General features: G+C 50.3%; 59 protein-coding genes and 4 tRNA genes (2 of these 63 cut by a window edge). 23 read left to right on the forward strand and 40 right to left on the reverse strand.

Features of this window, described 5'->3' with window-relative positions; translation table 11 throughout:
* On the forward strand, positions 1-190 hold the end of the coding sequence (gene fbp / locus AC6R03_RS00495) for a class 1 fructose-bisphosphatase (RefSeq protein WP_334555012.1). The gene continues 824 nt to the left of window position 1, outside the view; 190 of the gene's 1014 nt are visible here — the last part of the coding sequence; the start codon falls outside the window, past its left edge; its stop codon occupies positions 188-190.
* Between the two features lie 190 nt (positions 191-380).
* Positions 381-908: an inorganic diphosphatase gene (gene ppa / locus AC6R03_RS00500; RefSeq protein WP_500631189.1), complete on the forward strand. Its 528-nt coding sequence runs from the start codon at positions 381-383 to the stop codon at positions 906-908.
* 88 nt (positions 909-996) lie between these two features.
* Here ppa and AC6R03_RS00505 read toward each other — a convergent pair whose 3' ends face one another.
* The 4 genes from AC6R03_RS00505 to tamA all read right to left on the reverse strand — a co-directional run bounded on the left by AC6R03_RS00505 (position 997) and on the right by tamA (position 7311).
* A complete protein-coding gene (locus tag AC6R03_RS00505; RefSeq protein WP_500631188.1) occupies positions 997-1377 on the reverse strand; it encodes a DUF2799 domain-containing protein in 381 nt (126 codons plus the stop codon).
* Between the two features lie 43 nt (positions 1378-1420).
* A complete protein-coding gene (locus AC6R03_RS00510; protein ID WP_500631187.1) occupies positions 1421-1768 on the reverse strand; it encodes a gamma-glutamylcyclotransferase family protein in 348 nt (115 codons plus the stop codon).
* 66 nt (positions 1769-1834) lie between these two features.
* Positions 1835-5602, reverse strand: a complete 3768-nt coding sequence (gene tamB / locus AC6R03_RS00515; RefSeq protein ID WP_500631186.1) for an autotransporter assembly complex protein TamB — start codon at positions 5600-5602, stop codon at positions 1835-1837.
* A complete protein-coding gene (gene tamA / locus AC6R03_RS00520) occupies positions 5599-7311 on the reverse strand; it encodes an autotransporter assembly complex protein TamA (RefSeq protein ID WP_500631185.1) in 1713 nt (570 codons plus the stop codon). The genes tamB and tamA overlap by 4 nt, the downstream gene beginning before the upstream one ends.
* 117 nt (positions 7312-7428) lie before the next feature.
* Between tamA and msrA the strand changes: the two genes are divergently transcribed.
* The 8 genes from msrA (at position 7429) to AC6R03_RS00560 (ending at position 13634) form a co-directional block, all read left to right on the forward strand.
* Positions 7429-8049 carry a peptide-methionine (S)-S-oxide reductase MsrA gene (gene msrA / locus AC6R03_RS00525; protein ID WP_500631184.1) on the forward strand — a complete coding sequence of 207 codons (621 nt, stop codon included), beginning with the start codon at positions 7429-7431 and terminating at the stop codon, positions 8047-8049.
* Positions 8050-8159: 110 nt separating this feature from the next.
* Entirely contained in the window at positions 8160-8711 is a 552-nt protein-coding gene (locus AC6R03_RS00530; protein ID WP_500631183.1) for a YtfJ family protein, read from the forward strand.
* Positions 8712-8787: 76 nt separating this feature from the next.
* Positions 8788-9090 (forward strand): DUF2607 family protein, encoded by a 303-nt coding sequence (locus AC6R03_RS00535; RefSeq protein ID WP_500631182.1) that lies wholly within the window; start codon positions 8788-8790, stop codon positions 9088-9090.
* Positions 9091-9136: 46 nt separating this feature from the next.
* Positions 9137-9877, forward strand: a complete 741-nt coding sequence (gene zrgA / locus AC6R03_RS00540) for a zinc uptake protein ZrgA (protein WP_500631181.1) — start codon at positions 9137-9139, stop codon at positions 9875-9877.
* 72 nt (positions 9878-9949) lie between these two features.
* A complete protein-coding gene (locus AC6R03_RS00545; protein WP_500631180.1) occupies positions 9950-10657 on the forward strand; it encodes an ABC transporter ATP-binding protein in 708 nt (235 codons plus the stop codon).
* Positions 10654-11913 carry an ABC transporter permease gene (locus AC6R03_RS00550; protein WP_500631179.1) on the forward strand — a complete coding sequence of 420 codons (1260 nt, stop codon included), beginning with the start codon at positions 10654-10656 and terminating at the stop codon, positions 11911-11913. Before AC6R03_RS00545 ends, AC6R03_RS00550 begins: the two co-directional genes overlap by 4 nt.
* Positions 11914-11915: 2 nt before the next feature.
* The gene (locus tag AC6R03_RS00555) at positions 11916-12419 is read left to right on the forward strand and encodes a DUF3299 domain-containing protein (protein ID WP_500631178.1); all 504 of its coding nucleotides are present in this window, start codon (positions 11916-11918) and stop codon (positions 12417-12419) included.
* 315 nt (positions 12420-12734) lie between these two features.
* Entirely contained in the window at positions 12735-13634 is a 900-nt protein-coding gene (locus tag AC6R03_RS00560) for a TIGR03899 family protein (protein WP_500630528.1), read from the forward strand.
* Between the two features lie 82 nt (positions 13635-13716).
* Here the strand turns inward: AC6R03_RS00560 and pgi are convergent, their stop codons facing one another.
* Complete coding sequence (gene pgi, locus AC6R03_RS00565) at positions 13717-15369, reverse strand: glucose-6-phosphate isomerase (RefSeq protein WP_334554997.1); 1653 nt, start codon at positions 15367-15369, stop codon at positions 13717-13719.
* A 289-nt stretch (positions 15370-15658) separates the two neighbouring features.
* Between pgi and AC6R03_RS00570 the strand changes: the two genes are divergently transcribed.
* Complete coding sequence (locus tag AC6R03_RS00570; RefSeq protein WP_500625642.1) at positions 15659-16078, forward strand: secondary thiamine-phosphate synthase enzyme YjbQ; 420 nt, start codon at positions 15659-15661, stop codon at positions 16076-16078.
* A 15-nt stretch (positions 16079-16093) separates the two neighbouring features.
* On the opposite strand, the gene AC6R03_RS00575 is transcribed toward AC6R03_RS00570, so the two are convergent.
* From AC6R03_RS00575 to AC6R03_RS00585, 3 genes are read right to left on the reverse strand one after another with little or no spacing between them, the layout of a single operon-like run.
* Positions 16094-17272 (reverse strand): BamA/TamA family outer membrane protein, encoded by a 1179-nt coding sequence (locus tag AC6R03_RS00575; RefSeq protein ID WP_500630527.1) that lies wholly within the window; start codon positions 17270-17272, stop codon positions 16094-16096.
* Entirely contained in the window at positions 17265-18359 is a 1095-nt protein-coding gene (alr, locus tag AC6R03_RS00580; protein WP_487901822.1) for an alanine racemase, read from the reverse strand. Before alr ends, AC6R03_RS00575 begins: the two co-directional genes overlap by 8 nt.
* A 12-nt stretch (positions 18360-18371) precedes the next feature.
* Positions 18372-19784 carry a replicative DNA helicase gene (locus AC6R03_RS00585; protein ID WP_500625640.1) on the reverse strand — a complete coding sequence of 471 codons (1413 nt, stop codon included), beginning with the start codon at positions 19782-19784 and terminating at the stop codon, positions 18372-18374.
* A 173-nt stretch (positions 19785-19957) separates the two neighbouring features.
* Here AC6R03_RS00585 and AC6R03_RS00590 point away from each other — a divergent pair, with 173 nt between their 5' ends.
* Positions 19958-20722 carry a DUF481 domain-containing protein gene (locus AC6R03_RS00590; protein WP_487901817.1) on the forward strand — a complete coding sequence of 255 codons (765 nt, stop codon included), beginning with the start codon at positions 19958-19960 and terminating at the stop codon, positions 20720-20722.
* Between the two features lie 84 nt (positions 20723-20806).
* Here AC6R03_RS00590 and rplI read toward each other — a convergent pair whose 3' ends face one another.
* The 11 genes from rplI to AC6R03_RS00645 form a co-directional block, all read right to left on the reverse strand.
* On the reverse strand, positions 20807-21259 hold the full coding sequence (rplI, locus tag AC6R03_RS00595) for a 50S ribosomal protein L9 (protein ID WP_487901818.1): 453 nt from the start codon (positions 21257-21259) through the stop codon (positions 20807-20809).
* Positions 21260-21291: 32 nt separating this feature from the next.
* On the reverse strand, positions 21292-21519 hold the full coding sequence (gene rpsR / locus AC6R03_RS00600; protein WP_000090472.1) for a 30S ribosomal protein S18: 228 nt from the start codon (positions 21517-21519) through the stop codon (positions 21292-21294).
* A gap of 16 nt (positions 21520-21535) precedes the next feature.
* Positions 21536-21838 (reverse strand): primosomal replication protein N, encoded by a 303-nt coding sequence (gene priB / locus AC6R03_RS00605; RefSeq protein ID WP_500629302.1) that lies wholly within the window; start codon positions 21836-21838, stop codon positions 21536-21538.
* A gap of 8 nt (positions 21839-21846) precedes the next feature.
* On the reverse strand, positions 21847-22227 hold the full coding sequence (gene rpsF / locus AC6R03_RS00610; RefSeq protein ID WP_004747103.1) for a 30S ribosomal protein S6: 381 nt from the start codon (positions 22225-22227) through the stop codon (positions 21847-21849).
* A gap of 230 nt (positions 22228-22457) precedes the next feature.
* Complete coding sequence (gene bfr, locus AC6R03_RS00615) at positions 22458-22934, reverse strand: bacterioferritin (protein WP_500629303.1); 477 nt, start codon at positions 22932-22934, stop codon at positions 22458-22460.
* Positions 22935-23019: 85 nt separating this feature from the next.
* Entirely contained in the window at positions 23020-23208 is a 189-nt protein-coding gene (locus tag AC6R03_RS00620) for a (2Fe-2S)-binding protein (protein ID WP_334554990.1), read from the reverse strand.
* A 341-nt stretch (positions 23209-23549) separates the two neighbouring features.
* Positions 23550-24734, reverse strand: coding sequence for an elongation factor Tu (gene tuf / locus AC6R03_RS00625; protein WP_500631029.1), 1185 nt, complete (start codon positions 24732-24734; stop codon positions 23550-23552).
* 135 nt (positions 24735-24869) lie between these two features.
* Positions 24870-24945: transfer RNA gene (locus AC6R03_RS00630), tRNA-Thr, on the reverse strand.
* A 12-nt stretch (positions 24946-24957) separates the two neighbouring features.
* A tRNA-Gly gene (locus AC6R03_RS00635) sits at positions 24958-25032 on the reverse strand.
* 35 nt (positions 25033-25067) lie between these two features.
* Positions 25068-25152: transfer RNA gene (locus tag AC6R03_RS00640), tRNA-Tyr, on the reverse strand.
* 46 nt (positions 25153-25198) lie between these two features.
* Positions 25199-25274, reverse strand: a tRNA-Thr gene (locus tag AC6R03_RS00645).
* Between the two features lie 207 nt (positions 25275-25481).
* Here AC6R03_RS00645 and coaA point away from each other — a divergent pair.
* The gene (coaA, locus tag AC6R03_RS00650; protein ID WP_500625634.1) at positions 25482-26405 is read left to right on the forward strand and encodes a type I pantothenate kinase; all 924 of its coding nucleotides are present in this window, start codon (positions 25482-25484) and stop codon (positions 26403-26405) included.
* A 39-nt stretch (positions 26406-26444) separates the two neighbouring features.
* Here the strand turns inward: coaA and AC6R03_RS00655 are convergent, their stop codons facing one another.
* A complete protein-coding gene (locus tag AC6R03_RS00655; protein WP_500631028.1) occupies positions 26445-26870 on the reverse strand; it encodes a DUF805 domain-containing protein in 426 nt (141 codons plus the stop codon).
* Between the two features lie 15 nt (positions 26871-26885).
* The gene (locus tag AC6R03_RS00660) at positions 26886-27233 is read right to left on the reverse strand and encodes a 5-carboxymethyl-2-hydroxymuconate Delta-isomerase (RefSeq protein WP_334555628.1); all 348 of its coding nucleotides are present in this window, start codon (positions 27231-27233) and stop codon (positions 26886-26888) included.
* A 278-nt stretch (positions 27234-27511) separates the two neighbouring features.
* Between AC6R03_RS00660 and tpiA the strand changes: the two genes are divergently transcribed.
* Positions 27512-28282: a triose-phosphate isomerase gene (tpiA, locus tag AC6R03_RS00665; RefSeq protein ID WP_010445251.1), complete on the forward strand. Its 771-nt coding sequence runs from the start codon at positions 27512-27514 to the stop codon at positions 28280-28282.
* A 180-nt stretch (positions 28283-28462) separates the two neighbouring features.
* Positions 28463-29812: an MATE family efflux transporter gene (locus AC6R03_RS00670; RefSeq protein WP_500631027.1), complete on the forward strand. Its 1350-nt coding sequence runs from the start codon at positions 28463-28465 to the stop codon at positions 29810-29812.
* Between the two features lie 93 nt (positions 29813-29905).
* Here AC6R03_RS00670 and rraA read toward each other — a convergent pair whose 3' ends face one another.
* From rraA to efp, 3 genes are all read right to left on the reverse strand, one after another.
* Positions 29906-30430, reverse strand: coding sequence for a ribonuclease E activity regulator RraA (gene rraA, locus AC6R03_RS00675; RefSeq protein WP_334555630.1), 525 nt, complete (start codon positions 30428-30430; stop codon positions 29906-29908).
* Between the two features lie 100 nt (positions 30431-30530).
* Complete coding sequence (locus tag AC6R03_RS00680; protein ID WP_500631026.1) at positions 30531-31451, reverse strand: 1,4-dihydroxy-2-naphthoate polyprenyltransferase; 921 nt, start codon at positions 31449-31451, stop codon at positions 30531-30533.
* A gap of 123 nt (positions 31452-31574) precedes the next feature.
* A complete protein-coding gene (gene efp / locus AC6R03_RS00685) occupies positions 31575-32141 on the reverse strand; it encodes an elongation factor P (protein ID WP_334555632.1) in 567 nt (188 codons plus the stop codon).
* A gap of 32 nt (positions 32142-32173) precedes the next feature.
* Here efp and epmB point away from each other — a divergent pair, with 32 nt between their 5' ends.
* The 3 genes from epmB (at position 32174) to AC6R03_RS00700 (ending at position 35276) form a co-directional block, all read left to right on the forward strand.
* Positions 32174-33196 (forward strand): EF-P beta-lysylation protein EpmB, encoded by a 1023-nt coding sequence (gene epmB / locus AC6R03_RS00690; protein ID WP_500631025.1) that lies wholly within the window; start codon positions 32174-32176, stop codon positions 33194-33196.
* Positions 33197-33291: 95 nt separating this feature from the next.
* Positions 33292-33858 (forward strand): MgtC/SapB family protein, encoded by a 567-nt coding sequence (locus tag AC6R03_RS00695; RefSeq protein WP_334555634.1) that lies wholly within the window; start codon positions 33292-33294, stop codon positions 33856-33858.
* 95 nt (positions 33859-33953) lie between these two features.
* Positions 33954-35276, forward strand: coding sequence for an anaerobic C4-dicarboxylate transporter (locus AC6R03_RS00700; protein ID WP_500631024.1), 1323 nt, complete (start codon positions 33954-33956; stop codon positions 35274-35276).
* Between the two features lie 83 nt (positions 35277-35359).
* On the opposite strand, the gene pfkA is transcribed toward AC6R03_RS00700, so the two are convergent.
* The 3 genes from pfkA to AC6R03_RS00715 form a co-directional block, all read right to left on the reverse strand.
* On the reverse strand, positions 35360-36322 hold the full coding sequence (pfkA, locus tag AC6R03_RS00705; protein WP_334555636.1) for a 6-phosphofructokinase: 963 nt from the start codon (positions 36320-36322) through the stop codon (positions 35360-35362).
* A 273-nt stretch (positions 36323-36595) separates the two neighbouring features.
* Entirely contained in the window at positions 36596-37504 is a 909-nt protein-coding gene (gene fieF, locus AC6R03_RS00710; protein WP_334555637.1) for a CDF family cation-efflux transporter FieF, read from the reverse strand.
* A 129-nt stretch (positions 37505-37633) separates the two neighbouring features.
* Positions 37634-38143, reverse strand: coding sequence for a CpxP family protein (locus AC6R03_RS00715; protein ID WP_334555638.1), 510 nt, complete (start codon positions 38141-38143; stop codon positions 37634-37636).
* Positions 38144-38330: 187 nt separating this feature from the next.
* On the opposite strand from AC6R03_RS00715, the gene AC6R03_RS00720 reads away from it, so the two are divergent.
* The 4 genes from AC6R03_RS00720 (at position 38331) to trmL (ending at position 41709) form a co-directional block, all read left to right on the forward strand.
* Positions 38331-39017, forward strand: coding sequence for a response regulator (locus AC6R03_RS00720; protein ID WP_500625720.1), 687 nt, complete (start codon positions 38331-38333; stop codon positions 39015-39017).
* Complete coding sequence (gene cpxA / locus AC6R03_RS00725; RefSeq protein ID WP_500631023.1) at positions 39017-40417, forward strand: envelope stress sensor histidine kinase CpxA; 1401 nt, start codon at positions 39017-39019, stop codon at positions 40415-40417. The genes AC6R03_RS00720 and cpxA overlap by 1 nt, the downstream gene beginning before the upstream one ends.
* A gap of 104 nt (positions 40418-40521) precedes the next feature.
* Positions 40522-41130 (forward strand): superoxide dismutase, encoded by a 609-nt coding sequence (locus AC6R03_RS00730; RefSeq protein WP_500631022.1) that lies wholly within the window; start codon positions 40522-40524, stop codon positions 41128-41130.
* Between the two features lie 102 nt (positions 41131-41232).
* Positions 41233-41709 carry a tRNA (uridine(34)/cytosine(34)/5-carboxymethylaminomethyluridine(34)-2'-O)-methyltransferase TrmL gene (trmL, locus tag AC6R03_RS00735; RefSeq protein ID WP_500625723.1) on the forward strand — a complete coding sequence of 159 codons (477 nt, stop codon included), beginning with the start codon at positions 41233-41235 and terminating at the stop codon, positions 41707-41709.
* A 79-nt stretch (positions 41710-41788) separates the two neighbouring features.
* Here the strand turns inward: trmL and trpS are convergent, their stop codons facing one another.
* The 12 genes from trpS to pilM form a co-directional block, all read right to left on the reverse strand.
* Positions 41789-42826, reverse strand: coding sequence for a tryptophan--tRNA ligase (trpS, locus tag AC6R03_RS00740; RefSeq protein ID WP_500631021.1), 1038 nt, complete (start codon positions 42824-42826; stop codon positions 41789-41791).
* A 119-nt stretch (positions 42827-42945) separates the two neighbouring features.
* Positions 42946-43626, reverse strand: coding sequence for a phosphoglycolate phosphatase (locus AC6R03_RS00745; protein WP_500631020.1), 681 nt, complete (start codon positions 43624-43626; stop codon positions 42946-42948).
* A 108-nt stretch (positions 43627-43734) separates the two neighbouring features.
* Positions 43735-44409: a ribulose-phosphate 3-epimerase gene (gene rpe / locus AC6R03_RS00750; protein ID WP_487902589.1), complete on the reverse strand. Its 675-nt coding sequence runs from the start codon at positions 44407-44409 to the stop codon at positions 43735-43737.
* A gap of 73 nt (positions 44410-44482) precedes the next feature.
* Positions 44483-45310: a Dam family site-specific DNA-(adenine-N6)-methyltransferase gene (locus tag AC6R03_RS00755; protein WP_334555646.1), complete on the reverse strand. Its 828-nt coding sequence runs from the start codon at positions 45308-45310 to the stop codon at positions 44483-44485.
* 108 nt (positions 45311-45418) lie between these two features.
* Positions 45419-46900, reverse strand: coding sequence for an SPOR domain-containing protein (locus AC6R03_RS00760; protein ID WP_500625726.1), 1482 nt, complete (start codon positions 46898-46900; stop codon positions 45419-45421).
* A gap of 61 nt (positions 46901-46961) precedes the next feature.
* On the reverse strand, positions 46962-48050 hold the full coding sequence (gene aroB / locus AC6R03_RS00765; RefSeq protein WP_500629655.1) for a 3-dehydroquinate synthase: 1089 nt from the start codon (positions 48048-48050) through the stop codon (positions 46962-46964).
* A gap of 32 nt (positions 48051-48082) precedes the next feature.
* A complete protein-coding gene (gene aroK, locus AC6R03_RS00770; RefSeq protein WP_334555649.1) occupies positions 48083-48601 on the reverse strand; it encodes a shikimate kinase AroK in 519 nt (172 codons plus the stop codon).
* 186 nt (positions 48602-48787) lie between these two features.
* Complete coding sequence (locus AC6R03_RS00775; RefSeq protein WP_500631019.1) at positions 48788-50506, reverse strand: type IV pilus secretin PilQ; 1719 nt, start codon at positions 50504-50506, stop codon at positions 48788-48790.
* Positions 50507-50529: 23 nt separating this feature from the next.
* Positions 50530-51066 carry a pilus assembly protein PilP gene (locus AC6R03_RS00780; RefSeq protein ID WP_500631018.1) on the reverse strand — a complete coding sequence of 179 codons (537 nt, stop codon included), beginning with the start codon at positions 51064-51066 and terminating at the stop codon, positions 50530-50532.
* On the reverse strand, positions 51056-51646 hold the full coding sequence (locus AC6R03_RS00785) for a type IV pilus inner membrane component PilO (RefSeq protein ID WP_334555651.1): 591 nt from the start codon (positions 51644-51646) through the stop codon (positions 51056-51058). Before AC6R03_RS00785 ends, AC6R03_RS00780 begins: the two co-directional genes overlap by 11 nt.
* Positions 51646-52221, reverse strand: a complete 576-nt coding sequence (locus tag AC6R03_RS00790; protein ID WP_500631017.1) for a PilN domain-containing protein — start codon at positions 52219-52221, stop codon at positions 51646-51648. The genes AC6R03_RS00785 and AC6R03_RS00790 overlap by 1 nt, the downstream gene beginning before the upstream one ends.
* Complete coding sequence (gene pilM / locus AC6R03_RS00795) at positions 52211-53221, reverse strand: type IV pilus assembly protein PilM (RefSeq protein WP_500631016.1); 1011 nt, start codon at positions 53219-53221, stop codon at positions 52211-52213. Before pilM ends, AC6R03_RS00790 begins: the two co-directional genes overlap by 11 nt.
* Positions 53222-53367: 146 nt before the next feature.
* Here pilM and AC6R03_RS00800 point away from each other — a divergent pair, with 146 nt between their 5' ends.
* A complete protein-coding gene (locus AC6R03_RS00800) occupies positions 53368-55908 on the forward strand; it encodes a penicillin-binding protein 1A (protein WP_500631015.1) in 2541 nt (846 codons plus the stop codon).
* A 65-nt stretch (positions 55909-55973) separates the two neighbouring features.
* On the opposite strand, the gene oxyR is transcribed toward AC6R03_RS00800, so the two are convergent.
* Positions 55974-56080, reverse strand: the 3' portion of a protein-coding gene (gene oxyR / locus AC6R03_RS00805) for a DNA-binding transcriptional regulator OxyR (RefSeq protein ID WP_487902581.1). It continues 784 nt past the right edge of the window; 107 of the gene's 891 nt are visible here — the last part of the coding sequence; the start codon falls outside the window, past its right edge; its stop codon occupies positions 55974-55976.

Raw genomic sequence — 56080 nt, forward strand, 5'->3', positions numbered from 1 at the left:
GCGTCTTCTTTATGAGTGCAACCCAATGGCGTTCATTATTGAGCAGGCGGGCGGTATTGCCTCAGACGGTGAGAAACGCATCATGGATATTGAACCCACAGAGCTGCACCAACGTGTGCCTTTCTTTGTTGGCTCAAAAAACATGGTCAAGAAAGTCGAATCTTTCCTCGCAGAATACAAAGACCAATAAGGCTCAGCTATTCTCTTCAAGGCGCTCACTGAGCGCCTTGTTTTTTATGAACTTCCATCGCTTCCCCAGTCGCTGCGCTTCACAATCGGTGTTTTCTTGACCAAGCTCTCATCGTCCGTCATTTACAAAAAACCAAGTTTAGCGGTAAGGTATTTGCCTACATATCGACCAATAACAAGGAAGCTTGCCCATGAGTCTTAATCACGTCCCTGCAGGGAAATCACTCCCGGATGACATTTATGTCGTCATCGAAATTCCGGCCAATGCCGATCCGATCAAGTACGAGGTCGACAAAGATTCTGGCGCGGTATTTGTGGACCGCTTTATGTCCGCGCCTATGTTCTATCCATGTAACTATGGCTATGTGAATCACACACTCTCTTTAGATGGTGACCCGGTTGATGTCCTAGTGCCGACCCCTTATCCCTTGATGCCAGGTAGTGTGATTCGCTGTCGCCCTGTCGGTGTATTGAAAATGACCGATGAATCAGGTGAAGATGCCAAAGTGCTCGCCGTGCCGCACAGTAAAATCTCCAAAGAGTACGAGCACATCCAAGATGTCGGTGATATTCCTGATCTGCTCAAAGCGCAAATTACCCACTTTTTTGAGCGCTACAAAGAGCTCGAAAGCGGCAAATGGGTCAAAGTGGAGGGCTGGGAAGACGTCGCTGCCGCGCGCCAAGAGATTCTGGAGTCGTTTGAGCGCGCGAGTAAGTAATCCTCACCCAACCACCGTGACTCATTAAATAACAGAAAACGGCCAGAGCAGTGACACTCTGGCCGTTTTCTTTATCGGTATTCAACCATTAAAAACCCGAACCTGCCGTGGAATTACGCCCTGATACATAGTCTTGCTGGAAGAAGGGGTCAAGACGGTCGCACACCCCATAATAGGGTTTGCCCCTCACACCAAGCATGTAGGCGTTTTGCTGACAATATTGGCCGCGACCTTGCTCATATCCGGCCAAATAGGCGGCATAACGGTCGTCGTTCAAATGGCCAGCTTGATCCGCTTTGGCTAACTTAGATTGCGACAAGTTCAGTAAGCCGTTTTCACCGCGATCAACACCGAACTGATACCAATCTTGATCGACGTTAGACGTTGGCGTAGTGACAGTGGTACAGCCTGTGAGTAACAGGGCGACGAACGCCCCGACGGGTGTGATGGTACGTTTCAGCGCTAACATAGGACTCTCCTTATTGAACGCTTGTTCTCACCATAAAATGGCGCTAGACGCGCTGGCACCAATCGCCCGATGCAATCAACACATCCAATTGGCTGACATCTTGGTAGAGGTAAATCCAAGCCTGACCAAACGGCGTATCGATGTGCTCTCTGCGATACTCTACCGGCACATCTTCTAGTTCATCTATACGTGCGAGCGTGACATCATCGATCAAATAGACTTCACCTGAGATCGAATCATGTCCTTCAATCACCGCCGGATAGGGCCCCAAATCATACAGCGCATAAAAGGGCGGTGTATCAAAGTGACCCAAACACTGCGAGCCAGCTAAAAAATCTTGGTTCGACTCCCCTTTGCGCAAGGTGCCATAAACAAACAATAGATGTTGCATTGCCCGCCCCTATTTCCTTTCTCTGTCTGAGTGTGTCTCAACGTCGGCTCTGTGTTAGAGTCACTATTAATCAAACTCAAATTGATAGAGCAGATCCACAGCGCTACTCACACCAGAGACCGCCTCTAAATAAAGATCCTGCATTAAGCGGTAACGCACCGTAAACTCGCCCACCGAGTCAAAAATGCCGACCCCATATTTAACCTGCAAGCCAGGGAGAATATAACCACTCACCGTGACCTGAGAGTCATCACCCGAGCCCGCGGTATCCAACTGCAGATCCTGAACGCCAAAGGCTTCGCCAATTTCGCCCACCACTTTGCCGCTTTTCGCTAGGCTCAAACCAATGAGTGTGGTGGTCATCGCGTTGCCGCCTGCTTCGCCATCAATGTCTTGACCACGCAATAGATAGGATAGCGCATTCGCTTGCGGCATGGCGGGGTCAGAGAAGATGGTGACCGATGGCTCATCGGCCGGTCCAGTCACTTTGACCCCGGCCGTCACGTCGTCTTGGGTGTTATCGGGATTTCGAATCGCGGTGATCTGCACATAGGGCTGATCCACTGGCCCATTCATCAAAATCTTACCTTCACTGATGATCAAATCTTGACCAAAGGAGCGATACGAACCATCGACAATGTTGATTTCACCTTGGACAAACGGACCTTTGTCTTTTTGCGCCACATTCAAGTTACCTTTCAGTCCGCCTTCAAGCCCAAACGCCACTAGCTTGAAGTCATCGCCAATGCTGATATTAATATTGGTTTCGAGATTAAACGGCACTTCGGTGGCGTTCTCAACAGGTTGGAGATCTTTATCAAGTAACACTTGATCGTCTGAGACGCCAATGGCACTCGGCGGTAGCTCTTCGACGATAATACGCCCCCAAGGCAGATGAATGCTTCCATCCACGCGCGCCAATTTAGGCGAGGCCGATATCGTCATATCCGGCTGCACTTTCAGCGCCACCATAGGCGGCACATTGACCAGCAGCTCTTCAGCGTACACTCGCAGTTGCGCGTTCCAGTTACTTAGCTCACGCCACTCGGCTTCACCGGAGAGTTCCAAATCGCCATCTGGCGTGGTCAATTTTGCCGCGAGCAGCGCATCATAACCGTTGAGTTCGAGGCTCACTCGACCTGAATCCACTTCTACCGGAGAGAGCTCCCCTTTCAGCGACATCTTATCGATCAGCAGTTGCCCCTCGACTTTCGGTTGCGTTACCGCACCGCTGATGGCGAGATCGGTACTGATGGTCGATTTTAGCTCACTAAAATCGCCGATTAATGGCGCAAGAAAATCAATGTGGAACGGAGTTAACGCGAGCTTGGCGTCGATCTTGGGGTTGGCGTCCAATACGTTAGGGAGACTCACTTGGCCAGAAAGGTCGCCATTGTCGCGCACATCAATCAGCCAGTCGGCATCCAAACGGTTATTTGCTAGCGCGGCCTCCAGTGTCACCGCATGCCACGCCAAGGTGACATTTTCTTCGAGCTTTTGCGTCACTTGACCGGCAGGCATCGACACCGAGGCTTTTACTTCAGGCGGTGTCTCTGGCGACCATTTCGCCCACACATTAGCATTCACTTCAGCTTTGAGCTGAGTGGTGGGTGGGATAAAGGCATGCAGTTGATTGACATTAAACTGCGACAAAGAGAGCGCGGCTTCACCGCTTTCCCCCACTTGAATATCCTCATCCAAACACAACGCGGAATCCGACTGCAGCCAACAGTGCGCCGCAACCATCACTTGGTTACGCTCAGCGTCAAAGCCCAGTGCGGTGGTGTCAGCCAGCATCCATTCGCCCTGCAGGGTGGAGAACGATACCTCTTCTAGTTCGCCCTGCCACTTCAGCTGCGGCTCTAACGTCAATGCACCACGCAAGTCGATATGGCTCGTCACCAACTCAGATAGCAGATCTAAGCTGAGCTTATGTTGCTGTTGCGAGCCAGAAAAGGTCAGTGCGACACTCTCAATCTGCTCGCCTTGAACCGTCGCCTGCTTAACGTTCAATTGTAGAGCGCCTTGCGGCACAGGCAGTGGGGTCACCTTGCCCTTGATGCTCGCGCTGCCAATATGCGATAAGGTTTGCCAGGCTAATCGGTTGGCGTTGATGTCTAGCCCTAAGGTTGGCTCAGTCATCGCTCCGCTCAGCGCCACTTGCCCCAGAATCTGACCTTTGAGATCAGGCACTGTTTTTGAAAGTTGTGGCAAGGTCAATGTCAGTAACATATCCCACTGCTTATCCAACTCGCCCTGTGCGGCAATCTTGTTAGGGCCATGAGAGAGCACTAAGCCCGACGTTTTAGCGCGAACATTGCCATCTCCTGCCGCGTCCGACGCCTCGATATCACCAGCAATATTAAGCGGATAGCCACGCAATAGACCATCAATGTTGAGGTCGGTGCGTTCCACACGCCAACCGCCTTGGGCCGTCAGACCGCCTGCGGTTTCAAGCGTGCCACTGATGTCACCTTCCGCTTGAGGCCACTGCAAACCCGGTTGGATATGGCTAAGGGCTAAGTTAGCGCCCCAACTCACTTGCTCTTGCCACCCCGCACGCAGTGAACCTTCAACTTCACCGCCTAACGTTTTGAGCAGAAAATCAGTCAATTCAATCTGACCTATATCCCCCTGCCCTTTAAGCGCCAGGTCGAGCTCTGGAATGCTTTCTCCGCTCAACACCCCTTGCAGATTGAGGTGAAAACCTTGCAACGAGCCCTGGGCAGAAAACTCTGGCAACACCACACGATAATCCGACTCCCCGCTGAGCGGCCAGCTGGCATCAACATCACGCAGGTGAAGCTCAAACGGTAAATCGGGATCTAAGCTCGCTAAATGCGCTTCAATTTGGCCCAGTGCCAAACCCGATAACTCGGCGTCCAATGCCAAGTCACGCACACTGCCTTCAAGGTTAAGCGCAATAACTTGGCCATTAGCAATCGGGTCTTTCACCATAGCGTCAAGTGAAGCACTCAGCGGATAATCACCTTTTAAGGTGACATCGGCGCGTAAGTTGGCTTCTCCTTGTGGCATATCAAGCTCCAGCGTTGCCACCTGTATCCGCGATCCACGAGCGGTCGCTGAAAGCCCTAGGTGGTTGACCACCAGCGGTGTCTCTTGCTCTAGCCTAAAGTCGTTGATGTCTAAGCGAGAAAGTTGGATTTGCAGCGGCAGGGTAATGTCCGACAAGACGATCGGTGAGGAGGCGTCACTGTCTGGCGCGGCGCTTTGAGCCTGTGGTGCTTGAGGATCACTCGGCGCCAATGCCACGCGAGTACCATCAAGCTGCGTTTTGCTCAACACCAGTCGGTTGCCTTGGAAGCTTATTCCAGACGAGAAACGCTGCCACGCGATCTGGTTGCCCAAAATATCCAGATTGATATTGGACAGCGCAATACGGCTGATTTGAATGGGCACAGGCGCGGTGATCGCCGTCAGTGGCTCCCCCTCTTCCTCTGCGGAGGCAGACTCATCACTGCTCGGCAGCGTCGGCATGTGAAAGTCCAATCCATCCATCGCTATCTCATCAATACAGACCGACGGTTCAGTAAAACAGTTTGGATTGATCGCTAAAGTGAGTTTGTTGGCGGCAACATCAAGGGATAAATCCTCATCCACATAACGCACTTGATGGAGACTAAAGCGCGGAAAGAGAGCCCCACTGTGCCCTTCGATCGTTAACTGCGGCACAAACGCATTCGCCGCCCAAACCAAGACATTGAGCCCAGGATTGGTAAACAGGATGACCCCGACAAGCACCAGCAGCGCAGTAAGTAGCCCTGTCGTCAGTACCGTTAGCCATTTTGTCCAAGTGAGAATGCGCTTTTTCATAGATCAGGCCCCAGAGTAAAGTGGACACGGAACTCATCACCCGGATCCGCATCCAATCCCCAAGCAAAATCCAGTCTCACAGGCCCAACCGGAGACGCCCAGCGAACTCCAAAACCCGTCCCTCGTTTGAAATCGGGTGTGTCATTAAACGCATCACCGTAGTCGAAAAACAGCGCGCCCCACCAGTTGCCGTGCACGCGATATTGATACTCTAAAGTGGAGGTAGCAATGTACTTGGCACCGGTCAGGGCGCCACTTTCATCCACCGGAGAGACCGACTCATACCCGTAGCCGCGCAGATTATTGTCACCACCGGCAAAGAAACGCAGTGACGGCGATAGCTTGTCAAACTCTTCGGCGATGTTCGCCCCGCCATCAACACGTAAAATACCGCGATGGTTCTGGCCAATGCCACGAATCCAGGTGGTGCCGCCCATAATGCGCGTCACACGCGTTTCGGAAATCACGCTCGGGTCGCCATACTCTATGGTGACGCTTTGTCTGTCCCCCCACATCGGCATAGTGCCGCCACGAACACGACTGCGTGAGAAGGAGATACCCGGTAGAAGGAAGTGTCCGGTATCGTCTTGCAAGCCTTGCTCGTAACTTTCGAGCAAATAGCGAACATACACGGTTCGGTGCCAGCCGCTGTCAAGCACCCAATGGCGTTCAACAGATAAGTTGGACTCGAGACTTTGCGTGTCCCGCTGGTCGAGGTTTTTCATCCCATACTGAATGCGGTAGTACTCATTGAGCGCGTCTTGCAGCGGTATTTTATAGCCTGCGGTGATGGTCTGCTCTGGAATCGACAAAGAGAAACTGCTGTCAAAGCTGTGGCCCTTATCGTTCACCCAAGGCTTTTTCCATTTGAGCGTGCCACGCACGCCCACATCGGTCGAGTAGCCAATACCCGTCTCGATTTGATTGCGCGCTTGTGGGGCGAGTGACACTTTCATCGGCAGCTCACGAGTTTGACCTAGGTAACTCAGATCAGGCTCGACAAACACCGATGAAAACCAATCAGTATTGGAGAGATTTTGGTTGTATTCCCCCACTTTGGAGACCAAATAGGGCTCGCCCTCTTCATAGGGGGATAAGGACACCACACGGTCCTCGCGGATTTGGCTGCCGCTAATGGTATTTCGACCAAACGCATAGCGCATACCGCTGTCGTAGTAGAGGCGAATAAAGGCTTGATTCAACTCAGGTGCAATCTCTAGGCGGCTGACTTGATAATCGCCTTCAAAGTAGCCTTTGCGCAGCGCTAAATTGCGAATCCCAGATTTCAGCGCGTCGTATTGGCTGTGATTGAGCCTAGCACCTTCGACCAAACCGCTTTGGGCAATCAAGGCACTGAAGTCGGCATCATTGGCCGCTTCACCGGCGATTTGGACATCGACTTTCTCAATCAAGATTGGCTCGCCGGGCTGCACCGTAACGCTCAGCTCTGTGCTCTCTTTTCCGACTTGAAACGTAAACTCTGGGTGATAATAACCAAGCGCATTCAACGCTTCGGTGATGGTGCGCTCGAGACGAGCTTGAAAACGAAGACCGGTACTGTATTCCTTTTCGGGGATCGAGGATAAATACGCCTCGACGTTATCTTCTAACTCGCCGTCCAAACCAAGAATCGACAAAGAGACCTCTTGCGCGAGTGCCCCTGTAGAGAGAAAGAGCGTTAACAGTGCTGGTAAAGAGGTTCTTATCATGCTTAATTAGGTACCCAAACGTAATGACCAAAATAATAGCGCCAGTGAATTCATAAGTCTGTACGAAAACAGCAGATGAGCGGCTCTATTTTCAAATAACTGACAAAGGACAATTCAATGGCAGGCAAACAGACCATGATCGACCCCAATCTTGCCCTACCCGGTCGAGAAACACCAATGGTCATCAACCCCACTCACTTCGTCAATCAATCCAATATGACCGCACCAGCGCCACAAGGTTGCGAGGAAGTCTTGATCGGCATGGGATGTTTCTGGGGCGCCGAACGCCTGTTTTGGCAACTTGATGGCGTGATCACCACCTCGGTCGGCTACTCCGGTGGTTTTACTCCCAACCCCACTTACGATGAAGTGTGTACCGGCAACACTGGCCACACTGAAGTGGTACGCGTAGTGTTTGATCCTAGCCGCTTAAGCTTTGACGCCTTATTGGAGAAATTCTGGGAGCGTCACGACCCGACTCAAGGCATGCGTCAAGGCAATGATATCGGCACTCAGTATCGCTCGGCACTCTACCTATTTAGCGATGAACAATACCAAACCGCCATTGCATCTAAAGCGCGTTACGAAGCGTTGCTCGGCGATCAGTTTGGCGCCATTACCACCGACATTTTACCCGCGGGTACCTACTATCTCGCCGAGGAGTACCACCAGCAATATTTAGCCAAAAACCCAGACGGCTATTGTGGACTAGGTGGAACGGGCGTCTGCTTTATCTAAGCGGCGAATTTTGCCTCATTCACATTTTCAAGGGTAGGAATAAGGACAATTCCTACCCTTTGTCTATTTAGGGTATATACTTTTTCCGCAACCATAAAAGGAAGAACATAATGAAAAACAAAACCCTACTCGCTCTCATGCTGGCTTGCTCTCCAGCGCTCTCCTTTGCGCACAACCTGACGGTTGGCCAAGCCGTACCCGCGGTGGACGTCAGCAGTCACGGTGAAATTTTGCTTGATGGTGACCAAACCCGCTTTGCCCCTTGGTCATCGACTGACCTGGTGGGCAAGGTCAGAGTGATCCAAGCGATCGCGGGTCGTAGCAGCGCCAAAGAGATGAACGCCCCACTGATGGCGGCCATTACGGCGGCAAAATTTCCAGAGGATCAGTATCAAACGACCTCAATCATTAACCAAGATGATGCGATTTGGGGGACGGGCTCTTTCGTCAAATCCTCGGCTGAAGACAGCAAGCTGTCCTTTCCTTGGTCTTCCATGGTGTTAGATGAAGAAGGGGCAGTGGCCAACGCATGGGCACTGGCAGAGAAATCGTCGGCGATCATAGTGCAAGACAAGCAAGGCCAAGTACTGTTTGTCAAAGAAGGCACTCTCTCTGAGACTGAGATTGAGACGGTACTCAATCTTGTGCGTGACAATCTGTAATACAGTTTCGATTGTTCGGCTGACAGGAGTTGTTATATTATAACAGCTCCTGTTTGCTTTTGATGATGTGCCGATAATGCGATTGTTCTTCTCGACGCCACACCGAACTCTGATCGTGTTCACCACGATCTTGCTGACCTTATGGCTCAGCTTCGCGTCTGTGGAACACGCCTTAGATCATCACCCTGATCACCACACCCATCATCAATGCGAGCTGTTTCTCGCTTTGCATCACGGCATCATGGCCGCGCTGCTTATCGTTGTCCTGTTACCCAGCCGCTTTTCGGTATTGACGGCGCTGCCTCGTTACTCTCGTCAACTCGGCACCTTTGCGTACCTAGCTCGCTCGCCACCCACCTTAGGTTCATGCACCTTTTAACGCCCGATGTTGGGCAAACCTTTAATGAATCATCACAGGAATTAACATGAACACATTCACACCAATCGCACTGGGTATGACGCTTGCTTTCTCAACCACCACCTTTGCCGAAGAGACATTTCGTCAGCACGATGCCCACGTCCATGGTCAAGTGGAGTTTAACATTGCCCAAGATGGCAAAGAGCTATTGATCGAAATCACCGCTCCCGGCGCCGATGTCGTCGGTTTTGAACACGCACCAAGCACCGATGAGCAAAAAGAGACACTAAGCCGCGCCGTCACCACACTCAACGATGCAAGCACCATTTTCACGCTGGCCTCACAGGCCAACTGTCGCCTTGAGCATCGCTCTGTCTCTCATACACTCGGTGAAGAGGGGCACGATGACCACGATCATGATTCACACGATCACGACAGCCATGACCACGATAAGCATGATCATGACTCTCACGACCACGACAGCCATGACCATGATAAGCACGATCATGACTCACACGACCACGACAGCCATGACCACGATAAACACGATCATGACTCACACGATCACGACAGCCATGACCATGATAAGCACGATCATGACTCACACGATCACGAGTCGCACGGTGGTCACGGTGAATTCACCATCGAGTACCACTATGAGTGTGAAAGCATTCAAGCGCTTAATAGCATCGACACGCAATGGTTTAACCACTTCCCATCAACGGAAGCGATCAGCGTGAACCTATTGACCGATCAAACGCAAGCCGCATTGAAACTCGGTCAAGGTCAAACTCGTATTGCATTTTAATCGTTGATGTTTAAGCATTAACCCTCATTCGCGGCCCAACTGTTGGGCCGCCTTCAAGCTCAAGGACTCTTCATGGCGACAAAAGAAGCGCATCCCGTTGTCGAGTTAAACCAAGTAAGTTACACCTGGCCTGGCAACAGTGAGCCAACATTAGTCATCCCGTCGTTAACCGTGAATCGCGGCGAACATCTGTTTATCAAAGGCCCAAGTGGCTGCGGGAAATCAACACTGCTTGGCTTACTCACTGGCATCAATAGCACCTCAAATGGTCAAGTTCGAGTTCTTGGCCATGAGCTGTCTGCCCTTTCAGGCAGTGCTCGTGACCGTTTTCGCGCCGACCAAATAGGCTACATCTTCCAGCAGTTCAATTTGCTGCCCTATTTGAGCGTATTGGAAAATGTCATGCTGCCGTGCCAGTTTTCAGCGCTAAGACGCAGCCAAGTAACCCCATCATTGCAAGAGAACGCCAAACAGCTATTGGATAAATTACGTCTGCCACAGGCACTGATCAATAAACCTGTGGTGGAACTGAGTATTGGTCAGCAGCAACGCGTCGCAGCCGCTAGAGCCTTGATCGGTCAGCCACAAATTATTATTGCCGATGAGCCGACCTCTGCGCTCGATTACAACAACCGCAGCGCTTTTATTGAACTGTTGCTTGAGCAAGTCAACCAAGCCAACTCTACCCTGCTGTTTGTGAGTCATGACCCGACCTTAGAAGCGCAATTTGATCGCACGCTCGACTTACAACAGATCAATCAAGCAGGAGCCCAGGTATGACCCCGACTCTCAGCCTTGCGTTTAAAAGTGTACGCAACCGAAAAATGACGGCCATCTTGACCATTTTGACCGTGGCCATTTCCGTCGTGCTGCTACTGGGTGTCGAGCGAATTCGAACCCAAGCCAAATCCAGCTTTGCCAATACCATTTCAGGCACAGATTTGATTGTTGGTGGACGCTCTGGGCAGGTCAATCTGCTGCTCTACTCCGTGTTTCGAATTGGCAACGCGACCAATAATATCGATTGGCAAAGTTACAAAGAATTTAGCCAACATCGCGCGGTCGACTGGGCCATTCCTATCTCGCTAGGTGACTCGCACCGAGGTTTTCGCGTGATGGGCACCAACCACAGCTATTTTGAACACTATCGATACGGACAAAAGCAGCCGCTGGTCATCAAGCAAGGGCGCGAGTTTGAATCTTTACTGGAAGCGGTGATTGGCGCCGATGTGGCCAAAGAACTGGGCTATAAAGTCGGTGAAGAGATCATCATTGCGCATGGCATTAGTGATGTGGCGTTTAACCGTCATGAGAATGCCCCTTTTACTGTCGTCGGTATTTTAGCGCCCACCGGCACACCCGTAGACAAAACGGTGCATGTCTCGCTAGAGGCGATTGAAGCCATTCATGTGGGGTGGGAAAGCGGCGCCAATATGGGCAACAACCCAGACGCGGATCAGTTGGCCAGCATGGACTTCCAGCCGAAACAAATCACTGCGATGCTGATCGGGCTAAAGTCTAAAATTCAGACCTTCAGCTTGCAGCGTGCCATCAACACCTACCCGAAAGAGCCGCTCAGCGCGATCATGCCGGGGATCGCTCTGCATGAGTTGTGGAGCATGATGTCAGTCGCCGAGCAAGCGCTGATGGCCGTCTCTGGCTTTGTGGTGGTCGCCGGGTTATTGGGGATGCTGTCGAGCCTGTTAACCAGCCTACAAGAGCGCCGCCGAGAGATGGCGATTCTCCGCGCGATGGGCGCAAGACCGCGCCATGTCTTTAGTTTGCTGATTTTAGAAGCCAGTACGCTGACCTTCATCGGCATCTTAACCGGCACCGCTTTCTTGTATCTCGCGCTCGCCATTGCCGCGCCGATTATCCAACAAAGCTATGGCATCAACCTACAAATGCAGATATTGTCCCAGTATGAACTGATGCTACTTGGTGCTGTTCAACTGGCGGGAACCGTCATTGGCTTTATTCCCGCGTTGCGCGCCTACAGGCAATCTCTCAGTGATGGAATGACAATTAGAGTGTAATTATGACCAAAATAGTTTCTATATTTATGCTGGCAATAAGCATGGTAATGACCAGCTTTTTCAGCCACGCCTCGGAGCCATTAACCTTAGAGTGGATCGATCTCGTACCAGAGAATGAACGCAACCAGTTTGACTCATTCGGCATGCCGGATCCGAACGTAGACCACTCAGGTGGCACGATGGAGCAATCAAAGATTGGTGGCGTGCGCCAAGATCTTAACGGCAGCACAGTGCGAATCCCTGGCTTTGTCATTCCTTTAGAAGGAGATGCAGAGAAGGTCACCGAATTCTTGCTTGTACCTTACTTTGGTGCCTGTATTCACGTACCGCCACCGCCACCAAACCAGATCATTTACGTGAAGTTCCCTCAAGGGGCACCAGTGCAACAGCTGTGGGACGTGATTTATGTGGTCGGTACGCTCAAGACAGAAACCATGAGTCATGAGTTGGCCGAAACGGGTTACCTGATTGAAGGCACCGCGATTACTGAGTACGACGATCAGTAACCCCTCGAATCCATTAACAATAAAGCAACCTGTTAAACGCCCAGCTTAGGTCAGATATCGAGAGAGATACGCTAGGATCCCGAGATAAGTCAGGAGTAAAAAGGCGATTAGCAGGTGCTTTTTCAGTTTTTCATCACTTGAAAACTTCATAAAGCCCTCCAAAACAATAGCAACAATTTTAACAACTTATTATCATTCGTGATAGTGATATTTTTATAATCTTATTCGGATAAGCATCACACTCTATGGCGGGTAGCATCCGGCATCGCTGTGCAATATGATTTAATAACGATATGACTGCTAAGGAATATCATCATGTCTGAGCCAAATAAGCCGGTTGTGATTGAGCACGACGCTACCCACACCGATAAGCAAGAAAAAAAGTCCAGCTACGTCAAAGACAGCGCCAGCCGTATCCTCACCATCGCCCAGCAATATGGGTTGGATGCCATGCTGCAAGCGCAAACACCGGAAAAAACGGCACTCGAACGCGCTTTGTTGCGCGAGCGTAAACGCAAAGAGCTCAGACAGAAAAACCTTGAGCAGATCCTAAAGCTTGCTCACACCTCATGTAAGAACGAAACCGCAGGCGATCCTGACCAAGATTGGTTGTATCGATTCTTCGATATGGCGCAAGAGGTGCACAACAGCGCTATGCAACGTTTGTGGGCTCAGGTGCTGAAGCGTGAAGTCACCAACCCTGGCTCCACGTCGATGAAAGCCCTAAAAGTGCTGCAAGATATGACGCCCAAAGAGGCGCAGATCTTACAACGCGCATCCTCACTGGCGTGCAGTTTTGGCGGAGACAACAGCCGCAAGCTCTTGATCGGTTACCGCGCCCAAGGGGGCATTTTTAGTTTTGGCAAGCGAAATACCACCAACAACATCAATGTCGGCAACTTCCAACTCCCCTATTCGAGTTTATTGGTATTGTTTGAACTGGGGCTAATGCACTCAGCAGAGCTCGAATCGGGCGAGATTGAGCTCGACTCACCACTGGCGTTGACCTACCAAGGCAAACAACTCTTGTTGCAAGCGCACAGCAAAGGCGTGAGACTGCTCTACTACCGTTTTAGCCCTACCGGCAACGAGCTGTGCAAACTGCTAGGGAATAAGCCCAATACCCAGTATTACGATCAGCTGTTGGCGCTCCTCAATCAGAAATTTAGCGCCAATACCGACGCGTCAAACTCCTCGATTCACCACACGGTGTAGTGGCCGACAAACAAAATCAAACGACAAAAAAACGCCAGCGACATCGCTGGCGTTTTCATACTTGGCGGTCAACAGCCGATCATTACGCTTTCAGTGCTTTGAACGCGTTGATCAAGCCATTGGTCGAGCTATCGTGAGAGCTCACTGGCGCGTCATCGCCGAGTTCAGGTAGGATCTGGTTCGCCAACTGTTTACCGAGCTCCACCCCCCATTGGTCGAAGCTGAAGATGTTCCAAATCACGCCTTGAACAAAGATCTTGTGCTCGTACATCGCAATCAATTGACCCAATGTGCGTGGAGTGATCTGCTTAACCAAGATGGAGTTCGTTGGGCGGTTACCTTCAAACACTTTGAATGGCACCAGGGCTTCCACTTCCTGCTCCGTTTTGCCTGCCGCCAAGAACTCCGCTTTCACTGTCTCTGCAGATTTACCAAACGCAAGTGCTTCAGTCTGAGCAAAGAAGTTCGACATCAATTTCTGATGGTGATCACCGGTTGGGTTGTGGCTCAACGCTGGCGCAATGAAGTCCGATGGGATCAACTTAGTGCCTTGGTGAATCAACTGGTAGAACGCGTGCTGACCATTGGTTCCTGGCTCACCCCAAATGATAGGGCCCGTTTGGTAAGTCACAGCATCACCGTTGCGATCGACAAACTTACCGTTGGATTCCATGTTACCTTGCTGGAAGTACGCCGCGAAGCGGTGCATATACTGATCGTATGGCAAGATCGCTTCCGACTCTGCGCCGTGGAAGTTGTTGTACCAAATACCGATCAACGCCATGATCACTGGAATGTTGCTCTCAAGCTCTGTCGACTTGAAGTGGTTGTCCATCTCATGAGCACCGGTCAGTAGCTCGATGAAGTTGTCGTAGCCGACACCCAATACAATCGACAAACCGATCGCAGACCACAGTGAGTAACGACCGCCGACCCAATCCCAGAACTCAAACATGTTGTCGGTATCAATACCGAACTCAGACACCGCGCTAGCGTTAGTCGACAAGGCCGCAAAGTGCTTAGCTACGTGCGCTTCATCACCCGCTGATGCTAAGAACCAATCACGAGCAGAGTGCGCATTGGTCATGGTTTCTTGCGTGGTGAAGGTTTTCGATGCCACAAGGAAGAGTGTGGTTTCTGGGTTTACTTTCTTCAACGTTTCAGCGATGTGGGTGCCATCAACGTTAGAGACAAAGTGCATGTTGAGGTGTGTTTTGTACGGCGCGAGCGCTTCAGTCACCATGTATGGACCTAGGTCAGAGCCGCCGATACCAATGTTCACGACATCGGTGATGGCTTTGCCTGTGTAGCCTTTCCACTCACCGCCAATCACACGCTCAGAGAACGATTTCATCTTCTCTAGAACCGCGTTCACCGCTGGCATCACATCTTCACCATTGACCATAATTGGCGTGTTGCTGCGATTACGCAACGCCACGTGCAGAACGCTGCGGCCTTCAGTTTGGTTGATGGTGTCACCACTGAACATGGCCTCAATCGCGGACGCCAGATCCGTTTCTTGTGCCAAAGCAAACAGGTGCTTTAACGTCTCTTCATTGATGAGGTTTTTTGAGTAGTCGACAAGCATATCGTCGCCAAAGCGAGTAGAAAATTTGTCAAAGCGCGCTGGGTCTTGTGCGAAGAGCGCTTTAAGATCCATATCTTGCGCGGATTCAAAATGTGCAGTGAGTGCTTTCCAAGCGGATGTCTGCGTTGGATTGATAGTTTTCAACATGGTCGTTATCCCGATGTTACAGTCCGTTTTTATTCCATTCAGTCTAGCGAAAACTGGTGGAATCCCCGAATTTGAAAATGAAGAATAATTGTAATTTTTTTTCAGTTGCTCATTATGACCTAGGGTACCCTCACTCTCTTTGAGTTAGGTCACGTTACCCGCTTCAAAACCGAGCAACTGCGTCGTTGCACGTGGAATAATAGCATTGATTTTGGTGATGCTGCACCGTTAATCACTGCACTAACCCTAAGCAATGTTGCCAGCGGGTTTGTCTAGATAAGGAGTCTTTATGTGGTCTCAGGCCCAAGTACAATTGCGCGCGAAACCGCGCGGGTTTCATCTCATTACCGATGAAATTGAGCAACAATTGCCACAAATTCAATCGATTTCTGTCGGTTTATTACAGCTATTCATCCAACATACGTCCGCAAGTCTTACCCTCAATGAGAACGCCGATCCTACCGTGCGCAGCGATATGGAAGCGCACTTTAATCACTTTGTGCCACAAAACGCGCCTTACTACCGTCATACTTATGAAGGTGATGATGATATGCCCGCGCACATTAAAGCATCGATTCTCGGCGCCAGTGTCATGATTCCGATTCGACAAGGTCGATTAGCACTGGGCACATGGCAGGGGATTTATCTGGGTGAACACCGAGACAACGGTGGGACACGAACCATTATGGCCACCCTACAAGGAGAGTAGAGCCCATCGGTGTGATTAGAACGGCTGATTGATCATCACGCGAAACGTGCCTTCTTCCGCTCCTTTCGCGATTTCGGCGCGAACGACCACGCCTTCGACCTGAAGCCTCACTGCTCCGCCAAGGTTCCACTGCATATCTGAGTGGAGTGTGGCTAAATCAAAATCATCAGCCACACGACCAGCTTCGGCAAACAGTACCCACTGCCACCAAGGCAGATCGTAATAATTAAGAACGGGCACACTCTCTAGCGGCTGCCAATCGGGTAAGACACGATACTCTATCGAGTAGTGCAGCGCCGAGCGACCGTGATACCGCCCTGCGGTAAAGCCTCGTAGGCGATATAAACCGCCAAGTCGCGCCTGAAGTTGCTCTGGCGGTCTCGCACAACCCTCACAGGCATCCCAGGTCGGCGTGTCTGCGGCATAGACATCAAACGCCAGCACTTGCTGATCAAACCAACTGCCCAAAGGGCCAAGGGCAACATACTGGCTGTTCTGCGCTTCCCACTTTATCCAGCTATCGCTAAGGCGCTGCTCTGTGCCCATGCTGACCGTGAACGCCGAGTGTGAGCCTTTGGTTGGGTTGCGGACACTGTCTCTATTATCCCAATCTAGGCTCACCTCAACGCCAGTGGCTTTCTCTGCTTGCGTGTAGACATCCAATTGACGCTCTGAGTAAAACGGCGTCACGCTGATGGAAGTGACGCCAGAGTCGTAAGGTGAGGCGGTGCTGACCGGACGTGACGGCGCAAACACACCACTCATGCCTTGCTGTGAAACCAGCCCCCAAGGGAGCAAATATTTAAACTCGAATTGGTAGTTCTGCTCATCACCGTTGGTGATGGTGCTGCCCCCCGTAGGCGACGCATTGCTACCCTGCTCTCCAAGGTAATAAGGGTTGTCATTAAAGCGCGCTTGGTACATCTGCGTACTGACCAGCCAATGAGAGGAGAGTGCGTAATTGAACGCCGCAACATAACCAAGATAACTGGCTTTATCAGAGTACAACCCCATGCCAAAGAGCACGGTTTGCGGTTGCCCTACGCCTTTCGCCACCCCAGCAACACCGAAGGTATTACCGAGCGTTTCGGTACTAAAATAAAAGGGCAGAAACGCAGAATCTTTCTCGCCACTGTGGCAAAAGGTAGCGATAAAAAAGCTGGCCACTAGGGCCAGCATTCGCAGTTTATTCATAGCTTTGCAGAGACTTCTGGTAATCCATCTCAACACGCGAAGTGAGCTTAGTCACCAGTTCATAGGCGATGGTGCCAATGTGGGACGCCACCTCTTCGGAGGGTAAATCTTGCCCCCAAAGAATCGCTTCATCACCCACTTTGTCTTGTGCGTCACCGCCAAGATCGACCGTTAGCATATCCATCGACACTCTACCGACAATCGGCACTCTGCGACCATTGACCAGCACAGGGGTGCCATTGGGCGCGGTTCTTGGGTAGCCATCGCCGTAACCAATCGCAATCACGCCGACTTTGGTGTCTTGCGCGCAAGTCCATGTGCCGCCGTAACCGACCTTTTCCCCTTGCTTCACATCTCGAACCGCAATGAGGTGAGATTTTAACGTCATCACTGGCTGATAGCCGAGATCCGCCGCACTTTGATCATTAAATGGCGACACGCCATACATGATGATGCCGGGTCTTACCCACTCTAACTGGCTCTCTGGCCAAGCCAGTAAACCCGCAGACGCGGCGAGAGAACGCTCACCTTCACAACCTTGCGTCAAAGAGAGAAACAGCTCGGTTTGCTCTTGCGTGGTGCTGCTTTCGAGCTCATCAGCGCAGCCAAAATGACTCATGTAACGCAGCGGCTTCGCCACATTCGGGCAGCGCTTCAAACGGGCAACAAACGTTTCGTATTGCTCTGGCCTGACACCTAAGCGATGCATACCGCTGTCGACTTTCAGCCAAACCACAACAGGAGTATCCAACTCGGCATCTTCTAATGCTTGAAGCTGCTCTTCACAGTGCACCACCGTTTGGATGTTGTTGGTGACTAATACAGGTAAATCCCCTGGTGAATAAAAGCCTTCGAGAAGGAGGATAGGTTTCACCACACCACAAGCGCGAAGCCCCAGCGCCTCTTCAATGCGCGCGACGCCAAACGCGTCCGCACCTTCAGCGTGCTTGGCAACGTGACGAAGTCCATGCCCGTATCCGTTCGCTTTCACCACGGCCATGATTTTGCTGCTCGGCGCTTGGTGTTTAATGCGAGCCAAATTGTGTTTCAGCGCATCCAAATTAATCGATGCGGTTGCCGCTTTCATGTAACTCATCGATTATTCATCATCCATATCAAACGCAGGACCCGCGTAATTGTCAAAGCGCGACCATTGACCTTGGAAGGTCAGTCGCACTGAACCAATCGGACCGTTACGCTGCTTACCCAAGATAATCTCTGCGGTCCCTTTCATCGGGCTATCTGGGTTGTACACCTCGTCACGGTAGATGAACATGATCAAGTCGGCGTCCTGCTCGATAGAGCCCGATTCACGCAGATCCGAGTTCACCGGACGTTTATCGGCTCGTTGCTCCAACGAACGGTTCAACTGAGACAGCGCCACCACAGGCACATTGAGCTCTTTAGCCAACGCTTTCAATGAGCGAGAAATCTCTGCAATTTCCAACGTCCGGTTATCCGACATCGCAGGGACGCGCATGAGCTGAAGGTAGTCGACCATGATCATCGACAGACCGCCATGATCGCGAGCCACACGACGAGCGCGCGAGCGCACTTCCGTCGGTGTCAAACCTGAGCTGTCATCGATGTACATGTTCTTCTTCTCCATGAGAATCCCCATGGTCGATGAGATACGCGCCCAGTCTTCATCATCCAACTGACCGGTACGAATTTTCGTTTGATCAACACGCGACAACGAGGCGAGCATACGCATCATGATCTGTTCCGCGGGCATCTCAAGAGAGAAGATCAGCACGGGCTTGTCTTGTTCCATCGCCGCGGTCTCACATAAGTTCATCGCAAAGGTGGTTTTACCCATCGATGGACGCGCTGCGACAATGACCAAATCAGAACCCTGTAGACCCGCGGTTTTCTTGTTGAGATCCGTAAAGCCCGTGTTGACGCCAGTCACCCCGTCTTGCGGCGTTTTGTACAACAGTTCGATACGTTCGAGGGTTTTTTCTAGAATGTTGTCGACGTTTTGCGGACCTTCATTCTCATTGGTGCGGGACTCGGCAATGGCAAATACTTTACTCTCAGCCAAGTCGAGCAGATCTTCTGAGCTGCGTCCTTGTGGATCGTAGCCGGCATCGGCAATCTCATTGGCAACACCGATCAAGTCGCGAACCAGTGCGCGCTCAGCCACAATGTCTGCGTACGCATTGATGTTCGCCGCACTCGGGGTGTTTTTGACTAAGTCCGCCAGATAAGCAAAGCCGCCTACTTCATCAAGCTGTTCGCGCTGCTCTAAAAATTCTGACAAGGTGATGAGATCAAGTGGCTTGTTGTCTTCCAAAATGGCTTGTACCGCTTGAAACACTAAACGGTGAGGTCGACTGTAGAAATCTTTGGCGACCACACGCTCAGAGACGGTATCCCAACGCTCGTTATCCAACAGCAAGCCACCAATGACCGACTGCTCGGCTTCTAATGAGTGCGGTGGGACTTTGATGGCATCGACTTGGGCGTCTCGTGGTTTAAGGTTCCGATTCTCTACTTTGCTCTGGGCCATGATTTCACTCAACAACTTGTTCCTGACCGGACATTATAACGAGAATCATCGCTATGTCTCCCGTTTCAAGCTAGGAACAACGATCCGATTTGAGTTTTGACTCCGCCCTGACCAAGTCTATACAAAGCCTGTTTATTATTGCGCCCTGTTATTTTTCGACCGAGAGGTACTGAGTGTCAAAACTTTGGTTATTGTGCGTGGGGTTAATAGGCTCGTCCTTGGCCTACGCAGATAGTACGGATCAAAGTGAAATGGATATCCAAGTACCTTCCCCCTGGGATACAGAGGTCGAGTTCGGCTATCAAGCACACAAGGGCAATTCCGACTCCGAATCGCTCAACTCTCGTTTAAGTGCCGAGTACATTAAAGGTCGCTACCGTACCAGCGGAGAGTGGAAATACTACCTGCTCTACAAAGATGGGACAGAAGACAAGCGGCAGTCCACCTACACTATGCAAGGTGACTATAAACTTGGGCCCAAGACCTACCTCTATTCGAGTTATAAAGGCGTCAACTCAAAGTACACCGCGTACTACAAAGATCACACGCTTTCGGGAGGGCTCGGTTATCAGTTATCAAACACGGATGACTTCTTGCTTGAAGTCGAAGTCGGTCCGGGTTATCGCTACCAAGAACCCAACCTTGATGAAATTGATGATGACGATATCATCTTTCCCAACATTGTGAGGGAAGCGATTTTTCGTGGCAACATCAACAGCAGTTGGCAAGTGCTTGAAAGCCTACGTCTCTCCGCGGACGTGACTTGGGTTAGCGGCCACAGTAACACCCGAACCGATACCGACATCAGTGTCACCAACAACATCACTGAGGATATTGCGCTTAAGCTCACTCATAACCGCCAATATCACGATAAGGTTCCAGAAGGGCTAAGCAAAGCTGATAGTATGTTTTCGGTCAACTTGCTGTTTGTGTTCTAAATGAAAGAAGAACCCTGAGCAAAATAGCAGACATAAAAAAACACCAGCCGAGGCTGGTGTTTTGCTATTCGTCTTAAGGCTGAATTACTCAGCTGGTACAACTTGTAGGTTGATAGCAGCAAATACTTCAGAGTGAAGTTGGATGCTGATTTCAAACTCACCAGTAGTACGTAGAGCACCTTCAGGTAGGCGAACTTCGCTCTTAGCTACTTCAACGCCAGCTGCAGTGATTGCATCAGCGATATCACGAGTACCGATAGAACCGAATAGTTTACCTTCGTCACCTGCTTTAGAAGCGATAACGACCGCTTCTAGTGCGTTCACTTTCTCAGCGCGAGCTTCTGCAGCAGCAAGTTGCTCAGCAACTTTTGCTTCTAGCTCAGCGCGACGAGCTTCGAACATCTCAACGTTAGTCTTAGTTGCCATAACTGCTTTACCTTGTGGGATAAGGAAGTTACGAGCGTAGCCAGATTTAACGTTTGCAGTGTCACCAAGACCACCTAGGTTACCGATTTTATCAAGTAGAATAACTTGCATTGCTTAATCCTCTTTCTTAATAAAACGACCGATTACTGATGCTTGTCAGTGTACGGAAGTAAAGCTAGGTAGCGTGAACGCTTAATAGCGCGAGCTAGTTGACGTTGGTATTTAGCGCTTGTACCAGTGATACGGCTAGGAACGATTTTACCAGCTTCAGTGATGTAGTTTTTAAGAGTTGCTACGTCTTTGTAATCAATCTCTTGTACGCCTTCTGCAGTGAAACGGCAGAATTTACGACGACGGAAGAAACGAGCCATGGGCTATCTCCTGATCTTAAATTTGAGTAATGTTGTCGGCATGTAACACTAATTTCCCAACGCCATTTCGGCCGGTTTGATAAGCGACAAAACCACTTACCTTAATGTTACTGCCTTGTACTAAATTCTGAGTCAATGCTTGTGACCTTTGCCCACTGATCACGACCGGTAGACGACAATAGACTTGTCTCGGTAGGTCAGCTTCAATCATGGTCGAGCGATGCTCTAACCAAAACCGACAGTGTTCAATACCACTTGGGCTTTTACTTCGAATGGGAGGCTTAGCAATGGTGCCACTGAGCTCCATTCGATTGGTCATAAGTGAAATTACTCAGCCGCTGCTTCTGGCTTAGCTTCAGCACGCTCTTCGCGACGAGGAGCACGCTCTTCTTTCTGCTTAAGCATGATAGATTGCTCAGTGATAGCCGCTTTAGTACGCATGATCATGTTACGTAGAACTGCATCGTTGAAACGGAAAGCTGTTTCTAGCTCATCAATAACAGCTTGATCAGCTTCCACGTTCATTAGAACGTAGTGAGCTTTGTGAAGCTTGTTGATTGGGTAAGCCAGTTGACGGCGACCCCAGTCTTCTAGACGGTGGATAGTACCGCCAGCTTCAGTGATTGAACCAGTGTAACGCTCGATCATGCCAGCAACTTGCTCGCTTTGATCTGGGTGCACCATGAATACGATTTCGTAATGACGCATGGGTTGCTCCTTACGGATTATTCAGCTTCCACAATTGGCTCAGTCGTCCAGAGGAAGCAAGGAACTAAAGATAATTGACTGAGATTTAAGGAGCCGGAATAGTACAGAAAGAAAGCAGTTTAAGCAAGAGAAAAGATGAGTTAGGTATGACAAACTTGGCTAGGTTGCCGAGTGTGCGTTGTAGGCAACGCATACACTCAGCTTCGGTAGTGACGTTAGTGAAACGTTAGTTAATCTTCATCAACAAATTGCGCTTGGAGATAGTTTTCGATACCGGTCATATCAATCAATCCAAGTTGCGTTTCAAGCCAATCCACGTGTTCTTCTTCATCTTCTAGGATTTCTTGGAACAGATCACGAGAGACGTAGTCTCGAATGTCTTCCGCATAGGCGATGGCGTCTTTCAAATCCGGTATGGCTATCAGCTCTAACTTCAGATCGCATTCGAGCATTTCTTTGGTGTCTTCCCCGATCATCAACTTACCCAGGTCTTGAAGATTAGGAATGCCCTCTAGAAATAAAATGCGCTCGATGAGATGGTCGGCGTGTTTCATCTCGTCGATAGACTCATGGTACTCTTTGTCTGCGAGGTGCTTTAGCCCCCAATCCTTGTACATACGAGCATGAAGAAAGTATTGGTTGATGGCAACGAGTTCATTGCCGAGAATTTTGTTGAGATGCTGGATAATAATTGGATCGCCTTTCATGACAGAAGCCCTCCTCTTTGGCTCTTTTAACTGTAGAACCAAATGAGAAGGTGTCAAAAAAGTCGACACATTTTTAGCTAGTGGATTAGCTAGCTTGTTTAAACAGATTCACTGCCGATTCGTTGATGATCTCTTTCGCCGTGCGCACACACTTACCACATTGGGTGCCTAAGGCTGTGCATTTCTTGATTCCTTTTATATCGGTCACGCCCTCTTCGACAACTAACTTGCGGATTTTTTTATCCGAGACGCCATGACACAAACAAACGAACATAATTTTACTACCTGACCTAACGACTTCTAGATTGAATATAAAAGAGAACCATTCTTATTACCAGTCTCAAATGAGTAAAATATAGATCGATTGGTTATAAAAGAAATGAGGAAATGTGGGTCTGATTCACTTAGCAGCGAAGCATTTTCAATGCCGCTAGTAAGCTAATGATCTAGCGATAAAAATAATAGCGACATCTCTTCTCGCCGATGTTTTTCTTATAACTCATCTCATTCGCTCGCCGTCAAAAAACGAAAAAGGGAAGCCTAAGCTTCCCTTTTTCTTGTCGCGCTTTCTTCACGAATGAAGAGAAGTGCTAGATCTCAATTAATTCGTCAGAATTAGTCGAAGATCTTAGCAACAACACCAGCACCAACTGTACGGCCACCTTCGCGGATTGCGAAACGTAGACCTTCGTCCATCGCGATTGGTGCGATTAGCTCTACAGTCATCTTGATGTTATCGCCTGGCATTACCATTTCTACGCCTTCAGGTAGCTCGATGTTACCTGTTACGTCAGTTGTACGGAAGTAGAACTGTGGACGGTAGCCTTTGAAGAATGGAGTGTGACGACCACCTTCATCTTTAGACAGTACGTATACTTCTGACTCGAACTTAGTGTGTGGAGTGATTGAACCAGGCTTAGCTAGTACTTGACCACGCTCAACTTCGTCACGCTTAGTACCACGTAGAAGTGCACCAACGTTCTCACCCGCACGACCTTCGTCTAGAAGCTTACGGAACATCTCAACACCAGTACATGTTGTAGTCGTCGTGTCTTTGATACCTACGATAGCAACTTCGTCACCTACGTTTAGGATACCACGCTCGATACGACCTGTTACTACTGTACCACGACCTTGGATTGAGAATACGTCTTCGATTGGCATTAGGAATGGCTGATCGATTGCACGCTCTGGCTCAGGAATGTAAGTGTCTAGCGCTTCTGCTAGCTCAACAATCTTCGCTTCCCACTGCTCTTCGCCGTTTAGCGCGCCTAGTGCAGAACCTTGGATTACTGGTAGGTCATCACCTGGGAAATCGTACTCAGATAGAAGTTCACGTACTTCCATTTCTACTAGTTCTAGTAGCTCTTCATCGTCAACCATGTCACATTTGTTCATGAATACGATGATGTAAGGAATACCAACCTGACGGCCTAGTAGGATGTGCTCACGAGTCTGTGGCATTGGGCCATCTGTCGCAGCTACAACTAGGATACCACCGTCCATCTGTGCAGCACCTGTGATCATGTTCTTAACATAATCCGCGTGTCCTGGACAGTCTACGTGTGCGTAGTGACGAGTTGGAGTGTCGTACTCTACGTGAGACGTTGCGATTGTGATACCGCGCTCACGCTCTTCTGGAGCGTTATCGATAGATGCGAAGTCTTTCGCTACACCGCCGTACACTTTAGCAAGAGTAGTACAGATAGCAGCAGTTAGAGTTGTTTTACCGTGGTCAACGTGGCCGATAGTACCAACGTTTACGTGCGGTTTTACACGTTCAAATTTTTCTTTAGACATGAGTAGTCCCTCTAGGTACGGATTTTAAGTGGCGCAAGACCACGTAACCAAACAAATTGGTGATAAACTTATTCTCAATCACTAAACGTAGTTTAGTAAAAAGAAAGTATCAAAAGGAAAAGTTCGCTTGAGAGCTGGTGCTGATAGGCAGATTCGAACTGCCGACCTCATCCTTACCAAGGATGCGCTCTACCACCTGAGCTATATCAGCACTCATAATGAGTGGAGCGGGCAGCGGGAATCGAACCCGCATCATCAGCTTGGAAGGCTGAGGTAATAGCCATTATACGATGCCCGCAACACGTAACTCTTCGAGCTATTTCCTAAAGAATATGGTGGAGGGGGACGGATTCGAACCATCGAAGGCAGTGCCGGCAGATTTACAGTCTGCTCCCTTTGGCCACTCGGGAACCCCTCCAAATTTTTATCTATTTCTCGCTCTCTAAAGGAGATGCATAGAGAAATGGTGCCGACTACCGGAATCGAACTGGTGACCTACTGATTACAAGTCAGTTGCTCTACCTACTGAGCTAAGTCGGCATAAGTGGTGCGCATTCTATTGAATGATTTTCTACCTTGCAATAGCAAATCCAAAAAAAAATGCCAAATTGGATACTTTCTGCTTTTTTGTTGAAAAATCGAGCAAATTGTCGGGCAAATCACGCGAATATCGATCATCTCGTTTGCAATCTAAGTCCGTTGTTGTAATGTCGCTGCTCGCATCTTCAACTCAGGTTAGGACGACACATGACTCCCTATCTCTCTTTTACCCGACAGCAGTGGGCAGAATTACGCAATTCTGTGCCCATGACGTTGTCTGAAGAGGATTTGCGGGAGCTGCAAGGCGTGAACGAAAGCCTGACGATGGAAGAAGCTGTTGAGATTTATCTGCCCCTAGCGCGATTGCTTAATCTCTATGTCGCCGCTCGGCAAAGTCGCAATACCGTCCTGAACAATTTCTTGGGCAACCAAGAGAGTGCTCCACCTTTTATTATTGGGATTGCCGGTAGTGTGGCGGTCGGCAAAAGCACCACCGCTCGTTTACTCCAAGCACTGCTGTCACGTTGGGATAACCATCAAAAAGTCGAGCTGGTGACCACCGATGGCTTTCTTTACCCTAAGCGCGTACTCGATGAACGTGGCATTATGCACCGTAAAGGCTTTCCTGAATCTTACGATATCAAGCGTTTGGTACAATTCGTCTCAGACGTCAAAGCCGCCAAGCCCAACTTGGAAGTGCCGGTCTACTCTCACATCACCTATGACATCACCGATGAAGTCAAAGTGGTGGATAGACCTGATGTGCTGATTATAGAGGGGCTCAATGTGTTACAAAGTGGGATGGATTACCCACACGATCCTCATCGTGTGTTTGTCTCCGACTTCTTAGACTTCTCCCTCTATGTCGATGCCAACAGTGAGGTGATTGAGCAGTGGTATATTGAGCGTTTTCTAAAATTTCGCTCCGGCGCCTTCACTAAACCGGGGTCTTACTTCAGCCACTACACCCAGTTGTCGAAACAGCAGGCGATAGATAAGGCAAAGGAGATCTGGCATTCCATCAATGGTATTAACCTGCGCAACAACATCTTACCCACTCGCGAGCGGGCGCAGCTGATCCTAAAAAAAGGACTCAACCACAAAGTGGAAGAAGTCCTTCTTCGTAAATAGCCTAGGGTGATAAAAACTCTCTTACTATAGAACAGCTGATTATTCTGGCTGCGGGCCGAAACGATTCTCGCCTTCTGTGCCTTTAAAGAAGCCGCACTCGACCAAAATCCACACTCCGCAAATCATCGCGACGACCGAAATGGCGGTTTGCAGCGCCGCCGGTTGAGCAACTTGCCCAGGGTCACCCACTGGCATCGTCATACGTCCGATAACAAGTGGAACATTCAGTAACAGCCACCAACTGGATTTGTCTCTGTCATGCCAACGCTTGGCGGTGATGGCTAAGTCAGGAATCAACACGATGACAAGGAACACCGGCAGGATGAGATGGGCCGTCGCTGGAATAACCGCGTTGAGTGTCGCAGCGAAGCTTACAATCACTAGGTAGTAAACCACATTCCACAGCCAATAAACCTTACGACCAATGCGGCCTTGAAATGAAAACAGCAGTGCTTTAATTGACATCGTATTCCCTAATGGTTAATTGATGATTTTTTGAAAACAGCTCGGGTCCATATCGCGAATATTAACGGTTAAGCTACGCACGTGTCCCGCTTGTTGTTGCAACACCGCCATTAATTGACGAGATAAATCACGCTTCTGTTCCTCAGTTCTTCCCGCCAACAGCTCGAAGCCAATATGAATAAAATCGCTACTGTCACCTTCATCCCCAAGCAGCCAATGATGGCAGCGCAATGCGCGAGACTTGACGGATAAGGTGTCGAACAGGCCTGATTGTAAAACCACGAAATGCAAATCCTCGAGTAATCCTTGCACATTAACACGCTCATCCACAGAGTTGGAGTATTCCATAACTAGGTTTGGCATCGATGTTGTTCCCTTTTTAGTGCGCTGGTTGGATAGGTATACGCCACTATTATCAATTTCTGTACTTATTTCGCACTCGATGCCAGCGATTCTGTCTACGGGATCACTGCCAGAGCGGTCAGTTATGCTAAATCCATGCGCAAGGCAGTCGGCAAAAGGTTTACAAACCCAATAAGACATGACGGTAATCATGATCTGGACCATTTAATCTGTTATATTCCTACCCAGATTTTTTACATTAATGAACGTTCTACGTTAAAAAGAGAGGGAGTATTCCTATGCGTCGTCCTGTAGTGATGGGTAACTGGAAATTGAATGGCAGCAAAGCAATGGTCACTGAGCTGCTAACGGGTCTAAACGCTGAGCTTGAAGGCGTCGAAGGTGTCGACGTAGCCGTTGCGCCACCAGCACTTTACATCGACCTTGCTGAGCGTGTCATCGCAGAAGGCGGTAACAAGATTATCCTGGGTGCACAAAACACTGACCTCAACAACAGCGGTGCCTTCACAGGTGACATGTCGCCAGAAATGCTGAAAGATTTCGGTGCTTCTCACATCATCATCGGCCACTCCGAGCGTCGTGAATACCACAACGAATCTGACGAGTTCATCGCAAAGAAATTCAACTTCCTAAAAGAAAACGGTCTAACCCCTGTTTTCTGTATCGGTGAATCTGAAGCGCAAAACGAAGCGGGCGAAACGGAAGCCGTCTGTGCTCGTCAAATCAATGCAGTGATCGACACTTACGGTGTTGAAGCGCTAAACGGCGCCATCATCGCATACGAGCCAATTTGGGCTATCGGTACAGGCAAAGCAGCGACGGCAGAAGATGCACAACGCATTCACGCTTCTATCCGCGCACTTATCGCGGCAAAAGACGAAGCGGTTGCTGCGCAAGTGATCATCCAGTACGGCGGTTCTGTGAAGCCAGAAAACGCAGAAGCGTACTTCTCACAGCCAGACATCGATGGTGCTCTCGTTGGCGGCGCTTCTCTTGACGCGAAGAGCTTTGCAGCGATTGCAAAAGCGGCGGCGGCAGCAAAAGCTTAATCCAATCCTTTATGGACATAGACAAAGGTCAGCTTGCGCTGGCCTTTTTTGTTGCCGCGGTACAAAACCCAAAGCCGGCCCAAATATGTACGCCTCACACCATCTCAACGATGGGGGTTGGTCGTCATAGAGCAGATAAAGTATGCTACGCTTTTCCGCCCGTGAGAGTTGACGTCCTCGATGCAAGATAAACATGGCCTGTTAACGGGTCACATTCCCGACGTTTTGCGCCAAATGACCGTGCCGATGACCTTTGGCATGATCGCTATTTTGATGTTCAATCTGGTCGATACGTTTTTTATCTCTCTGCTCGGTACCCAAGCGCTGGCAGCGGTCAGCTATACCTTTCCTGTCACCTTTGCCGTCAACTGCATCACTATGGGCATAGGAATGGGCATCTCCACCAACATTGCTCGTCTACTTGGCCAAGGCCATACCAACGATGCAGCGCGATTTTCGACCCACGGTTTACTGTTGGCAGTCACCTTAGTGTCGTTGGCGTCCATCTGTGGATTACTGACGATTGAACCGCTCTTTCTACTGCTGGGCGCTGAGCCAGATTTGCTTCCCCTTATCGACCAATACATGGCGATTTGGTATTTAACCATACCGCTGCTCGTCATTCCGATGGCGGGAAACAGCGCGATTCGCGCTACGGGGGATACCAAAACCCCGGCTAAAATCATGATGCTGGCCGGCGTGATTAATGGCGTGCTCGATCCTTTAATGATTTTTGGTTACGGCCCGTTTCCTGCACTCGGGATTCAAGGCGCGGCGATCGCAAGCGCTCTTAGTTGGGCGGGGGCACTGTTAGGCTCCTTGTACGTGCTCACGCGGCGCGAGAAGTTGCTCGCCAAACCAGACCTCACCACCCTTCGCAGTGATTGCCAATCCATTCTAAAAATCGGCACGCCGGCGGCGCTGTCAAATGCCATGACACCGCTCTCAGGTGCGATTCTGATGATACTGCTTTCGACGCACGGCACCAGTGCCGTAGCGGCCTACGGTGCAGCGCAGCGGGTGGAGTCGATTCTTATCTTGGTGCTGATGTCGCTCACCTCTGCCCTGACTCCGTTTATGGCTCAGAACTTGGGCGCGAAAAATCCGCAGCGCGGCTTCGCCGGTTTGTTCCTCACCATGCGCTTTGCACTGATTTTCCAATTGGGGATTTTTGTCATGATGGTGCCGCTGAGCATACCCATCTCCTCTCTGTTTTCTCAAGAGCAAGCGGTCAGAGATCTGTTGTGGCACTACTTACTCGTTGTGCCCTTTAGCTACGGGTTTCAAGGAATGTTAATGATGCTGGTCTCAGGGCTGAATGCGCTGCATGAACCGCTTAAAGCGTTTCAGTGGAGCTTTATGCGTCTGTTCATTTTCACCCTACCCTGTGCCTGGGTTGGCAGTCTTTGGTATGACATTGAAGGACTGTTTATCGGCATTGCCGTTGGCAATGTCATCGGCGGTGTACTCGCCTACCTCTACGCGCTCAAACTGCGCAGCGCTCACTTGTCTGCACCGCGACACCCGTAAAACGTTCAAAATGAGTCAGGATTTAAAGGAAAGTAAGGCCTAGAAACGAACACACCAGCCGAAGCTGGTGTGGTGAGAAGCTGGTGTGGTGATTTAGAGCGTCTCATCGACGACATCGGTCTCATCGACGTCTAAATCTATATCAAGTGGCTCTTGGGAGAGGATCACGCCTGTGTTGTCGGCATAAAGGTAGTCTTCGGGTAAGAAGGTCACGCCACCGAAGTTGACGGCCACTTCCGTTTCACCCACGCCTTGTGAGCTCGCACCAACCGGAATCGAGGCCAAGGCTTGAATACCAATGCTCATGTCTTCTAACTCATCGACTTCACGTACGCAGCCATAGACAACAATGCCTTCCCACTCGTTCTCTTCAGCAAGAGAAGCGAGCTCAGCATCAATGAGCGCACGTCTTAGCGAACCGCCACCATCGACCAACAGCACACGGCCTAAGCCGTCTTGTTCGAGCACTTCACGAATCAGCCCGTTGTCTTCAAAACACTTCACCGTTGTGATTTGGCCAGCGAATGACGCACTGCCGCCAAAGTTGCTGAACATGGGCTCGACCACATCGACCTGATCCATATAAACATCACACAAAGCGGACGTATTGTATTCCATGAGTTACCTTCCCAAACCGTTGGTTGACTCACTCGAGTATATCCGGTCATTAAGTCATTGCAATGACAAGGCGCAATAATACAAGCTCTTGTGAAGGTGATCAGACTCTCATCAGTGTTTGCACGACGACCACGCCAGCAAACAGCAGGTTAGTCAGCAAGGAGCATTTAACAATCACCGGCATCATCGGCGCAATCTGAGCGGGTTTATTCGCCAACCAGACCGCTCGGCCATGTTTAAACACCACCAGTACACTGAGCAAAAACGGCAAGCTGACCCACATTGGTTCTGGTTGATGAAGTAAGTAGAGCGCAAAGGCTAACAGAGAGAAGCCCAGCAAGAAAAAGTGATAATGCTTCGCACGTTGTTGGCCCAAGCGCACTGCAACCGTACGCTTTCCGCACTCTTGATCGTTCTCGATATCGCGCATGTTGTTGATATTCAGTACCGCAACCGCCAACAACCCGCAGCCTATCGCCGGAAGAATCAATGACACTTGGACAACACCAGTGTGAAGAAAATAGGTCCCGGCCACACCGAGCAAACCAAAAAAGAGAAACACAGAGACATCGCCGAGCCCGACGTAGCCATAAGGCTTCGACCCCACCGTATACGCTATAGCAGCGATGATCGCCAGTACCCCTAAGCCGATAAAGGCCAAGATGCTTTGCACACTCTCTAAGGCGTAGAAGACCAAAACCAGCCCGGACAATATCGTCATGATGACATTGATGACGATCGCTTGCTTCATGTCTTGGGTCGTGACCGCGCCCGACTGGATGGCGCGCATCGGGCCAAGACGTTTGTCGTTATCGGTGCCCTTGACGGCATCACCGTAATCATTGGCGAGGTTGGAGAGAATTTGCAATAAGGTCGCCGTCGCAAACGCCAACAGCGCGATCGATAGAGAAAACTCATGATGAGAGTACGCTAGCACGCTACCGGTCAAAATCGACACCAGCGCCAGCGGCAGCGTTTTTGGCCGAGCCGCACCCAACCAAATTTGCAAAGACGCTTTCATAAACCAGAACCTTTGATCTCTATATCACTAACAAACTCGGGCTATTGTGACACTTTGCCGCAGCCGAAAAAACAAAAAAGGCCACGATGTGGCCTTTTTCTCACGCTATCACGCATCGGGTGATTATTTTACGCGACCCACGTACTCGCCTGAGCGCGTGTCGACTTTAATCACTTCACCGATAGAGATAAACAGAGGTACACGAACCACAGCACCGGTTGATAGCGTAGCAGGCTTACCACCGGTACCCTGTGTATCACCTTTTAGGCCAGGGTCAGTGTCTGTCACTTCAAGCTCAACGAAGTTAGGTGGCGTTACAACGATAGGGTTACCGTTCCACAGCGTCAGCATACAGGTGTTGTTTTCCACCAACCATTTTGCGCTCTCGCCCACAGCTTTCGCATCCGCCGCGATCTGCTCAAACGTTTCCGCATTCATAAAGTGGTAGAATTCACCGTCGTTATAGAGATAATCTAGATCGATATCCATAACGTCTGCGACTTCACATGTGTCACCAGACTTAAAGGTTTTCTCTAGCACTTTACCAGAAAGAAGCTTACGAATTTTTACGCGGTTGAACGCTTGGCCTTTACCCGGCTTAACGTATTCATTTTCAAGGATCACACAAGGCTCGTTGTCGAGCATGAGTTTCAAGCCGCCTTTAAATTCATTCGTGCTAACTGTAGCCATTTTTTCCTCTTACATTCTTAGAGCTAAATTCAATGCCGCCTATCATAACCCGAAAAGTCGAATCTGTTGAGCAAAACTGGCTCAATCAACTAGCAAGTGGGATCTCGGATCCGGCCGAGTTATTACGACATCTCGAGATTGACCCCACCCCGTGGCAAGACGGCTTTGCTGCACGCAAACAATTTGCTCAGCGCGTCCCGTTAAGTTTTGTTGCTCGCATGGAAAAGGGCAACCCAGAGGATCCTTTACTGCGCCAAGTTTTACCGGTCGCGCAAGAGCTTGAATGGCACCCAGGTTTTAGCCAAGATCCACTCGAAGAGCAAGATAACGCCCAACCGGGCTTACTGCATAAGTATCGCAATCGAGCGCTTTTGATTGTCAAAGGCGGCTGCGCAATCAACTGTCGCTACTGTTTTCGCCGCCACTTTCCCTATCAGGACAATCGCGGCAACAAAGCCGTTTGGCAAAAAAACCTCGACTACATCGCCGCTCACACCGAACTCAACGAAGTGATTCTCTCGGGGGGCGACCCATTAATGGCCAAAGATAGTGAACTGGAATGGTTGATTTCCGCCATAGCAGCCATCCCGCACATTAAGCGTCTGCGCATTCATACTCGCCTACCTGTGGTGATCCCTGCTCGCGTCACAGACGGGTTGTGCACACTGCTGGCCAGCACGCGACTGCAAGTGGTGATGGTCACCCACATCAATCACGCCAATGAGATTGATGCGCCCTTCAGCGAAGCGGTGCGCGCGCTTAAGCAGGTTGGTGTGACCATGTTGAACCAAGCGGTGATGCTGAAAGGTATCAATGACAATGTCGATGCCCAAGTGGCGTTAAGCGAGTCTCTATTTGATGCGGGCATTTTACCCTACTATCTGCATGTGCTAGATAAGGTGCAAGGCAGCGCGCATTTTCATATTTCAGACAGCGAAGCGAAAACCATCATGGCGGGAGTGATCGAGCGCGTATCTGGTTACCTTGTGCCTACCTTGACGCGAGAGATCGGCGGCAGAAAAAGCAAAACCCCCCTTGATTTACATTTAGAGTAATCCCGACGACAAAAAGCTTTTGTTCGCTCCTCTGAGACACTCAGTGCATACTTTGCGGTTTCCCAGTATCACTCATGCCCATCTCAGAGGAGACCATGCACCCTTCACTCTCATCCTTGTTAGACCTCGGTCCGTTTTCTTGGTCAGCACTGCTTTGCTGCGCGATCAACGGCATTCTTATTGGTGTCGAACGTCAAACACGCGGCAAGCCAGTCGGTATCCGCACGTCAATCCTTATTATCGCAGGCACGTACTGTTTTATGTCGATGGCCGTGTCGCTCTCACCGAACACCTTAGACCAAGCCCGCGTATTGGGTCAGATCATTACTGGGGTTGGCTTTTTAGGCGCAGGCGTGATGATGACATTGGATGGCAAAATTCATGGCGTCACCTCTGCCGCGGTCATTTGGGTGTTAGCGGCGCTTGGGCTGATGACAGGGCTGGGCTATGAGCAACAATCCATCGTCATTACCGTACTGACATTAAGTGTGCTGCTGGGCGTCGATAAAGCGGAAAACCACATCAAGGCATTGCGCCGTGGCGTGCACCAGAAATTCCAAAACCGCAAAGAATCTCGCCGAGTGTCGAACGAACAATTTGCGAGCACAAACGCAAATAGCGCGGTTTTTATTGACGAAAAACAAAGAACTGGCGGATTGTAAAACAGACACGCGAGATAAGCATACAACTTCACATTCCAGCGTAAGGGTTTTGAGTAGCATAAATCACAGTTATCTATTACCCCCAGGATGTGATCATGTTTTATATACATATGTTGCTGCTGCTGGCCGTCATTTTTGTTGGCATTCGCCATGGCGGCATCGCGTTTGGTTTACTTGGCGGCTTGGGCGTCTCTGTCCTTGCATTTGTGTTTGGTATCGCCCCCGGTAGCCCACCGATCAGTGTCATGCTGATCATTCTTGCCGTGGTAGCTGCCTCTGCAACCTTAGAGGCCACTGGTGGCCTCAAACTCTTGGTCAAATTTGCTGAGCGTTTGCTGCGCAAACACCCCAACCAAATCGTCTTCCTTGGCCCACTGTGTACCTACTCTCTGACCGTGCTGGTCGGCACCGGTCACTCAGTCTACCCACTTCTGCCGGTCATTTATGATGTGGCTTACAAGAAGGGCATTCGCCCCGAACGTCCAATGGCGATGGCAACGGTCGCATCGCAAATGGGGATCACAGCGAGCCCGATCGCCGCAGCGGCCGCTGTCGTCATGGCGACCGCCGCAGATAACCATCTCGACATCAGCCTGGTTAACGTCCTCATGGTCACCATTCCTGCGACCCTGACGGGCGTGTTAATTGGCTGTCTATGGAGTCTAAAACGCGGCAAAGAACTCGACCAAGATCCTGCTTTTATCGAACGCTGCAAAGATCCTGAGTTCAAAGCGCAATTAATCGATGAAGAACAAGAGAGCCTAGACGTTCAACATGACCAGAAAATGGCGAAGCGAGGGCTTGGGATCTTTTTGGCTGGTATCTTGACGGTGATTTTTGTCGCCATGTTTGGCAAAGATCTCGCCTTACTGCCACAAGGGGTCAAAATGTCGGTCGCGATTCAGTTTTTGATGCTGTCGGTCGGCGCAGTGATATTGCTCACCACCAAAGTGAACCCGAAGAAAATTGTTCACAGTAATGTCTTTATTGCGGGGATGACGGCGGTCATCATCATCTTTGGTATTGCTTGGATGAGTGACACCATCATCGGCCATCACAAACCCTATCTAATCAGCCTAGTCAGCGATGTTGTCGCAGCGCACCCGTGGACGTTTGCGATTGCGATGTTTGTGGTTTCGGTATTCTTGAAAAGCCAAGCCGCCGTGCTGACGATTATGCTCCCCCTTGGCTTTGCGATGGGCATTCCTGCTCCCGTACTTATCGGCGTCTTGCCCGCTTGTTACGCGTACTTCTTCTTCCCGTTCTACCCCAGTGATTTGGCGGCCATCTCCTTTGACCGTTCAGGAACAACGCAAATTGGTAAGTACGTCCTCAATCACAGCTTCATCCTGCCCGGGTTTATCGGTGTCGTCAGTGCGACCTTTGTCGGGTATCTGATTTCGACCGCAATTAACTAGCGCCGCCACTCTGACGTGAGACGAAAAACAAAAAGGCCAGTATGATACTGGCCTTTTGCTTGTTCTCAGTTGGACGCTGTCAATTAGAACAGCTCTTCCGCGACTTTAAACAGATCGTGACGAACTGGACGCTTCATGTTTTCAATCGCATCGATGATGTCATGGTGAACCAGTTGCTCTTTCTGGATACCCACACAACGGCCACCTTGACCTTCCATCAATAGGTGTACGGCGTAGTTACCCATACGCGACGCGAGAACTCGGTCAAATGCTGTTGGGCGACCACCACGTTGAATGTGGCCTAGCACGGTGGCACGAGTTTCACGACCAGTGGCAGTCTGAATCTCTTTTGCCAGTACATTGGCATCCATCATCAGCTCAGTCAGAGCGATGATCGCGTGCTTTTTACCTTTCTTGATACCGTCTTGGAGGTTGCTGATCAGCTTCTCTTTATCAAGGCCCGTTTCTGGGGTGATGATGTATTCACAACCGCCCGCAATCGCAGACATCAGGGTCAAATCGCCACAGTGACGGCCCATGATTTCAACGATAGAAATACGCTGGTGAGACGATGAAGTGTCACGTAGACGGTCAATCGCATCGATAACCGTGTTAAGCGCAGTGAGATAACCGATAGTGTAATCCGTGCCCGCGATGTCGTTATCAATCGTGCCCGGCAGACCGATACATGGGTAACCCATTTCAGTCAGCTTCTTCGCACCCATGTACGAACCGTCACCACCGATCACCACCAAGGCTTCGATGCCGTGCTCTTTCAGGTTTTCGATCGCCTTTTGGCGTACCGACTCTTCTTTGAACTCAGGAAAACGTGCCGAGCCCAGGAAGGTACCACCACGGTTGATCACATCAGAAACGCTCGAACGATCCAATTTCTCGATACGGTTTTCGTAAAGGCCAAGATAACCATCGTAAATTCCGTATACTTCAATGTCTGCAGAGAGTGCAGTGCGGACTACGCCACGTACTGCTGCGTTCATACCAGGGGCGTCACCGCCACTTGTCAAAACACCAATCTTCTTAATCATGCTCACCCTCGATTTTTGGGAATCTTATTTCAAAATATTACGTTAGTGGTTTACAGGCGGCCACCAACAAAATTCCTTTAACTGCGTAGTATGTTACCTTGCGCCACAAGGAATACTACTTTTATTTTGTAGACGTTAATGTAAGTTTTCTACTTATGTAAGAGTATTACAGCTTTGCTCATAACGGGAATTGATACACGTCAGTATCAAGGTTAATACTCACTCGCTAGAAAGATAGCCAACCCCCAGCCATTTGTCGCCTCTTCGCTAAGATTACCAGCGATGAACCTTCTGTTTACGCTCTTTACCGAACACCACAGAATAGGGATCTTGGTGGATCAATACGTCCGCTTCGGGGAAGGTCGCCAACAGCGAATCTTCCACGCGATCCGAGATTCGATGCGCCTCAATCAGCGGTAGATGATCGTCCAGCTCAAGATGCAATTGGATGAAGCGTGTTGGCCCTGACATACGGGTACGCAACTGATGCACGCCGTGCACCCCCTCCACAGAGAGACAACATGCTTTGATCTGAGCGAGCTCCTCATCGGGTAGCTTTCTGTCGAGCAAGGTTTGAATCGCCTCTTTGACCATCTTATAGGCGCTAAACAGAATGTACCCGCCGATGATGATGGCAAACACCGCATCCGCCTGAGTAATGCCAAACCAGCTGAGACCAAGCGCCACCATGATCGCGGCATTCATGTATAAGTCCGATTGGTAGTGCAATGAATCTGCGGCAATGGCTTGGCTGCCGGTTTTTTTCACCACATGGCGTTGAAATGTGACTAAACCGAACGTCACCAACATGGCGAAAAAGCTCACATAGACGCCATATTCAGGCGACACCAAGGCATGAGGACGGAAAAATCGGTCAACACCATTAAGAATCAGGAATACCGCAGAGCCTGAGATAAACATCGCTTGAGCTAGCGCCGCCAGCGATTCCGCTTTGCCGTGACCAAACGCATGTTCACGATCCGCAGGTTGAAGTGAGTAGCGCACCACCACCAGATTGACCAACGAGGCGGCAATATCGAGCATAGAGTCGATCAGTGACGCGAGTAGACTCACTGAGCCCGTCATCCACCAAGCGCCCACCTTGACCACCAGCAAGCCACTGGCGACAAGCGTAGCGGTCCATGCTGCCATCGTCACCAAACGTGCATATTCTTGTTTCATATCCGTTTTCTACGTTAAGCCATTGCAAAAATTGGCTTAAGTATAACCTTATGTGTGGTGAAAGTGCAGCCAAGCCCCAGAAACACAAAAGGCGACCCGAAGGTCGCCAAAGGCAGTAGAGAGCGATGATCAGTTTTTGTTCATGCGTTTTTGCATTTTTTCACCACACTCTGTCGCGCGCTCTTGTTGCAGCTCAACAAACTTAGCTTTTTGCTCAGGTGTTAGTACGCTTAACATTTTGTGTTCTTTCTCTAGCATCTTCACACGACGCTCAGTCTGTTGGTCGACCATCTGTTTCGCCAATTCTTGTGCGGCCGCTTGATCGAAGGTGTCAGCCAGTACCAACGCTTGCACGCTCGCACGGTGTGCCTGCATCTGCGCTTGATGTGACTCAAAATTCTCTTTGAATTTCGCTTTCATTTCATCACGACCGGCTTCGCGCATCTCTTTAAGCTGTGCTTGCTGCTCTTCGGTTAGGTCCAGTTGACGCATGATGCCGCGATCCAGACCACCACGACACTCATCACGCGGCCCTTTGTGGTTATCTTTACCACCGCCACCGAACGCCCATGCGCTCGCAGTACCTAATGTGAGAGGGAGGACAACAGCAGCCAATACCATTTTTTTTGCAGTGTTCATAATCGTTACCTTTCTTGTTCAAGTTATTGTGTGGAGCTGTCTTCACAGCGCTTGAGTGTAGAATAGGCCATGCTAAGTAAAGTGACGTTTAGGCAGCGTAAAGAATCGTAAAGAGGAAAAATTAGTCTCAATCTCCAGACGATTTACCAGTACTATTAACTCAGTGACGTTTGTAAGAGTGGTAACTATGGCACACCTATTATTGATTGATGATGACACCGAACTCACCGGGCTATTGACTGAGGTGTTAACGTTTGAAGGCTTCACCATCTCCGAGGCGAACAATGGCGAAGAGGGATTAGCTCTGGTCAGCGATGAGATTGATCTCATCTTGCTCGATGTGATGATGCCCAAACTCAATGGTATGGAAACACTCAAACGTCTACGAGAAAAGTGGGAAACACCCGTACTGATGCTCACCGCGAAAGGGGAAGAGATCGATCGCGTCATCGGCCTCGAACTCGGTGCCGATGATTACCTACCCAAACCATTCAGTGACCGTGAACTGCTCGCACGTATCCGAGCGATTCTGCGTCGCACCCAAGGTAAATCGGCGAGCAAAAACGGCGACTGCATCGAATACCAAGATCTTAAAGTCTATCCGGGCAAGCAAGAAGCCTATTGCCAAGGTGACTTACTCGAACTGACGACCACAGAATTCGCTTTGTTGAGCCATTTTGTGCAAAACCCAGGTGAAACACTCACCAAAGAAGCGTTAAGTTTGGATGTGCTAGGCAAGCGACTGGCGGCGTTTGATCGCGCCATTGACATGCACGTCTCCAACCTGCGTAAAAAGCTGCCAGAGCGCGCTGACGGCAAGCCACGGATCAAAACCTTACGTGGCCGCGGCTACTTGTTGGTTGAGGAAAACTGATGCGTTTACCGAAAATCACTAGCCTGTATGGACGCATCTTCGCCATCTTTTGGTTTACCATGTTTTTGGTGCTGATGGCGGTGCTCTCCCTCCCCCATCTCGATCCAAGAAAAGCACGAGACATTCCGAGCACTCACCTCAATGACTTAAGGGAAGTGCGAGACAGAGTCGAGCAACGCTTTGCCGGAGAGTCCAACCTCGCGCGGATATTGTTCCAACTTGAAGGGCCACGCAGGCAAGGTAATGATGGTGGAAGGCCACCAAAAGACAGCGGCCCGCGTTTCTATGTGTCGGATATCGATGGCAACATACTGACGTCGCAAGACCCGAAAGATTTCAAGATTCGCGCACTGCAAAACTTTATTACCAGCGTCGAGTTAGCCGAAGCACCCAAGCAGAAGCTCTACGGCCATTACATGCTTGCCGGCCCTATTCCGGTGACGTTAGCCAAGCAGCCTCTGCTGCTCTACGTCGGCATCAAGTGGAATCAACCCGCGCCGTTTATCCTTAATCTGTTTGATCGACCACTCCAGCTTTTACTGGCAGTCATGTTGGTGAGCACCCCGCTACTGTTGTGGCTTGCTTGGGCACTGAGCCAACCTGCAAGACGTCTCGAACGCGCAGCAAAACGCGTCGCCGCTGGTGAATTTGAGGTGGACCCGCAGTTGGAGAAAGGCACCAGCGAATTTCGTCAAGCCGGAGAAAGTTTTAACCAGATGGTGGAAGCCGTTAATCAGATGATCTCGGGGCAGCAGCGCTTACTCTCTGACATCTCTCACGAACTGCGTTCACCGCTCACTCGGCTCAGAATGGCGACCGGTCTTGCCGTGCGTAAGCAAGGAGAGAGCACCGAGCTGACGCGCATCGATACCGAGGCTCAGCGCCTTGAGCAGATGATTGGTGAGCTGTTGGAGTTGTCGCGTATTCAAGTCAACAGTCACATGGTGCGAGAAAAACAAGCCTTGAGCAGCTTGTGGGAAGCCATCTTCTGTGACGCGCAATTTGAGGCAGAGCAAATGAGTAAAAACCTGCGCTACGATGCGATTCCTAATCGCACCATTTCAGGCAACCCCAAACTGCTCATGAGCGCGGTGGACAACGTAGTGCGCAATGCGATTCATTACGGCGAAGACAAAATCGACATCCAACTTCACGTCGCCGATGACGCCGTCCAAGTTATCGTTGATGACAACGGCGAAGGGGTGCCAGACGATGAACTGGAGTCGATATTCCGACCTTTCTACCGAGTCTCCACGGCGCGAGACAGACACAGCGGCGGAACCGGTCTTGGCCTGGCAATTACCGAAAGCGCAATACGCCAACACAGTGGCACAATCAAAGCGAGCCGCAGTCCGCTAGGTGGATTACGCGTGACGATTTGTCTGCCGCTGTGCCAATAAATCATGCGTTGTCATGGAAGTTCGCAATACCCACATCAACTTTACAGTTGATAATCGATCTCATTATCATTTAAAGTAAATTCTCCAAACATGGAGGATTTACGATGGTGCACCAATTTCCTGAACTTCCTTATGCGTATGATGCGCTTGAGCCTTATATCGACGCAAAAACCATGGAAGTTCACTACAGCAAACACCACAGAACGTATTTTGATAAGTTCTGCGCGGCAATCAAAGACAGTGAACTAGAGCAGCAGTCGCTGCGTCGCATTTTTGCCAACATCTCCTCACTGGCCCCCGCTGTTCGCAATAACGGTGGTGGCTATTACAACCACGTCCTGTATTGGAACTGCATGACGCCCAATGGCGGTGGTATGCCCAGCGGCGAGCTTGGCCGCGCCATCGAGGAGACCTTTGGCAGCTTTACCGAGTTCCAACAGCAGTTTAGCGACGCTGCGATCAATACCTTTGGCTCCGGTTTCGCTTGGCTGATCGTCAAAGATAATCAACTGGTGATTACCTCGACCAGCAATCAAGACAATCCCCTCATGGACGTGGCGGCCATCCAAGGCGAGCCCATTTTGGCCTTGGATGTGTGGGAGCATGCCTACTACATCAGCTACCAAAATCGCCGCCCTGACTACATTAACGCGTGGTGGAATGTCGTCAACTGGGAGGCGGTCGCAGAGAATTATCATCAAGCGCTGAGCTAATTAGACCGACAACAAAACAGACTAACAACGTCACACGGCACTTGGCGGTGTTTCATCACCGCCTTATACTCTTGGGTCTTATCAGAAAAAGTAACCAAAACCATGTTTGATATTGCCCTATTTGAACCCGAAATCGCCCCGAATACGGGCAACATTATTCGCTTGTGCGCAAACTGTGGCGCTAACCTGCACTTGATTGAGCCATTAGGATTTGATTTAGAAGAGAAAAAAGTGCGCCGCGCCGGTTTGGACTACCATGATCTCGCGCGCGTCACTCGTCACAAAGACTACTCGGCATTTCTCGAATATCTGCAAAAAGAACGCAGCGAATACCGCATTTTTGCCTGCACAACCAAAACCACAGGCCACCATGTAGACGCCCAATTCCAACCAGGCGATGTGTTGCTGTTTGGCCCGGAAACTCGTGGCCTACCAGCGGAATTGATCGAAAGCATGCCAATGGAGCAGCGTATTCGCATTCCTATGATGCCAGACGCACGCAGCTTAAATTTGTCCAATGCGGTTGCGATCATCGCTTTTGAAGCGTGGCGACAAATGGGCTTTGAAGGGGCGCAGTAGGTGTCAGTTCCTAGAAGTGAGTGCCTAGTTCCTAGAATTCGACCTCTAGGAACTAGGAACTAGGAACTAAAATCCTCACCTACGGACGAGCAACGAAACCTACCGCTTCATACGCTTTCTTCAGCGTCTCAGCGGCACGAGCAGACGCTTTCTCCGCACCTTGCTTCATCACTTGATCCATGTAAGCACGATCGGCACGAATACGGTGGTATTCCGCTTGAATCGGCTCAAGCATCGCCACCACTGCTTCACCCACGTCTTTCTTGAATGGGCCGTACATTTCTACGCCTTGGTACTTGGCTTCAATCTCTGCAAAGCTCATACCTGTCGCCGCCGAGTAGAGGCCCATTAGGTTTGAAATGCCCGCTTTGTTGTCCCAATCGTGGGCGATACGTGGTGGCGTTTCTGTATCGGTTTGCGCCTTGTTGATCTTTTTAAGAATCGATTTCGGCTCTTCCAACAGCGTAATCACGTTCTTGCGGTTATCATCCGACTTCGACATCTTCTTGGTCGCATCCTGAAGGCTCATCACACGCGCATTCACGGTTGGAATGTACGGCTCTGGCACTTGAAAGATTGGCTGTTCAGGCGAGTAGATGTTGTTAAAGCGGTTGGCGATATCACGCGCCAGCTCAAGATGCTGCTTCTGGTCACTGCCGACCGGAACTTGATGCGCGCCGTAAAGCAGAATGTCGGCTGCCATCAACACAGGGTAATCGAACAGACCAACGTTGACATCGCCAAACTGGCTAGAGGTGTCTTTCGAGTAGCGCGCTGATTTGTCTTTAAACTGGGTCATTCGGCCCAGTTCACCCATTTGGGTGTAACAGTTAAGAAGCCAACCAAGTTGAGCATGTTCCGGTACGTGGGACTGGACAAATAACGTGCTCTTCTTCGGATCAACGCCCACTGCGAGACAAATTGCCAATGCGTCTAGAGTTGCTTCATGCAGTGCTTTCGGGTCTTGACGCACTGTGATGGCATGAAGGTCAACCACACAATATTGGCAATCATAATCGTCTTGCATCTGCTGCCATTGACGTAGAGCACCCAAGTAGTTACCGATACTTAGTTCACCTGACGGTTGAACACCACTCAATACGATGGGTTTGCTCATTAGAATGATTCCTTTGACTTCTTAATCTTAATAAATGAAAAAACCGCGCCTAGCCTGACGCCGACACGGTTTATCCAGTGTACTCATTAACGAGTATTTTGGAAGCGATTTCGTTGCGCTTAAGCGCAAACCGCGACCACTTCGAGTAAATCAGCGATGGTATCGGCGACGTAGTCCGGCTGTGAGTCGGAAATCGGTTCGCCGTGGTTGTAGCCGTAGGTCAAACCAAACGAGTAACACCCTGCGTTCTTCGCCGCAAGAATGTCGTTTTTCGAGTCGCCGACCATCAGCATCTGTTTGGCACCGCAGTGGTGCTTTTCAAGCAGCCAGTTGAGCGCCATCGGGTTGGGTTTCTTTTCTGGGAAGGTATCACCGCCGATGATGTCACTGAAGTAATGATCAATACCATGCTGTGCGAGCACATCAGGCACGAACTTACTCGGCTTGTTTGTCACCAATGCTAGGGTGAAACCTTGCTCATGCAACGCCGCTAACGTCTCTTTTACTTGAGGGTAAAGATGGCTCAACTTGTGTCCACCTTGGGCGTAAAAGTCATCAAAGAGGTGACGAGCTTTGACTAACAGCGCAGGATCAAGATCGGGGTCAAGCGTTAAGCTGCGAGATAAGGTGCGGCCAATCAACACATCGGCACCGTTACCGACGTAATCACGCACCTCTTCTTCCGCCACCGGCGCATAACCGAGCGCTTCGACAGCCGCGGAGGCGGCAACCGCGAGATCCGGCACACTGTCGAGCAAGGTGCCATCAAGATCGAACGCGATCAATTTAATGTCATTCATGAATATTCCTAATGGTTGAGCGGCGACTTTTTTAGTCACTCTTAGGGCGGGCATGATTGACCCGCCAGGTCACTTTATATGGGCAAACAGCCAAATTGGATTACTGAGTTATGACTTCACTTTGGCCAGCTCAGCGCGCATCTCATCGATTACGGCTTTGTAATCCGGCTGATTGAAAATGGCGGAACCGGCGACAAACATATCCGCGCCCGCTTCTGCGATTTCACGAATGTTATCCACCTTCACTCCACCATCAATTTCTAAACGAATGTCACGGCCTGATTTATCAATCATAGCGCGAACGGCACGCAGTTTATCTAGCGTGTGAGGAATGAATGATTGACCACCAAACCCAGGGTTTACTGACATCAATAGGATCAGATCGACTTTATCCATAATGTACTCAAGGTGAGCCAGTGGCGTTGCAGGATTGAGCACCACACCCGCCTGACAACCATGCTCTTTGATCAGTTGCAGTGTGCGGTCTACGTGTTCAGAGGCTTCGATATGGAAAGTGATCATTGATGCCCCCGCCTTAGCAAAGTCCGGGATGATACGATCCACGGGCTTTACCATCAAGTGCACATCAATAGGGGCGGTGATGCCATAGTCACGCAGCGCTTGGCAAATAGGTGCGCCAAACGTCAGGTTAGGTACGTAGTGGTTGTCCATCACATCAAAGTGAACCACATCGGCACCGGCGGCGAGCACCTTTTCGACGTCCTCACCAAGGCGAGCAAAATCGGCCGACAAAATGGATGGAGCAATAAGAAAATCTTTCATACCTGACCTCTGTTAGGTTGCGCTGAATAATCGTTGCGCAATTCTACCTAAGCTGGCGGTAGGAATACAGTGGCTATTTGCTTTCACCTGGTTGGAATAGTGCGAGCAGCTCATCGACTTTATTGCGCCCTGCACCATTGCGGCTGATGGTCCGTTTAACCTTGACCACGTTCAACTGCGCGCCATGATACAGGCGTCTGGTGAGCGTTGTGTCATGGTTAGAAATCAGCACGGAGATACCACGCTCTTTGGCCGCACGCTCAGCGACATCAGCCAAGGCGGCTTGATCATCGAGTGAAAAGCCATTGCCCGCGTAAGAGGTAAAGTTGGCGGTCGTCGACAGCGGCGCATAAGGCGGATCGCAATACACCACACTGCCCTTGCGCGCGCGTTTGAACGTCTCGGCGTAGCCCTCACAGACAAAGGTGGCCTTCTTGGCTTTCGCGGCAAAAAACTCCAACTCAGCTTCTGGGAAGTAAGGCTTTTTGTACGAACCAAACGGTACATTGAAGCCGCCTTTTTTGTTGTAACGACACAGGCCGTTAAAACCGAAACGGTTCATATACAAAAATGCAAGAGAGCGATAGAAGGTGTCATCACTTTGGTTAAACTCGGCGCGGATCGCCAAATAGGCTTCTTTGCGATTGTTCTCTGGGGTAAACCAGCGCTTCGCCTCAGGGATGTAGCTCTCAGGGTTGTCTTTGAGCAGATTGTAGAGATTGATGAGATCAGGGTTGATGTCTGCCAGCAGGTACTGCTCATAATCCGTATTAAGAAACACAGAACCAGCACCAACGAACGGTTCAACCAACTTACGACCTTCAGGCAGGTAGCGTTGGATATCTTCGACCAGACCGTATTTTCCACCTGCCCACTTGAGGAAGGCTCGCTGCTTCTTCATCTACTGCTCTATTTATCAACCACAAAATAAGGGGCGGAATGTATCATATTTACCGCCCCGACCAAAGCACTTGCCTGCGCAACTGCGAATGACGCGAACAAATCGCCGTTATTCGACTCTCTCCAACTCGCTCTGCACCTGACCGAGCGATTTTGCCCATGGGTCAAGCTGTTGCAACGCCTCAGGAAGCGTCTGCACCGCATCTCGCGCCAGTTGAATGGTGGGGTAGTTTTGGTAAGTGACAATAAACCACTCCACCCCGCTTCTGACCGTAGGGTAAATGAAGACTTGATTGGCCAATTGGTGTGTATCAATAAAGCGCTGCACCTCTTCTAAGCTGTTCACTGCCGCCAGCTGCAAGGTGTAGCTGCGTGGCGAAAAGCTTTTCAATTCATCTTTGGTGAAGGAGAAACGGATCACCACCTCTGGCTCTGGCTGCGCGTCTGCTTGAGGTGCGCTCTCTTGTTCAGCTTGGGGGTCAGACTCGGGAATCGATGCTTCCACCACCTCATCAATCGGCGTCGTATCGGCCTGTTCTGGTTTACCTTCAAGCAAAGCATCCACCACTTCAGAAGTGATGACCACACGCTGATGGGTATCATCAGGATTGCCGACACTCGACACTTCACTGGTCACGCTTGGTGGCAAGGACGCAGAGTCATCCTCGGCATTGGTCAGAGAGGGATCGGTCACCGGCTCAGGCTCGACGGTCTTCGCTTCACTCGTTTGCGTGTCTGGAGCGGGCGTTTCGGGCAGAGTTGGAATGACCGTTTGCTCCAAGTTTTGACTGATTTGCTGGGCTTTCTCATCTGGGGTGGGCTGATTCATTAACCACCAGTAACCACCGCCGATCAGCAATAACAGGACAATAATCACCAACGCCATATTCAACGGTGATGCGACAATCGAGCGGATAATGATCCTTTTTTCCACTTTCTGTTCCCCTAGCGCCATAATTTTACCGGGCCGACGCGCGACACTGCGGTATGCATTTCTCACTCGTTTTTCCATGTCGTCTTCGACATATCGAATCACGAGGTGCTCAAAAAATCGTTCCGCTTCGTGCTCAGTCAGCGGCTCGATATCAAAATCTATCGGTTTATGCTCTTGGCCGTAACTCAATCGCGTTAACAAGGGCTCAAGGCTATTGGATGCCGCAAAGAGCACCACATTGACGTTCCACTGCGGGCGCTCTTGCGCCTCAAGGACTAACATCCACAGTTCTGAAATGAACGACTCACTCAGCAAGTGCGCGTCGTCGATGGCGATCAACACGTCACAGCGCTCCCCCTCCATTAAACGAATAAAGGATTCAGACAAGGCGTCTGCAGGGTTAAACAGAGGTTCAGAAAAAAGCTGAGAGAGGACGGTAAGGCGTCGTTGAGATTCGTCCTGATTGGGGTGACACAAAAGCAGAGATTGGTTTTTGTCTGGCGACCACGCCTCTAAAAATCGCTGCGCAAGCCAAGTTTTTCCCGCACCACTTTCGCCACCAATGGTGACGAGGTTGGATCCAAAGTTAGTCAGCAGTTGCAGGCGTTCCAGCAACTCAGTTTGAGAGTCTAACTCCAAAACACGCGGGGAGCTCATTGCATCATCCTAAGACGTAGAGTGCGCAGCGACCTAAGCCGCTGCGCCACAGTTCAATCAATTACAGCGTGCGCCCATAGTCGATTGCGTCTCGTAACACGGACTCTGGGACACCTTTCACCACATCGGCACTGCCAATGCTGGTCGGTAGAACCAATCTCAATTCACCAGAAAGCACTTTCTTATCGCGCATCATATGTTTGATAAAGTCATCAAATGACATGCTGTCCGGTGTGTGGATTGGCAGCTTAGCTCTTTTTAGTATAGAGACAATTCTCTCCACTTGCTGCTCATCAATAAGCCCTTGAAGCTGAGCGGTTTTTGCAGCCATCACGGTACCCGAAGAGACCGCTTCACCGTGGAGCCAATTACCATACCCTAACTCGGCCTCAATCGCATGACCAAATGTATGACCTAGATTCAACAACGCGCGAATTCCAGATTCTTTCTCATCTTGCGCCACCACTTCCGCTTTGATTTGGCAGCAACGCGCAATGGCGTAAGTGAGCGCTTGTTGATCTAACGCGTACAGCGCATCGAGGTTATCTTCCAACCAGACAAAGAAATCGTGATCGTAGATGATGCCGTATTTGATCACTTCCGCCATACCCGCGGCAAACTCTCGCTCAGGCAAGGATGCCAAACAGTCGGTGTCAATAATCACCGCTTTAGGCTGGTAGAATGCGCCGATCATATTCTTGCCAAGCTTGTGGTTAACGGCGGTTTTTCCGCCCACCGATGAGTCGACTTGAGAAAGCAAGGTCGTCGGGATCTGAATGAAATCCACCCCGCGCTGATAACAGGCCGCCACAAAGCCAACCAAATCACCGATCACCCCGCCGCCGAGGGCAATGAGCACCACATCGCGCGCAGTGTTGCCTTCCAGTAGGTAGGTCATGACGGTGTTGAATGTCTCTAGCGATTTGTATTGTTCGCCATCAGGCAGTGCCAACACTGACGCGTCGCAATCAAGCTCGGCCAATTGGGCTAAAAGAGTCTCAGCATAAAGAGGTTCAACGGTGACGTTCGTAATCACCACGACTTTTTGCTTAGCTTTAAGAAGGGAAAGTTGGGCCGGATCGCGAAACAATCCGGCACCAATCGAAATGGGATAGCTACGTTCGCCTAAGCTGACCGTAATCCGTTCCATGGGAATCTCCAAATGCGAATAAAGAGTGGCTGTTAACCTTCTTCTAGCATTTTTACGATCTGGTTGGCTACCACTTTTGCACTTTGATCGTCAGTACGGACCGTGTAATCCGCAATTTCTTCATAAAGTGGGTTACGTTCCGCAGCCAAAGCTTCAAGAACTTCACGTGGTTTGTCCGTTTGAAGCAGCGGACGTTTTTTGTCACGGTTTGTACGGGCAAGCTGTTTTTCGATCGTTGTTTCTAGGTAAACAACAATGCCACGTGCAGAGAGACGATTACGGTTTTCTTTGCTCTTAATTGAGCCACCACCGGTTGCCAGAACAATACCTTGTTCTTGAGTTAGGTCTTCGATCACTTTTTCTTCGCGCGCTCGGAAACCGTCTTCACCTTCAACGTCAAATACCCAAGCGATATCTGCGCCAGTGCGCTCTTCAATTTCAGTGTCAGAATCAACAAACTCCATATGAAGTTGTTGAGCGAGATGACGACCAATGGTGCTTTTGCCGGCGCCCATTGGGCCAACAAGGAAAATATTGCGTTTTTCAGCCATGTTTAGCAGTAATTTACAACGTTAATTCAATGACATCGCCACAAGAGAGGCCAGTATAAAACTTGCCAAGAAAGTGCTTGTGGCACCGATTCCTCACAGATAATTCGTGATAAGACCCGAAATTATCTAGATCTGGTGCCACTAATGCAAACTATTTTTACTTAAGCTTAATAATAACGCCTCATCTTATTGCAAGACGACCTTAGGCGTGACAAAGATCAGCAGCTCACTTTTGCCCATTTTCTGGTAACTTCGCTTAAATAGCGCCCCAAGTAGGGGTAAATCCCCCAATAACGGCACCTTATCGACAGAATCCGTCACACTATGTTGAAAAATGCCGCCCAGCACGACCGTTTCGCCGTTCTCCACCAGCACTTGTGTACCGATGCGCTGCGTATCGATCGCCACTGCCTCACCCGTGCCGGTTTTCACCACTTGACCCGGTCTATCTTGCGTGACACTCAAATCTAACACCAAGCGGTTGTCTGGCGTGATTTGTGGTGTGACTTTCAAACTTAGTACCGCCTTTTTGAAGGTCACACTGGTGGCGCCACTCGAAGAGGACTCAAGATAGGGAATTTCCGTCCCTTGCTCGATATAGGCGGGCTTTTTATTGGTGGTGATCAAACGAGGGCTAGAGATCACCTCCGCTTTCGATTCACTCTGCATGGCGGACAACTCCAAATCGAGCAGCGTCCCTGAGCCCAGTTTGGCGACCTGAAACGCGATAGACGAGGCATTGGCCGCCGTTGCCCCTAAGTTAACGTTCAAAAAGTCATCCACGGGCAGCGTATCTTGATCAAGCAAGCCGCGCTGGTACAAGTTGCTCTCAATGCTTCCACCCACGGTATTGTTGCCATTGGTCGAGGTAAAGCCCCAACGCACGCCAAGCTCATCTAGGTTACCCTCGTTAACGGTCACAATACGCGCTTCAATTTGCACTTGCTTGACGGGCACATCGAGCGATTCCACTATTTCTCGCACCACATCGATATTCTCTTTTAAATCACGGATCAGTAAGGCGTTAGTTCGCTCATCAATACTGAGTGAACCTCGCTCTGAGAGCATGCTCATTGCACTCTCGCCGCCAATCATATTGGCAATATCCGACGCTTTGGCAAACTTCACTTTGATGATCTCCGAGCTAAGTTCACCAAGCTCCGCCTCTAAGCGCGCTTTTTCTAGCGCCTCTTTTTCCCGCAGATCTAACTCGGCTTTAGGCGCCACCAGCACGACATTGCCATCCACACGCTTATCGAGCCCTTTAACTTGTAAGATGATGTCGAGCACCTGCTGCCAAGGTACACCATCAAGACGCAGCGTTAAGTTGCCTTTGACGGAGTCGGACACCACCAAGTTGAACTGGTTGTAATCGGCAATGAGCTGCAAAACGTTGCGCACCGGAATATCTTGGAAGTTAATCGAAATGGTTTTGCCTTCCTTTTCCATAATATTGACCGGTTTTGCCGCCTCCTCTTTGCTCACTTTTTTGACTAAGACCTCAAGGTAACTGCCATTGAGGCTGTAGTCGTAGCTGTACTCACCCTCGATATCGGCAATCAATAGCGTGCTTGGCTGTTTGCGAAACACTTCGATTGACTTCACCTGGGTGGAAAAGTCTTTGACATCGAGTACATACAGCTTGTCATCGGGCACCTGGGTATTGAGCAGTTCAATGCTCAACCCCTCTTGCGCTTTTTGTAAATCCACCGCGACCTTAGGGCTTTGCAACTGCACAATGATTTTGGCGTGCTGCTGTTTATCCACTCGAAAGTCGATGTCCACCAGACGGTTGGGTTCATTGCTCGTCGCCAATACGGCGCTACTAAAGACAAGCAACCATAAGGCCATTAAGCCACAGGTAAACCGCGTGTGTTTTCTTGGGGGGAGGAATCCTTTCACCATGATTTCATCTCAATTATTAACATCTATTTAAGCGCCAGTTTGACGTTGCGGGTATTCCAGCAACCTAAGCCATCTGGCAAAGTCTCATTTATCGTTAGGTAACTCTGGGTTACTTTGGTTATTTTTCCGTTGTTGACGCCAATGTATTGGCCGCGCGTCGCTTTAATCACTTCGCCCGTCGGCACCTGAATCAGCGCAGAAATCGCGCCTTGACTGCTCATCACACCGGTCAGACGCAGTTTGCTAATGGGGTAACGCTCCAAACGACCACTTTTGCGCCGAGGCTCGGGCTGCCAACAATCCACCTTGGCGACGGGTTGGTTCATCGCAATGGCCACTTTAGGCAGGACAAAAGGCTCTCTCAGATCGTGCGCTTGATAGGCACTGGCCTTGAACTCAAGTACCGGTGCCAGCGAGGCCACTTGATGACGCGCGCTTGACTCGATCTGCTGACGAAATTGATCCAACGGCGCTTGATTGGCTTTACATCCGGCGAGTAACAAAGCGCAGCCCATCAGCGCTCCCCATGTCGAGCATGAGAGACGGCGATTATTGTTCATCTTTCACCTCCGGTTTAAATTGGTAGGTGTAGGCGCGTACACGAAAGTGCAGCGTACTGCTCTCTTGGCTGACCCGCTGCCAATCGACATCGTCAAAGTTGATGATGCGCGGCAACTGCGCAATCGCCTGTGAGAACTGGCCAATATTGTGGTAATCGCCCGTCAGTTCGATATTGAGCGGCAAGCGGTAGAGAAACTCTTTATTTTGCTTTTCACCCCAATCGATGCGAGTAAAGGTGAGTGAGTGCTTCAACCCTTGCTCATTGACCGCAGCCAACATGCTCGCCAACTCTTTCTGCACCGGCAGTTGACGTGATAAATAGTCGTAGCGCTGTGAAAGCTCATCCAGCTGCGCTTTTAACTGCGGCAGCGCCGCCACTTTGTTCGCCTTGATGGTGGCGGTGGTTTTGAGCACTTGCTCCTTGTCGATTTGCCGTTGCAACTGCTCATTACTCGGTTTCAAGTAAAACCAGTACCCCACTCCCTGCAGCAACAAAATCAAGACTGCAATGACGCCCAATTGCGGCAACAACGGCCATTCGGGTAACTCTTCAAAATCCAAATCGGTGTAACTGGCCATCACTGCGCTCCTTGTCGATTCGCGTCATCTTGATTGAGCAGAGAAAACGAGACGTGGAAAGTCTGAAACTGTTTACCAAAACGTTGTTTACCCAGCACAATCGAGTGCATTTCTACGTTACTGAGTTGAGAAGACTTTTCTAAATTGTCGAGCATGGTCGCCAGTCGAGAGGTGGTATCACTGATGCCTGACACCTCTAGTTGCTGACCATTCATCTTGATCTTGTCGACATACACACCTTGCGGGATCATCGCAGGGATGAGGTTCATGAAATCGGTGGTTTTATTGCGCTGCTGTTGCAACTCCTCAACCACCGAAAGTCGGGTCAATAACGCTGAGTGCTCTTTTTCCACTTGCTTTAGGTTGTCAATTTGCTTGTCGAGGCTCGCAATGTAGCGATTGAGGTAATCCAATCGCTGCTGCTGCAACCCTTTTTGATAGTCGAGATACGCCCCCGCGCCCCATTGGACACCGCCAGCGAGCAGAACGCCGAGCACAACCAGCGAGAAAAATCGGCGCCGATGACGCGCCTTGAGCGCCTCTCGCCAAGGCAACAAATTGAGGCTATGCAGCATGGCGATTCTCCATCCACTGAAGGCCTCTTAGTGCCAGCCCCGCGGCGGTGGCAAAGGCAAAGCCCGGCTTCTTGTTGCCTTTGCTCGCCCCTTGAACTTTGCTCGCGCCTTGAAATAGCGCCAAAGGATCGAGCGATTCAAACTTGAGCTGTAAACGGTTTACCACCGCATCTTGCAACAGCACCTGCAATTGAGGGTCGCACGCCGCACCACCGGTAAGCCAGACGCCCTCAATCTCCCGATTGCTCATCGACGAGACCAGTTGAATGTGGCGCTGCAACTTATCCATTACCTCTCGGACAAGACGTTGCTCACCGCTTTCAAGGGACTCGCTCGGGTGATTAATCACACTTTGTGTGCCAACAGGGAACTCTTTGCACAAGGGCGGTTTGTCCCATACATCAATGCACACTGAGGCTTGAGTAAAACCGACATCGAGCAGCAGCCAGTTTTTGCGCTGCTGGATACGCGCGGCCTCGTGCCATATTTGCGTCAAACCGTAGGCTTGCACATCAAGTAGCACCGGCTCAAAGCCTGCTTTGCTGGTGGCGTCAACACGGCTATCGACCAGCTCTTTGCGAGTCGCAAACACTTGGTAACTGGCGGTGGCATGGCGCTGCGCTTGTGGGTCTATCGCAACAAAGTCTAAATTCAGCTCTTCGACTGGAAATGGCGATTGATGAGAAAAGGCCTGAAAGATGGCAAACTCTCTTTCAGAACCGGAAAGTTCGCTATCTATTTGTAATACCTTACTAATTACGGCGTTGTCGGGCACGCACAACGCGGCCTTGCGACTAAATAGTGGCAACCCCTTTCTTAGTTCTTTGAGTTTCTTTACAATTTTCTGATAATTGAGCAGGTGATTATCAGAGAATATGTCCGCCTCAATGGGGATCTCGTGATAACCCACCAAGGCGAATGTGTCTTTAACAGGCTTGAGCACTACGGCTTTAATGCTGTAACGGCCGATGTCTATGCCTGTAACCAATGTTCTACCCATACCGCGTTGCTCCCTATTGAAATGCTTAGCTCGCGCGCTTACTGAATTGATGGTTTAATAAGCACTAAGAAAAAGCATGAGCTAAAGTTTCAGCTTACAGTACAAGGGTTTGCATATTAGCGACCTATAATTTCAGGAATTCTCCGGTGAAGTTCATAAAGCGATTATTCATTTTTACATTGGTTTGCATGATTCTTGGAGTCGGTACAATTTTCGGTTTCTATTTTTATGTCAAACCGGACCTCCCCGACGTCGCCACTCTTCGAGATGTGGAACTGCAAACACCGATGCAGGTGTTCAGCCAAGACGGCAAACTGATTTCTCAGTTCGGTGAGAAGCGCCGCATTCCGGTCAGCTATGACGACATCCCTCAACATTTGATTGAGGCACTGATCGCCACTGAAGACAGTCGCTTTTACGATCACCCAGGTATCGACCCGATCGGTATTACCCGAGCAGCGGTCGTGGTGGCCATGTCTGGTTCGGCCAAACAAGGGGCGAGTACTATTACTCAGCAGTTGGCGCGTAACTTCTTCCTCTCTAATGAGAAGAAGATCATGCGTAAAATCAAAGAGATTTTTATCGCGATTCACATCGAGCAGCTGCTATCCAAACAAGAGATCATGGAGCTCTACGTCAATAAGATCTTCTTGGGCTACCGCTCATACGGCTTTGGCGCCGCAGCGCAGGTCTATTTTGGCAAAGATCTTCAGCAGCTCACGCTGAGCGAGCTCGCGACGTTGGCGGGGATGCCTAAAGCCCCATCGACGATGAACCCTATCTACTCGCTTGAACGTGCGACGAATCGTCGTAACGTGGTTCTTGGCCGTATGCTGAGTGAAAACTACATTACGCAGCAAGAGTACGACCAAGCGAGAGAAGAGCCGATCGTGGCACGCTACCACAGCGCCGATATCGAATTGAGCGCTCCGTATGTGGCGGAACTGGCGCGCGCCTGGATGGTGGCTCGCTACGGTGAAGACGCCTACACCTCGGGGATGAATGTCTACACAACCGTAGACTCGAAGCTGCAAGCCGCCGCCAACGACTCGGCCATCAATAACCTACTCGCTTATGACGAGCGTCACGGTTACCGCGGTGCGGAAACCGTGTTGTGGAAACCCAACGCGGCGCCATTGTCGACTCAAGCTATCGAAGAGGCATTAAACAAGGTGCCAACCTACGGCCAATTAACGCCCGCCGTGGTATTGGATGTGGCGGCTAAGCAAGCCACCGTATGGGTGAAAGGCAGCGGTGAGCAGACCTTAAGCTGGAACGGCCTTAAATGGGCACGCCGCTTTTTGACCGATGAGCGTCAAGGCCCCGCGCCAAGTAAAGCCGGTGATGTCGTGACCGTCGGCGAACAAATTTGGGTCCGTCAGGTCGCCATCGACGATGACGGCGCGATGTGGCAGCTCAGCCAAGTCCCTAACGCCAATACCGCCTTTGTGGCCATGAACCCTGAAAACGGTGCAGTCCTATCACTGGTCGGTGGCTTTAACTTCGTCCATAACAAGTTTAACCGTGCGACCCAGTCGGTTCGTCAGGTTGGCTCAAGTATCAAACCTTTCATCTATTCCGCGGCGCTCGACAAAGGCTTAACCTTAGCCAGCTTGATCAACGATGCCCCTATCAACCAGTGGGATCGCAGCCAAGGCACGGCGTGGCGTCCGAAAAACTCACCGCCGACCTACACCGGTCCGACACGCCTACGTATCGGTCTGGCGCAATCGAAAAACGTAATGGCGGTGCGCGTGCTGCGTGAAGTCGGTCTTGATGAGACCCGCGAGTACTTGACCCGTTTTGGTTTTGATATTGAGCAACTGCCTCGCTCTGAAACCATTGCCTTGGGTGCCGGCAGTTTAACTCCGGTTAAGATGGCTCAAGGCTATTCCGTATTTGCCAACGGTGGTTACTATGTGGAACCTTTCTACATCAGTAAGGTAGAAGGTCCGTTTGGTGAACCCGAGTTTGCCGCCAATCCGAAAATCGTCTGCCGTGCAGACTGTGATAGCGAGGCCCTGAGTACATCGCCTCAAACTGATTCAAACACTGCGGCAATCAACGACTTCAACGAGCAAGATGTTGAGTTGCCAATTAGCGATGCGGTGCAATACGCACCGCAAGTGATCTCCGAACAGACGGCATTTTTAATGCGTGAGATGATGTACAGCAACATCTGGGGCGGCGGTAACTGGCGCGAAGGCACCGGCTGGAACGGTACCGGTTGGCGTGCCCAGCAACTTGAGCGCCGCGATGTGGGCGGCAAAACCGGTACCACCAACGACTCAAAAGACACCTGGTATAACGGCTACGGTCCGGGCATGGTGGCGATTGCTTGGGTTGGATTTGATGACCACAACCGTACACTCGGCCGCACAACGCCGAACGCCAACTTAGCGCAAAATCCGATCTCAGGCGCAGAGTCAGGCGCGAAAACCGCGGAGCCAGCATGGGTGGACTTTATGAAAGTGGCATTGAATGGCGTACCAGAGCAGGACAAAACGATCCCTGAGAACATTGTGCGAGTGCGAATTGACCGAGATTCTGGTCTGCTGACCAACCGTTTTGACGCCAGTGCGATGTTCGAGTATTTCCTCGAAGGAACCGAGCCGACCAAATACGTCAGTGAAGATTTAGGTCCCTCTATCTACTCATCGAACAGTGAAGGAGAAGAGCTGTTCTAGTCGGTTTGATAGAGAGGAAGAGAAAGGGATGGCGCGCGCCATCCCTTTTTAGTTTGTACTGAGTGTTAGTTGATGACTAACTTCTCTTTGATGGTTTTCGCCAGCAGCTCAAACCGCTCTCTTAGTGGCGAGCCTGGACGATAGGCCACCACTATCGTCCGAGACGGCACAG

The organism is Vibrio sp. R10-SG-ISO4, assembly GCF_059834135.1.

Bases quoted from the DNA above. Each gene is read 5' to 3' on its own strand.
- AC6R03_RS00680 (WP_500631026.1), bottom strand. From the start codon at position 31,451: ATGAAAGCGTCTTTGCAAATTTGGTTGGGTGCGGCTCGGCCAAAAACG.
- ppa (WP_500631189.1), top strand. From the start codon at position 381: ATGAGTCTTAATCACGTCCCTGCAGGGAAATCACTCCCGGATGACATT.
- AC6R03_RS00660 (WP_334555628.1), bottom strand. From the start codon at position 27,233: ATGCCAAACCTAGTTATGGAATACTCCAACTCTGTGGATGAGCGTGTT.
- AC6R03_RS00745 (WP_500631020.1), bottom strand. From the start codon at position 43,626: ATGAATGACATTAAATTGATCGCGTTCGATCTTGATGGCACCTTGCTC.
- trmL (WP_500625723.1), top strand. From the start codon at position 41,233: ATGTTTGATATTGCCCTATTTGAACCCGAAATCGCCCCGAATACGGGC.
- trpS (WP_500631021.1), bottom strand. From the start codon at position 42,826: ATGAGCAAACCCATCGTATTGAGTGGTGTTCAACCGTCAGGTGAACTA.
- AC6R03_RS00760 (WP_500625726.1), bottom strand. From the start codon at position 46,900: ATGAGCTCCCCGCGTGTTTTGGAGTTAGACTCTCAAACTGAGTTGCTG.
- epmB (WP_500631025.1), top strand. From the start codon at position 32,174: ATGCCGCCTATCATAACCCGAAAAGTCGAATCTGTTGAGCAAAACTGG.
- AC6R03_RS00785 (WP_334555651.1), bottom strand. From the start codon at position 51,646: ATGGCCAGTTACACCGATTTGGATTTTGAAGAGTTACCCGAATGGCCG.
- tuf (WP_500631029.1), bottom strand. From the start codon at position 24,734: ATGTCTAAAGAAAAATTTGAACGTGTAAAACCGCACGTAAACGTTGGT.
- AC6R03_RS00555 (WP_500631178.1), top strand. From the start codon at position 11,916: ATGACCAAAATAGTTTCTATATTTATGCTGGCAATAAGCATGGTAATG.
- alr (WP_487901822.1), bottom strand. From the start codon at position 18,359: ATGAAAGCGGCAACCGCATCGATTAATTTGGATGCGCTGAAACACAAT.
- AC6R03_RS00715 (WP_334555638.1), bottom strand. From the start codon at position 38,143: ATGAACACTGCAAAAAAAATGGTATTGGCTGCTGTTGTCCTCCCTCTC.
- zrgA (WP_500631181.1), top strand. From the start codon at position 9,137: ATGAACACATTCACACCAATCGCACTGGGTATGACGCTTGCTTTCTCA.
- AC6R03_RS00560 (WP_500630528.1), top strand. From the start codon at position 12,735: ATGTCTGAGCCAAATAAGCCGGTTGTGATTGAGCACGACGCTACCCAC.
- pilM (WP_500631016.1), bottom strand. From the start codon at position 53,221: ATGGGTAGAACATTGGTTACAGGCATAGACATCGGCCGTTACAGCATT.
- fieF (WP_334555637.1), bottom strand. From the start codon at position 37,504: ATGAAACAAGAATATGCACGTTTGGTGACGATGGCAGCATGGACCGCT.
- tpiA (WP_010445251.1), top strand. From the start codon at position 27,512: ATGCGTCGTCCTGTAGTGATGGGTAACTGGAAATTGAATGGCAGCAAA.
- AC6R03_RS00585 (WP_500625640.1), bottom strand. From the start codon at position 19,784: ATGGCCCAGAGCAAAGTAGAGAATCGGAACCTTAAACCACGAGACGCC.
- AC6R03_RS00570 (WP_500625642.1), top strand. From the start codon at position 15,659: ATGTGGTCTCAGGCCCAAGTACAATTGCGCGCGAAACCGCGCGGGTTT.
- AC6R03_RS00755 (WP_334555646.1), bottom strand. From the start codon at position 45,310: ATGAAGAAGCAGCGAGCCTTCCTCAAGTGGGCAGGTGGAAAATACGGT.
- rpsF (WP_004747103.1), bottom strand. From the start codon at position 22,227: ATGCGTCATTACGAAATCGTATTCATGGTGCACCCAGATCAAAGCGAG.
- AC6R03_RS00620 (WP_334554990.1), bottom strand. From the start codon at position 23,208: ATGTTCGTTTGTTTGTGTCATGGCGTCTCGGATAAAAAAATCCGCAAG.
- cpxA (WP_500631023.1), top strand. From the start codon at position 39,017: ATGCGTTTACCGAAAATCACTAGCCTGTATGGACGCATCTTCGCCATC.
- tamA (WP_500631185.1), bottom strand. From the start codon at position 7,311: ATGATAAGAACCTCTTTACCAGCACTGTTAACGCTCTTTCTCTCTACA.
- AC6R03_RS00700 (WP_500631024.1), top strand. From the start codon at position 33,954: ATGTTTTATATACATATGTTGCTGCTGCTGGCCGTCATTTTTGTTGGC.
- rraA (WP_334555630.1), bottom strand. From the start codon at position 30,430: ATGGAATACAATACGTCCGCTTTGTGTGATGTTTATATGGATCAGGTC.
- rpsR (WP_000090472.1), bottom strand. From the start codon at position 21,519: ATGGCTCGTTTCTTCCGTCGTCGTAAATTCTGCCGTTTCACTGCAGAA.
- AC6R03_RS00730 (WP_500631022.1), top strand. From the start codon at position 40,522: ATGGTGCACCAATTTCCTGAACTTCCTTATGCGTATGATGCGCTTGAG.
- AC6R03_RS00535 (WP_500631182.1), top strand. From the start codon at position 8,788: ATGCGATTGTTCTTCTCGACGCCACACCGAACTCTGATCGTGTTCACC.
- AC6R03_RS00505 (WP_500631188.1), bottom strand. From the start codon at position 1,377: ATGTTAGCGCTGAAACGTACCATCACACCCGTCGGGGCGTTCGTCGCC.
- AC6R03_RS00530 (WP_500631183.1), top strand. From the start codon at position 8,160: ATGAAAAACAAAACCCTACTCGCTCTCATGCTGGCTTGCTCTCCAGCG.
- pfkA (WP_334555636.1), bottom strand. From the start codon at position 36,322: ATGATTAAGAAGATTGGTGTTTTGACAAGTGGCGGTGACGCCCCTGGT.
- AC6R03_RS00695 (WP_334555634.1), top strand. From the start codon at position 33,292: ATGCACCCTTCACTCTCATCCTTGTTAGACCTCGGTCCGTTTTCTTGG.
- AC6R03_RS00790 (WP_500631017.1), bottom strand. From the start codon at position 52,221: ATGCTGCATAGCCTCAATTTGTTGCCTTGGCGAGAGGCGCTCAAGGCG.
- rpe (WP_487902589.1), bottom strand. From the start codon at position 44,409: ATGAAAGATTTTCTTATTGCTCCATCCATTTTGTCGGCCGATTTTGCT.
- AC6R03_RS00720 (WP_500625720.1), top strand. From the start codon at position 38,331: ATGGCACACCTATTATTGATTGATGATGACACCGAACTCACCGGGCTA.
- bfr (WP_500629303.1), bottom strand. From the start codon at position 22,934: ATGAAAGGCGATCCAATTATTATCCAGCATCTCAACAAAATTCTCGGC.
- efp (WP_334555632.1), bottom strand. From the start codon at position 32,141: ATGGCTACAGTTAGCACGAATGAATTTAAAGGCGGCTTGAAACTCATG.
- priB (WP_500629302.1), bottom strand. From the start codon at position 21,838: ATGACCAATCGAATGGAGCTCAGTGGCACCATTGCTAAGCCTCCCATT.
- tamB (WP_500631186.1), bottom strand. From the start codon at position 5,602: ATGAAAAAGCGCATTCTCACTTGGACAAAATGGCTAACGGTACTGACG.
- msrA (WP_500631184.1), top strand. From the start codon at position 7,429: ATGGCAGGCAAACAGACCATGATCGACCCCAATCTTGCCCTACCCGGT.
- AC6R03_RS00670 (WP_500631027.1), top strand. From the start codon at position 28,463: ATGCAAGATAAACATGGCCTGTTAACGGGTCACATTCCCGACGTTTTG.
- pgi (WP_334554997.1), bottom strand. From the start codon at position 15,369: ATGTTGAAAACTATCAATCCAACGCAGACATCCGCTTGGAAAGCACTC.
- AC6R03_RS00655 (WP_500631028.1), bottom strand. From the start codon at position 26,870: ATGTCAATTAAAGCACTGCTGTTTTCATTTCAAGGCCGCATTGGTCGT.
- AC6R03_RS00780 (WP_500631018.1), bottom strand. From the start codon at position 51,066: ATGAACAATAATCGCCGTCTCTCATGCTCGACATGGGGAGCGCTGATG.
- AC6R03_RS00545 (WP_500631180.1), top strand. From the start codon at position 9,950: ATGGCGACAAAAGAAGCGCATCCCGTTGTCGAGTTAAACCAAGTAAGT.
- rplI (WP_487901818.1), bottom strand. From the start codon at position 21,259: ATGCAAGTTATTCTACTTGATAAAATCGGTAACCTAGGTGGTCTTGGT.
- AC6R03_RS00575 (WP_500630527.1), bottom strand. From the start codon at position 17,272: ATGAATAAACTGCGAATGCTGGCCCTAGTGGCCAGCTTTTTTATCGCT.
- AC6R03_RS00550 (WP_500631179.1), top strand. From the start codon at position 10,654: ATGACCCCGACTCTCAGCCTTGCGTTTAAAAGTGTACGCAACCGAAAA.
- aroB (WP_500629655.1), bottom strand. From the start codon at position 48,050: ATGGAACGGATTACGGTCAGCTTAGGCGAACGTAGCTATCCCATTTCG.
- AC6R03_RS00775 (WP_500631019.1), bottom strand. From the start codon at position 50,506: ATGGTGAAAGGATTCCTCCCCCCAAGAAAACACACGCGGTTTACCTGT.
- coaA (WP_500625634.1), top strand. From the start codon at position 25,482: ATGACTCCCTATCTCTCTTTTACCCGACAGCAGTGGGCAGAATTACGC.
- AC6R03_RS00510 (WP_500631187.1), bottom strand. From the start codon at position 1,768: ATGCAACATCTATTGTTTGTTTATGGCACCTTGCGCAAAGGGGAGTCG.
- aroK (WP_334555649.1), bottom strand. From the start codon at position 48,601: ATGGCTGAAAAACGCAATATTTTCCTTGTTGGCCCAATGGGCGCCGGC.